Genomic DNA, 54,771 nt, shown 5'->3' on the forward strand with positions numbered 1-54,771 from the left:
TGCATCCCTGGCTGCCGCAGGAGCAGCAAAGCAGCATTCTGAAGGTGAGTGTGCTGGAACACCATCCGCACTATGCCATGACCGCCCTGGCTATCGGCGATCAGCATGTCTGGGTCAACAAGCTGGATAAACCGCTGCAAACCAACCTGCGCATTCGCATTCAGGCGTCCGATGTCTCGCTGGTACTCCAGCCGCCGCTACAGAGCAGCATCCGTAATATTCTGCGCGCCAAGGTCGCCCAGTGTTACGACGACAACGGCCAGGTGGAGGTGCAGCTGGAGATTGGCAGCCGCACGCTGTGGGCCCGCATCAGCCCGTGGGCCAGAGATGAACTGGGGATCAAACCTGGCCTCTGGCTCTACGCGCAGATCAAGAGCGTCTCCATCACCACCTGATCACAGCAGACGGGTATAGATAAATTCGGCGATGCTGTTGGTGGTGTTATCGCCGATCACCACATTCGCGCGCGCTTTGACGGCGTCGTCCGCATTCCCCATCGCCACCCCGGTACCAGCCGCTTCCAGCATGCTGATGTCATTGTAGTTATCGCCAAAGGCAATGACGTCCTTCATGGAGCCGCCGATGGATTCCACATACTCCGTCAGGCGTTTCCCCTTGCTGTTGCCTTTACGGGCGATATCCACCTGATCGTGCCACGACCATTCGCACTCCAGCCCCAGCGTCTGCTCCACCTGTGTGGCAAAGTCGTTGAGTTTGCCTGTGTCCTCACCGGTCAGGGCAAATTTCCAGATCGCGTTGACCTCACGGGCGGCCTGGGCGAGGGACGGCACCTGCGTGAAGACCGGGCGCTGCGCTTCCGGCAGCGCCTGTGCCCAGTTGCTGGTGCGAATCACGTGGCCGGTAGGACGCTCGTACAGCATCGCGTCGTCAACATACATCAGGCCGTGAATGGCATGCTCATCGAGCAGATCGATCAGTTGCAGCGCCTGCGGAACCGGTAAGGGATCGGCTTGCAGAACCTTTTTTGCTTGATAATCATACAAATAGGTTCCATTACAACAAATTGCAGGTGTATCTAACGCCAGTGCCTGATAAAAAGGATGAATAGCAACGTGATGCCGACCCGTCACGATGAGGAGTTGATATCCCACCTCCTGGGCACGCTTCAGTGCTTCAAGCGAAGAGGGGAGCAGGGTTTTTTGCGGCGTTAACAGCGTACCGTCTAAATCCAGTGCAATCACACGCGAGGTCATTTGATATTCCGGGTTAATGTTGAAAGGAGGGGATGCGCAGATGGTACACCGTGCAAGTAACGCTGCAAAATTCCTGGTTAAAATTCAGCATTCACCGTTAAAAACGACTATCCTGGTACATTACTTTTACGCGCAGTGAGGAAAGGAGCATTCATGAAACAAACCGTTTATACCGCCAGTCCTGAAAGCCAGCAGATCCATGTCTGGCGTCTGAATCCCGAAGGTTCGCTCACCCTGGTTCAGGTTGTCGATGTTCCCGGCCAGGTTCAGCCGATGGTGATCAGCCCGGATAAACGTTTCCTGTATGTGGGTGTTCGCCCGGAGTTCCGCGTGCTCGCGTACCGTATCTCGCCTGAAGATGGCGCTCTGACATACACGGCCGAAGCCGCGCTGCCGGGCAGCCCGACGCATATCTCCACCGATCTGCAGGGACGCTTCATTTTTAGCGGCTCCTACAATGCCGGCTGCGTCAGCGTAACCCGTCTGGATGACGGTATTCCTGGCGAAACCGTTGAGGTGGTTGAAGGGCTGGAAGGGTGCCACTCGGCGAACATCTCCCCGGATAACCGCACCCTGTGGGTGCCGGCGCTGAAGCAGGATCGCATCTGCCTGTTTACGCTGGGTGATGACGGCAAGCTGACCGCGCAGAACCCGGCGGAAGTGGCTACCGTTGAAGGGGCCGGGCCGCGTCATATGGCATTCCATCCGAATCAGCAGTACGCCTACGTGGTGAATGAGCTGAACTGCACGGTAGACGTCTGGGCCTTGCGCGATCCGCACGGCAAGATTGAGTGCGTGCAGACCCTGGACATGATGCCGTCTGATTTCACCGATACCCGTTGGGGGGCAGATATCCATATCACGCCTGATGGCCGTCACCTCTATACCTGCGACCGTACCTCCAGCCTGATCACCGTGTTTAGTGTTTCGGAAGATGGTAGCGTGCTGGCTATCGAAGGCTTCCAGCCAACCGAAACGCAGCCGCGCGGCTTCAACGTCGATCACAGCGGTAAATTCCTGATTGCGGCGGGGCAAAAATCGCACCATATCGCGCTGTATGAAATTCAGGGTGAGCAGGGGCTGCTTGAAGAGAAGGGACGTTACGCCGTCGGCCAGGGGCCAATGTGGGTGGTGGTTAACGCGCACTAAGACGGATGAAATAAAAAAACCTCGCGAATGCGAGGTTTTTTTATGCCCGGTGGTAGCCGGGTGAGCACATCAACATAAACCAACCGCCTTATATTAGCGTCGTACTGACTCTTTGCACAACATCAGTTGCTTAATCCTGGAAGAGTGACCCGTAGTGATATTAACTTAACTGTTTGAATAATATTAATTTTAACCGCGCTCCTTTATAAATTCCTATTTGATAAAAGACTGTTTAAATATCCAGTCTCGTCTGCTTATAATCAGAACTGTTGGTGTAGATGTGTGGCAGTCCGCAATCTGGGATCACTTTTAAGTCCTGGCTGGCGGGTGGTGCCGTCAGTGCCTTAACTGCGGAGCATATCAACATAAGCCAACCCCCACTGGCGACAGGCAGCGGAAAGGTAAGTCAGTGGAAGTGCTCCTGACCCAAGGAGTGGCGTATGAGCATGATGGGATGGATAATTCTGTTCCTGCAACTGCTGGATGCGTATCTTAAAACCGGTGCCTGACGTGTTCAGCCGCAGCATTAAGGGGGAGTTGCTCCCCCTTTTTGCTAAATATTTACTGCTTCGGCTCTGCGATCACTTTACTTCCCACGCCGCGGTTGTTGTATTCCCACATGCGGTTGAAGTTAGCGTCGTTGAGGTTACGCTGCACGTTGCCTTTCTCATCCACCGCACCGGTGTTACCCGCATACGGACGCTGAGAGATGGCGGCGTTGCCCCACGGTTTAGCCATATTAAAGCCTTCGTTGATCACGCTGTCGCGGATCACCACCTGACCGTTAGTGGCGGAATCGACATCCAGGGAGCGGCCGAATTGTGCCACGCCGTCGCCCATCGCGGTAAAGCGGCTGTTCACTGCCAGGAAGCCGTAGAACAGATTGGACTGCGTCGCAGGGGCGAAGACGTAGCCTTCCTGCTGGGTACGGGTGTTCATGACGTGGAAATCGGTGTTATCAAACACCACGGCACCGCGACCAGAAACCATATCCACATCCCCTTCAATGTAGCTGTTGGTCACCAGCGTACGGGTGATACGGTTGTTTTTCAGGGTGTTGTCAACGCCGCTGTTAGTGACGAAGAAGGTGTTCTGGCGACCCAGAATGTTCACCTTGTCGATTTGCACCCGATCGCCATCGCTGCGCAGAGCCACCGCCTGGTGGTTTCCGGCATCCACGCTGTCACCCAGATTGTTTTCAATGGTCAGGTTCTGCAGCTGCAGACCGTTGTTTTGCGACCAGAAGACCGCGGAACACATCAGGCCAACGGTGGCGCTGTGCTTGCTCTGGCAACGGTCGAACATATACCAGGCCGGTTTGCCCGGCATATATTTGCCGCCCGGGTTAACCAGGTGACGCCAGGTTGCGGTGTCGATCTCGGAGTCGATCGCCAGACCAATTTTGACATCGATCGGTTTTTCACCCGTACCGTAGATCGTCACGCTCCCCGGCGCGGCGGGCACATACACAGTACCTTCGTATTCGCCCGGTAAAATGGCGATGTACTGACGGGAGCTGCTGTGCTTAGCAATGGCAGCATCGACTGCCGCCTGGATGGAGGTGTGCGTCACGCCCTGGGTTCCCGCCGGGCCAACCACAAAGTTCGGCTGCTCAGGCAGGCGGATGGCATAAGGACTCCACGGCGCCGCGTTCGGATCCATGGCCGTAAAGTAGCGAGCCTGCTGGAAGTTTTTCGCTTCGTCAGCGGAGAGGATCGGACGGGAAGCCGTGCCCGGCGCAACCTGCTCTGATGGCAGTTGATCCGGCGGAGTAGAGCTGCACGCCGATAACGTCACGCCAAATGCGAGTGCCAGCGCCAGACGAGAAATCCTGGAAATGTTCAAGGGAAGCTCCTGCAAAACATATCAATAGGGGGACAACTGAAATAGCCTGCTTTTTTATACTAAGTTGAGCGAAACGGGAAGAATAAAAGGCAAAAAGTTGCTTTTTCTTCCCGCGGTTAGCGAGGAAGTTGTCACAAATAAATAACAATCTCGGTAAAGGCGATTGACAGGGCGACAGGAATGAAAATAAATGTCTATACAACCCATGACAAGTGGAAGCCCGATGCTGCAACTTCATCCTGACGATCTGATCTGGCGTAACCTGCGCCTCGCGACGCTGGATCCCGACCACGACACCCCCTATGGCCTGCTGGAAAACCGGGCATTGATTGTGCGCGGTGAGACCATCCTGGCCATCGTGCTGGAATCTGACCTGCCGGAGGATCTGCCCAACACCATTGATTTACAGGGGCGGCTGGTGACGCCGGGCCTGATCGACTGCCATACGCATCTGGTGTTTGGTGGCGATCGTGCCGCCGAGTGGGAGCAGCGACTCAACGGCGTCTCTTATCAGACCATCAGCGCTCAGGGCGGCGGGATTAACGCCACGGTCACTGCCACCCGGGAGAGCACGCCTGAGCAGCTCGAACAGCTTGCGCAGCAGCGCTTGCAGCGCTTAATGCGCGAGGGTGTCACCACCCTCGAGATAAAGTCGGGTTACGGCCTGGATGACGAATCCGAAGAGAAGATGCTGCGCGTGGCCCGGCGTCTTGCACAGACCAACCCGGTGGAGATCAGCCCGACGCTGCTGGCGGCGCACGCCGTGCCGAAGGCGTATCGCCACGATCCGGATGCCTACATCGACCATGTTTGCCAGCATATGCTGCCTGCACTGTGGGAAAAAGGGCTCTTCGAAGCTGTGGATGTCTTCTGCGAAAATGTCGGGTTTACGCCCGAACAGAGCGAGCGGGTGTTCCAGGCGGCGCAGAAGCTGGGCATCCCCATTAAAGGCCACGTTGAGCAGCTCTCCAGTCTCGGCGGCACTGCGCTGGTGAGTCGTTACCATGGGCTCTCCGCCGATCATATTGAATATCTCGACGAGGCTGGTGTCGACGCGATGGCGCAGAGCGGCACCGTGGCGGTGTTACTCCCCGGCGCATTTTACTTTTTACAGGAGCGACAGCGCCCGCCGGTTGCGCTGTTACGCCAGCGGGGGATACCGATGGCGGTCGCCACGGACTACAACCCTGGCACCAGTCCGTTCGCCAGCCTGCACCTGGCGATGAACATGGCCTGCGTCCAGTTTGGCTTAACCCCGGAAGAGGCGTGGGCAGGTGTCACCCGGCATGCGGCGAAGGCGCTGGGCCGCGGTGAGACCCACGGCCAGTTGAAGGCGGGGTTTGTCGCCGATCTGGCCATCTGGGATGCGAAAAACCCGGTGGAGATGGTCTATGAGCCGGGTCGTAACCCGCTTTATCGGCGCGTATTCAGAGGAAAAACAGTATGAGCCTGTGGCAGCCGGTTTCACCTGACGTCTGGCAAGGCCGTGACGACAGCAGCGAGGCCAGCAACGCGCTGCGCCTGTTTCAGACCGTGCAACTTAGCGACACGCCAATGCCGACCGGTGACGGTATCGCCCTGATTGGCTTCGCCTGTGACGAAGGGGTCAGACGCAATCAGGGTCGCCCCGGCGCCGCCCAGGCGCCGGATGTGTTACGCCGTGCGCTGGCGAACATGGCGAGCCACCAGGGGCACGATCGGCTGATGGATATGGGTAACATTGGCGTAGAGGGCAATGCGCTGGAGGCGGCCCAGCAGGCCCTGAGCGAGACGGTCACCGCCTGCCAGCAGGCGGGCATGCGCACCCTGGTTTTTGGCGGCGGACATGAAACCGCCTGGGCCCATGGTCGCGGCGTGCTGGATGCCTTTCCCGGGGAGCGAGTGGCGATCGTCAACCTCGATGCCCATCTCGATCTGCGAAACGCCCGCCAGGCGACCTCCGGCACGCCGTTCCGCCAGCTGGCCCAGTACTGCGCCGCGCAGCAGCGTGAGTTTTACTATGCCTGTCTGGGCGTCAGCCGGGCGGCCAATACTCAGGCGCTGTGGGATGAGGCTGCGCGCCTGAACGTTACGCTGGTGGAGGATCTCGATTTCCGGCAGCAGGCGCTGGACGCGCTCACAACGCTTCTTGAACAAGCAGATCGTGTCTACCTGACTATCGATCTCGACGTCATGCCTGCCGGGGAGATGCCCGCCGTGTCGGCCCCCGCCGCGCTGGGGGTTCCCGCCCGGGATCTGCTCCCGGTCATCGAGCAGATCTGTCGCAGCGGCAAACTGCAGGCGGCCGATCTGGTTGAGTTCAGTCCCGGCTTCGATCGTGACAGCCAGGGGGCGAAGCTCGCCGCACGGCTGGCGTGGCAAATCGCTCACTGGTGGGCATAAAGCTTGTATATACTCGATTTTTTATGACGGCTTAAGGAATTGCTATGTTCTCTCGCGCCCCGCAGCAGCAGGCCAGTGCGCCAGCCCCTTTCTATGAAAAGGTCAAGCAGGCGATCAGCCATCAAATCGCCACCGGCGTCTGGCGTCCCCACGATCGTATCCCGTCCGAGGCGGAGCTGGTGGCCCAGTTCGGCTTCAGCCGGATGACCATCAACCGCGCGCTGCGGGAGCTGACCGATGAGGGACTGCTGGTGCGCCTGCAGGGGGTCGGCACCTTTGTCGCCGAGCCAAAAGGGCAGTCAGCGCTGTTTGAGATCCGCAGCATTGCCGATGAGATCGCCTCCCGCAACCATCAGCACCGGTGTGAAGTGCAGTTCCTCGAAGAGACGCAGGCCAGCGCCGCCCAGGCGGTAGCGTTGAACGTCAAAGAGGGATCGCGCATCTTTCACTCCCTGATGTTGCACTATGAAAATGACGTCCCGGTGCAGATAGAGGATCGCTGCGTCAATGCCGCACTGGTGCCGGACTACCTTCAGCAGGACTACACCACCACCACGCCCCATGCTTATCTGTCGCGGGTTGCGCCGCTGACGGAAGGGGAGCATATCGTCGAGGCGGTGCGGGCCACGCCGAAGGAGTGCGAACTGCTGCGCATCAAGGAGCACGACCCCTGCCTGCTGATCCACCGCCGCACCTGGTCAGCCTCCCACATCGTCTCCCATGCCCGGCTGCTCTTCCCCGGCAACCGCTACCGGCTGCAGGGCCATTTCATGTCATAAGCGAAAAGCGTGATTGCTGACGCAATATAACAAAAATGTATCGTAATTGTTAAAACCGCTCTTGTGTGCACTTGTCTATACAAGTATATCTTACTGTATATTCTGTCCCCAATGAGGAGCACACAATGTCGTCAGGTAAGTTTCGCCAGCAAGAGATCCGCGCCCCACGTGGCACCCGGCTGACTGCCAAAAGCTGGCTCACCGAAGCCCCGCTGCGCATGTTAATGAATAACCTCGATCCCGACGTGGCGGAGAACCCTCACGAGCTGGTGGTCTATGGCGGGATTGGCCGCGCCGCGCGCAACTGGGCGTGCTATGACGCCATTGTCGCCGCGCTTACTGAACTGGAAAGCGACGAAACCCTGCTGGTACAGTCCGGCAAACCGGTCGGCGTGTTCAAAACCCACGAAAACGCCCCGCGCGTGCTGATCGCTAACTCCAACCTAGTGCCGCACTGGGCCACCTGGGAACACTTTAACGAGCTGGATGCGAAAGGGCTGGCGATGTATGGCCAGATGACCGCCGGCAGCTGGATCTACATTGGCAGCCAGGGCATCGTCCAGGGCACCTACGAGACCTTTGTTGAAGCAGGCCGCCAACACTATAACGGCTCCCTGAAAGGCCGCTGGGTGCTCACCGCGGGCTTAGGCGGTATGGGCGGCGCACAGCCGCTGGCGGCAACCCTGGCGGGGGCTTGCTCCCTGAATATTGAGTGCCAGCAGAGCCGCATCGATTTCCGTCTGCGGACCCGCTACGTCGATGAGCAGGCTGAAACGCTTGACGACGCCCTGGCACGCATCCAGAAATATACCGCCGAGGGACGGGCCGTCTCCATTGCCCTGTGCGGTAACGCCGCCGACATCGTACCGGAACTGGTGGCGCGCGGCGTGCGCCCGGACCTGGTCACCGACCAGACCAGCGCCCACGATCCGCTGCACGGCTACCTGCCAAAAGGCTGGAGCTGGGAAGCGTACCAGCAGAAAGCGCAGCAGGATCCGGAAGGCACCGTGCTGGCGGCGAAGCGTTCCATGGCTGACCACGTTAACGCGATGCTGGCCTTCAGCCAGCAGGGTGTACCGACTTTCGATTACGGCAACAACATCCGTCAGATGGCGAAAGAGATGGGCGTGACCAACGCCTTCGACTTCCCGGGCTTTGTCCCGGCCTATATCCGTCCGCTGTTCTGCCGCGGGATTGGCCCGTTCCGTTGGGTGGCCCTCTCCGGCGACCCGGAGGATATCTACAAAACCGACGCCAAAGTGAAAGAGATCATTCCCGATGATGAGCACCTCCATCACTGGCTGGACATGGCCCGCGAGCGCATCAACTTCCAGGGACTGCCGGCGCGGATCTGCTGGGTCGGGCTGGAGTGGCGCCAGAAGCTGGGCCTGGCCTTCAACGAAATGGTGCGCAGCGGTGAAGTCTCCGCGCCCATCGTTATTGGTCGCGACCATCTCGATTCCGGCTCGGTAGCCAGCCCGAACCGCGAAACTGAAGCGATGCAGGACGGCTCCGACGCGGTCTCCGACTGGCCGCTGCTGAACGCGCTGCTCAACACCGCCAGCGGCGCCACCTGGGTCTCGCTGCACCACGGCGGCGGGGTGGGCATGGGCTTCTCCCAGCATGCCGGGATGGTGATCGTCTGCGACGGCACCGATGAAGCCGCGGCCCGTATTGCCCGCGTCCTGCACAACGATCCGGCGACAGGCGTTATGCGCCATGCCGATGCCGGGTATGACATAGCCATCGACTGCGCGAAAGAGCAGGGACTCAACCTGCCGATGATCGCGGCCACACAAGGAAAGCACTAATGAACGCCTTAACCCTGACGCCCGGCTCCCTGACCCTGGCCCAGCTGCGCCAGATCTGGCAGCAGCCGCACCAGTTGACGCTCGATGAGGCGGCCCATAAGGCGATTAACGACAGCGTCGCCTGCGTGGAAGCCATTGTTGCCGAAGGGCGCACCGCCTACGGCATTAACACCGGGTTTGGCCTGCTGGCGCAGACGCGCATCGCCACCCACGATCTGGAAAACCTGCAACGTTCGCTGGTGTTGTCCCACGCGGCGGGCGTGGGCGACCCGCTGGATGATGACATGGTGCGCCTGATGATGGTGCTGAAGATCAACAGCCTGGCGCGCGGTTTCTCCGGCATCCGCCTGAGCGTGATTGAGGCGCTGATTGCCATGGTCAATGCGGGCGTCTACCCGTGGATCCCGGCCAAAGGCTCGGTGGGTGCCTCCGGCGACCTGGCGCCGCTGGCGCACATGTCTCTGACCCTGCTCGGCGAAGGCAAAGCCCGCTACCGTGGCGAATGGCTCCCGGCCGCTACCGCCCTGCAAAAAGCGGGGCTGGCCCCGGTGACGCTGGCGGCGAAAGAGGGGCTGGCCCTGCTGAACGGCACCCAGGCCTCCACCGCCTTTGCCCTGCGCGGCCTGTTTGAAGCTGAAGATCTCTTTGCCTCGGCGGTGGTCTGCGGGGCGCTGACCACCGAAGCGGTGCTCGGCTCCCGGCGCCCGTTTGATGCCCGTATCCACGAGGTGCGCGGCCAGCGCGGGCAGATCGACGCCGCGGCGCTGTTCCGCCACGTTCTGACCGACACCAGCGCCATTGCCGACTCGCATCACAACTGCGACAAGGTGCAGGATCCCTACTCCCTGCGCTGTCAGCCGCAGGTGATGGGTGCCTGCCTGACCCAGCTGCGCCAGGCGGCAGAGGTGCTGCTGGTGGAATCCAATGCCGTCTCCGACAACCCGCTGGTCTTCGCGGCGGAAAGTGAGGTGGTCTCCGGCGGCAACTTCCATGCCGAACCGGTGGCGATGGCGGCGGATAATCTGGCCCTGGCGATTGCCGAGATCGGCGCGCTCTCTGAACGCCGTATCGCGCTGATGATGGATAAACATATGTCCCAGCTGCCGCCGTTCCTGGTGCGCAATGGCGGGGTGAACTCCGGCTTTATGATTGCCCAGGTCACCGCCGCGGCGCTGGCGAGCGAGAACAAGGCGCTGTCCCACCCGCACAGCGTGGACAGTCTGCCCACCTCCGCCAACCAGGAAGACCATGTCTCAATGGCCCCGGCAGCAGGCCGTCGCTTATGGGAGATGACGGGTAATACCCGTGGCGTGCTGGCGGTCGAGTGGCTGGCGGCAGCGCAGGGCTGCGATTTGCGTGATGGCCTCACCTCCAGCCCGCTGCTGGAGCAGGCGCGTCATATCCTGCGGGAGCAGGTGGCGCACTATGATGATGATCGCTTCTTCGCCCCGGACATTGATGCAGCGATGGATCTGCTGAAGAAAGGGAGTCTGGCGGGGATGTTACCGGCCTTCCTGTAATACACGCCCGGTGGCGCTACGCTTACCGGGCCTACAAATGCCACCGTAGGCCGGGTAAGGCGAAGCCGCCACCCTGCAAATGCCCGGCGGCGCTGCGCTTGCACGGGCCGACGGTTTTGTGCGGTTTCCGGGACTGCTTTTTTTATGAATACATCGCCGTAATGGAGGCACTTCCCAGGGTGTGGAAATGGACGTTAAAGCCCACCATCGCGCCGCTCGCCTCCTCATCCACCTCAATCCTTTCCACATCCAGCGCATGCACCGTGAAGATATAGCGATGGGTTTCGCCCTTAGGGGGTGCCGCGCCGCCATATCCCGCTTTGCCAAAATCGGTGCGGGTTTCTACGGCACCCTCCGGCAGCGCCACCAGCGACGAGCCTGACCCCTGCGGCAGCACGCGGATATCGGCCGGGATATTGGCGACAACCCAGTGCCACCAGCCGGAGCCGGTAGGCGCATCGGGATCGTAGCAGGTGACGACAAAGCTTTTGGTGCCCGGCGGCACCTCGTCCCACGCCAGATGCGGAGAGATGTTATCTCCCTCATAGCCCATACCGTTAAACACGTGGCGCAGCGGGAGTTTATCGCCGTCGCGCAGATCCTTACTGATGAGTTTCATACTGTTCCTCCGTAATAAGCTCAGCCAGAAGTGTAACGCATAAACTAGATCGTAAAGTGCGCAGGTTCCTGAACGGCATCCACCACCGCGGCGGTCAGCTTGCTGAGCTGGTCACGGCTGATCGGATACGGCGGCATCAGATAGATTAGCTTGCCGAACGGCCGCACCCAGACGCCGCGCGCCACAAAGAAGCGTTGCAGCGCCGCCATGTTCACCGGGTGGGTCGTTTCGACGACGCCGATGGCCCCCAGCACCCGCACGTCGGCGACACATTCTGCCTCCCGCGCCGCCGCCAGTTCATCCTTCAGCTGGGCTTCGATGGCGGCCACCTGGGTCTGCCACTCGCCGCTCTCCAGCAATGCCAGACTTTCACTGGCGACGGCGCAGGCCAGCGGATTACCCATAAAGGTCGGACCGTGCATAAAGCAGCCCGCCTCGCCGTTGCTGATGGTTTCGGCCACCAGGCGGGTGGTGAGGGTGGCGGAGAGGGTCATGGTGCCGCCGGTCAGGGCTTTGCCGAGGCAGAGAATGTCCGGCGTAATCCCCGCATGCTCGCAGGCGAACAGTTTGCCGGTGCGCCCGAAGCCGGTGGCAATCTCGTCGGCAATCAGCAGGATACCTTCCCGGTCGCACATCCTGCGGATGCGCTTCAGCCATTCGGGATGGTAGATGCGCATGCCGCCGGCACCCTGCACGATGGGCTCAAGGATCACCGCGGCAATCTCGTGGCGATGGGCGGCCATCAGGCGGGCAAAGCCGACCATATCCTTCTCATCCCACTCGCCGTCAAAGCGGCTCTGCGGCGCCGGGGCAAAGAGGTTTTCCGGCAGGTAGCCCTTCCACAGGCTATGCATCGAGTTGTCGGGATCGCAGGCCGACATCGCCCCGAAGGTGTCACCGTGATAGCCGTTACGGAAGGTGAGGAACCGCTGGCGGGATTCGCCTTTGGCGTGCCAGTACTGCAACGCCATTTTCATCGCCACCTCCACCGCCACCGAGCCGGAGTCGGCCAGGAACACGCACTCCAGCGCGTCGGGGGTCATCGCCACCAGCCGACGGCAGAGATCTACCGCGGGAGGATGGGTGATCCCGCCGAACATCACGTGCGACATGCGGTCAATCTGCGCTTTCATCGCGCTGTTCAGCCGGGGGTGATTGTAGCCGTGAATGGCCGCCCACCAGGAGGACATCCCGTCTACCAGCTGTTCGCCGCTGGCCAGCGTCAGCTCGCAGCCGTGGGCTTCCGTCACCGGATAAACCGGCAGGGGCTGGGTCATGGAGGTGTAAGGATGCCAGATATGTTGCCGATCGAAGGCGAGATCGTCCGTTGTCATAATCGACTTGTAAACCATTTTGAAAACATTTAGGTTTACAAGCATAAACCGAAACCACGCTGAACTAAACCCCTTTGGAGATGCCCCATGGCTCACCAGACTCGCTGGACAATGTCGCAAGTCACTGCATTATTTGAAAAACCCCTTCTTGAACTGCTGTTTGAAGCGCAGCAGATCCACCGTCAGCATTTCGATCCGCAGCAGATTCAGGTCAGTACGCTGCTGTCGATCAAGACCGGCGCCTGCCCGGAAGACTGTAAATACTGCCCGCAAAGTGCGCGCTACAAAACCGGCCTCGAATCCGAGCGGCTGATGGAGGTGGAGCAGGTGCTGGAGTCGGCGCGTCAGGCGAAAAACGCCGGGTCGACCCGCTTCTGCATGGGCGCGGCGTGGAAAAACCCGCACGAGCGCGACATGCCTTACCTCGAACAGATGGTACAGGGCGTTAAGGCGATGGGGCTGGAGGCCTGCATGACCCTCGGCACACTGGATGACAGCCAGGCGCAGCGCCTGGCCTCGGCGGGGCTCGATTATTACAACCACAACCTCGACACCTCCCCGGAGTTCTACGGCAATATCATCACCACCCGTACCTACCAGGAGCGGCTGGACACGCTGGATAAAGTGCGTGAGGCGGGCATTAAGGTCTGCTCGGGCGGCATCGTGGGGCTGGGCGAAACGGTCACCGATCGCGCCGGTCTGCTGTTGCAGTTGGCGAACCTGCCGACCCCGCCGGAAAGCGTGCCGATCAACATGCTGGTGAAGGTGAAGGGCACTCCGCTGGCCGATAACGACGACGTTGACGCCTTTGATTTCATCCGCACCATTGCGGTGGCGCGGGTGATGATGCCAACCTCTTATGTGCGCCTCTCGGCGGGCCGCGAGCAGATGAACGAGCAGACCCAGGCGATGTGCTTTATGGCCGGGGCCAACTCTATCTTCTACGGCTGCAAACTGCTCACCACCCCGAACCCGGAAGAGGACAAAGATGTCCAGCTGTTCCGCAAGCTGGGGCTTAATCCGCAGCAGACCGCGGTTCTCACCGGCGATAACGAACAGCAGCTCCAGCTGGAACAGCAGCTCTTCAACGCCGATACCGACCAGTTCTATAACGCGGCGACGCTATGACCTGGCAGCAACGTATTGATGCCGCCCTCGACGCCCGTCGGGCGGCAGAGGCGCTGCGCGTGCGCACCCCGGTGGAGAACGGCGCAGGCCGTTTTCTCACCTGCGACCAGCGGCGCTACTCTAATTTCTCCAGCAACGACTATCTCGGCCTGAGCCAGCATCCGGCCCTTATCCGCGCCTGGCAACAGGGGGCGGAGCAGTATGGCGTGGGCAGTGGCGGCTCCGGCCACGTCAGCGGCTATACCCGCGCGCATCAGGCGCTGGAGGAGCAGCTCGCCGACTGGCTCGGCTACCCCCGGGCGCTGCTGTTTATCTCCGGCTTTGCTGCCAATCAGGCGCTGATTGCTGCCCTGACCGGCAAGGACGATCGCATTGTGGCCGACCGCTTAAGCCACGCCTCCCTGCTGGAAGCGGCCAGTCACAGCCCGGCCCAGCTCCGGCGCTTCGCCCATAACGATGCCGCTCAGCTCGCTTCGCTGCTGGATAAACCCTGCGAGGGCCAGCAGCTGGTGGTGACCGAGGGGATCTTCAGCATGGATGGCGACAGCGCCCCGCTGGTCGATATCCATGCTGTGGCCCGGCGTCAGGGCAGCTGGCTGCTGGTGGACGATGCCCACGGCATTGGCGTCACCGGGCCAGAAGGGCGCGGCAGTGCGGCACATCTGGGCGTCAAACCCGAGCTGCTGGTGGTAACGTTTGGCAAAGGCGTTGGCATCAGCGGCGCAGCGGTACTGTGCAGCGACCCGGTGGCTGATTATCTGTTGCAGTTTGCCCGACATCTCATCTACAGCACCAGCATGCCCCCTGCCCAGGCGGTGGCGCTCCTGGCAGCCTTTAACCTTATTCGCAGCGACGAAGGGGAGGCGCGGCGGCAGCGGCTCTCGGCGCTTATCAGCCAGTTCCGCGCAGGCGTGAGCGGCCTTCCGCTTGAGATCACCGCCTCGCAAAGCGCCATTCAGCCGCTGATTGTGGGCGAAAACGCGCGCGCCCTGCATCTGGCGCAGATCCTCAGAGAGAAGGGGATCTGGGTGACGGCCATTCGTCCGCCCACCGTACCGGCGGGCACGGCGCGCTTACGCCTGACCCTGACGGCGGCCCATGAAGCGGCAGACATCACCGCGTTACTGGAGGCGCTGCATGTCGCAAGTGAATAAACAGGCCATTGCCGCCGCCTTTGGCCGGGCGGCGCAGAGCTATTCCCGCCACGACGCGCTCCAGCGGCAAAGTGCTGACGGGCTGCGGGCGCTGCTCGCAGAAAACACCTTCCCCAGCGTGCTGGACGCGGGCTGTGGCCCGGGCAGCAACAGCCTCGCCTGGCGCAGAAGTGGCAGCGTGGTGACGGCGATGGATCTCAGCGCCCCGATGCTGGAGGAAGCGCGCCGCAACCGGGCGGCCGACCACTATCTGCAGGCGGATATCGAAGCCATTCCGCTGGCGGATGCGCAGTTCAGCCTGGTCTGGAGCCATCTGGCGGTGCAGTGGTGCGCCAGCCTGCCGCAGGCGCTGACGGAGCTCTGTCGCGTGGCGAAGCCCGGAGGCAGGGTGGCCTTTACCACGCTGCTGAACGGCTCCCTGCCGGAGCTGAAGCAGGCCTGGCAGGCGGTAGATACGCAGCCGCACACCAACCGCTTTCTGAGCCGGGAAGAGGTAAACGATGCCCTCGATGGCTGGCGGCACCGCTGTGCGATCCAGACCATCACGCTGCACTTTGACGATGCGCTCAGCGCCATGCACTCCCTGAAGGGGATCGGCGCCACCCATCTGCACGCCGGGCGGGCCGCCAGGCCCTTAACCCGGGGACAGCTGCAGGATCTGGCGCAGGCCTGGCCGCAGCGTGATGGCAAATACCCGCTCTCTTATCAACTTTTTCATGGGATTATCGAACGTGACTGAACGCTATTTTGTCACCGGCACCGACACCGAGGTCGGAAAAACCGTCGCCAGCACCGCCCTGCTACAGGCGGCACGTGCGCTGGGCCGCAACACCGCCGGGTATAAGCCCGTGGCCTCGGGCAGCGAAATGACCGCGGAAGGGCTGCGTAACAGCGATGCGCTGGCGCTACAGCGCAACAGCAGCGTGGCGCTCAGCTATCAGGCGGTGAACCCTTACACCTTCGCGGAGCCCACCTCGCCGCATATCGTCAGCGCGGAAGAGCAACGACCCATCGAGTTCAGTGCGCTTTCAGCCGGGCTACGCGCGCTGGAAAGCCAGGCCGACTGGGTGCTGGTGGAAGGGGCGGGCGGCTGGTTTACGCCGCTCTCCCCGGAGCAGACCTTCGCCGACTGGGCGATCGCCGAGCGCCTGCCGGTGATCCTGGTGGTGGGGGTGAAGCTGGGCTGCATCAACCACGCCATGCTGACCGCCCAGGCGATCCGCCAGGCGGGGCTGCATGTTGCAGGCTGGATAGCCAATGGGGTGGTGGCCCCCGGCAAACGTCATGGCGAATACATGGCAACGCTGAAACGCGTACTGCCTGCACCGCTGCTGGGCGAAATCCCATGGCTTGGCGAGCAGGCCGACACGGCGGATATCGGGCGTTATCTCTCTCTCAGCGCACTGGCGCCGTCGGCCCCATCCAGTGGGCAATAAGCGGGTCATCCAGCTCGCTGACGCGGCCCTGGGCCACGTTTCGCCCGCGGTAAAGCAGGCAGAAGCGCTCCGCTACCCGGCGGATCAGCGACAGGTGCTGCTCGGCAAGCAGCACCGTTAGCCCCAGTTCGCGGTTAAACCTGAGTAGCAGCTGCGCCAGCCTGATGCTAAACAGCGGGCTGGCGCCACGGCTGGGCTCGTCAAGGATCAGCAGGCGAGGGCGGGTGACCAGCGCGTTCGCCAGTGCCAGCTGGTACTGCTGGTCGTCGTTCAGTCCTGACGCCCGCTGCTGACGTAGCGGGTAAAGCTCCGGAAAGAACTCAAAAATTTCGCTACTCACCGACCCGCCCACGCTCCCTTTTGCCATCCGCGCGATATGCAGGTTCTCTTCTACCGTCAGCTGGGAAAAAATCCGCCTCTCCTGTGGGACAAAGCCAATTTCTGCGCCCGGAAGCCACTCACAAGGGGAGGCTCCGGCGTCATGCCAGACCATCGTACCGCTGGCAATAGGCAGCAGGCCGGCGATGCAGTTTACGAGGGTGGTTTTCCCCATTCCGGGCAGTCCGACAACCCCGGTACAGACGCCGGGCGGCAGATCAAGGTCAACGTTCCACAGGGTGTGGCGATCCCCGTAATACTGATTAACGGCACGCAGGCTCAACATGGTGTTTCTCCTTAACAGGCATCGATGACCTCGGGTACAGTGCAAGACTCTTGCCATCGGCCTGAAAAGGAGGATTAAACCCCGTTTTTTCGGAATCCCCTCAGTAAACAGCGCAGGTAGCCAGGAAGCGTGCACTGCCCCGGTGCCCCAAAGGGTGAGCCTGGTGCAGCGACTATTTGAACAAAATGTGAGCAGCATCTCGTCAATTCGTTATCCAATTTTTGGCAACAGATCGCCAAAATTGGGCGATAAAAAATTTTTACCGTCGCGCTGTGGGTAAAAACCGGGAATTAGCCGAGTCACGCTCCGTATGGGCTGGAGGCAGTTATCCACTATTCCTGTGGATAACCATGTGCATTAGAGTTAGAAAACGCGAGGTAAGCGAGAGAATACGCGGCCTGCGCCTGAATTGCTGCGAAACGCGTCTTTTTGAAAATATTAAATTAAATCAATGCGTTAAATAAAATCAATCGTTGTCATTAAACGGTCACGATAATGCGCTTAAGTCCGGCGTCTCGCCTTGACAAATGTTAAAAAATAAAAAGTTCTGGGGATAACCGTGCGTTGATGGAATTTTATCCCGTCGCAGCCGAAATTTTGTGCAGCTTCGTTTGATTCTTACCCAGGGTGGCACAAAACGACGCGGTTGCCACTGGGTTTATGTCCAGTATAATTTACTGGCAAAAATAGCCATCAGGAGTAAAATTACTCACCTGCCGTATTAACCATCATCAGGTCGCCGTTCATGAGTAAACCGTTCAAACTGAATTCCGCTTTCCGTCCTTCCGGCGATCAGCCTGAAGCGATTCGCCGTCTGAAAGAGGGGCTGGAGGATGGACTCGCGCACCAGACGCTGCTGGGGGTGACCGGGTCGGGTAAAACCTTCACCGTTGCCAACGTGATCGCCGATCTCCAGCGCCCGACAATGGTGCTCGCCCCGAACAAAACCCTGGCGGCGCAGCTCTACGGCGAGATGAAAGAGTTCTTCCCGGAGAATGCGGTGGAGTACTTCGTGTCGTACTACGACTACTATCAGCCGGAAGCTTACGTTCCCAGCTCGGACACCTTTATCGAGAAAGATGCCTCGGTGAACGAGCATATCGAGCAGATGCGTCTCTCCGCAACCAAGGCGCTGCTTGAGCGCCGTGACGTGGTGGTGGTGGCCTCGGTGTCGGCCATCTACGGCCTCGGCGACCCGGATCTCTACCTGAAGATGATGCTGCACCTGACCGTGGGGATGATTATCGATCAGCGCGCCATTTTGCGTCGCCTGGCCGAGCTGCAGTACACCCGTAACGATCAGGCGTTCCAGCGCGGCACGTTCCGCGTGCGCGGCGAAGTGATCGACATCTTCCCGGCGGAGTCGGACGACTTCGCGCTGCGCGTCGAGCTTTTCGATGAAGAGGTGGAGCGGCTGTCGCTGTTCGACCCGCTGACCGGCCATGTGGAATCGACCATTCAGCGCTTCACGGTCTACCCGAAAACCCACTACGTCACCCCGCGCGAGCGCATCGTGCAGGCGATGGAGGACATCAAGGTTGAACTGGCGGATCGCCGCAGGGTGCTGTTGGAAAATAACAAGCTGCTGGAAGAGCAGCGTATCAGCCAGCGTACCCAGTTCGATCTCGAGATGATGAACGAGCTGGGCTACTGCTCCGGTATCGAAAACTACTCGCGCTATCTCTCTGGCCGTGGGCCGGGCGAAGCGCCGCCAACCCTGTTTGACTACCTGCCGGCGGATGGCCTGCTGGTGGTGGATGAATCCCACGTCACCATTCCGCAGATTGGCGGGATGTATCGTGGCGACCGGGCGCGTAAAGAGACGCTGGTGGAGTACGGCTTCCGTCTGCCGTCGGCGCTGGATAACCGTCCGATGAAGTTTGAAGAGTTCGAGGCGCTGGCGCCGCAAACCATCTACGTGTCGGCTACGCCAGGTAACTACGAGCTGGAGAAGTCGGGCGACGAAGTGGTGGATCAGGTGGTGCGTCCGACCGGCCTGCTGGACCCGATTATCGAAGTACGCCCGGTGGCCACCCAGGTAGATGACCTGCTCTCGGAGATCCGCGCCCGGTCGGCTATTAACGAGCGTGTGCTGGTGACGACCCTGACCAAGCGGATGGCGGAAGACCTGACCGAATACCTCGAAGAGCACGGTGAGAAGGTGCGCTATCTGCACTCGGATATCGACACCGTGGAGCGCATGGAGATTATCCGCGATCTGCGTCTTGGCGAGTTCGACGTGCTGGTGGGGATCAACCTGCTGCGTGAGGGGCTGGATATGCCAGAAGTGTCGCTGGTGGCGATTCTGGATGCCGATAAAGAGGGCTTCCTGCGTTCCGAGCGCTCGCTGATCCAGACCATTGGCCGTGCGGCACGAAACGTTAACGGCAAAGCGATTCTCTACGGGGATAAGATCACCCCGTCGATGGCGAAAGCGATCGGCGAAACCGAACGCCGTCGCGAGAAGCAGCAGCGCTATAACGAAGAGCACGGGATCGTTCCGCAGGGGCTCAACAAGAAGGTGGTGGATATCCTGCAGCTTGGACAGAATATCGCGAAAACCAAAACCAAGGGTCGCGGCAAGTCGCGCTCACCGGTTGAGGCCGATACCGTGGCACTGACGCCGAAAGCGCTGCAGCAGAAAATCCACGAGCTGGAAGGGCAGATGATGCAGCACGCACAGAACCTGGAGTTCGAAGAGGCCGCGCAGATCCGCGACCAGCTGCATCAGCTGCGGGATTTATTCATCGCCGCATCGTAGTTTGTACCCGGTGGCGCTTACCGGCTCAACAGCGGCACGCTGCCTGTAGGCCCGGTAAGCGAAGCGCCACCGGGCATTACAGGCCGCACAAGCTAACCCAACGCCTGAATCGCTCTCTCCAGCGCCACGCGGAGCAGATGCCGGTCGTGACGGTACTTGATGTCGCTTGCTTCGAGCGGCTCCTGCACCACCACCCGGCCCTCCATACCTGAGATATCCTCTTTCGGCCCGACCACTACCGCATCGACGATCTTTTTACCGACATACTGCTCCATCAGCACCAGCTTTGCGGCCAGCGAAAGCCCGGCGGCGGCCGGACTGAGTTCGCGACCAAGATTGCCGATATAGACCACCGGGGCGGGCGTGCGCCGCAGCGCCTGGGCCAGCTCTTTAATCAGCAGGAGCGGCATCAGGCTGGTGTAAAAACTGCCGGGGCCGATGAGGATCAGATCCGCTTCACCAATCGCTTCTACCGCTTCGCGGGTCGCCGGGACAGTGGGGTAGAGCATCAGCTCTTTCGGGGGCAGGGCAAGCTGATCGATATTCACTTCGCCATACACTTCATGGTCGTTGCAGTCGATTGCCATCAAATCAACCGGAAGCTCGGACATGGGGATGAGAAAGGCGTCCACTTTAAGCAGGTTGCGGATTAAATTGATCGCCTCCAGAGGCCGCACGCTGAGGTGATCCAGCGCCTTTAACATCAGATTTCCAAGGTTATGCCCGGAAAGCTCGCCATTACCGGCAAAACGATACTCAAACATGGCCGAAGCCACGCTCGGTTCCGTGATAAGCTGATTTAAACAGTTGCGCATGTCTCCCCAGGCGATACCGCCTTCGGAGCGGCGGATGCGCCCGGTTGAGCCGCCATTATCGGTGGTCGTGACGATCCCTGTCAGGCGGGAGCCGAGCGATGACAGGGAGGACATGACCCGGCCCAGTCCATGGCCTCCGCCGAGAGCGACCACCCGGTCAAGATCCGCAAAAGTGCGATTGCGCATAAAAATTCCTTATTAAGACCAACATGTAAACAGTAACGCAACTACTCCTAAATGACGATGCTGCGACCCGCGCAAAATGACGTATATCAATGCAAAAATGTGATAATGACGTATTCTGAACCGAAATTGCACGATTAGCTCGCTATATACATTTTTATATAGCGTAAGTCGACGATAGCGAAACTCGCTTTAACACGCTACTATCGACATAACCACGTTTTCATCATTGAAAACATACACTCTAGCCTTTGCGCCTGTGTCGACAGATATGGCGCTCTGGCCGTGGCGCTTTTGCCACCAGGGTACAGGAAGAAATGACTGTGCCTCCCGTATCAGGAAAGGTGTACATGGCTTCACAACTTACCGATGCATTCGCGCGTAAGTTTTTTTACCTGCGTTTGTCGATTACCGATGTGTGCAACTTCCGTTGCACCTACTGCCTGCCGGATGGCTATAAGCCTGGCAGCGTCACCAATAACGGCTTTCTCTCCGTGGATGAAGTGCGCCGCGTCACGCGCGCGTTTGCCGCCATGGGAACGGAGAAGGTCCGTCTTACCGGCGGCGAACCCTCGCTGCGCCGGGACTTCACCGATATTATCGCGGCGGTGCGTGAGAACGACGCCATCCGCCAGATTGCGGTCACCACCAATGGCTATCGTCTGGCGCGCGATGTCGCGCAGTGGCGCGACGCGGGGCTGACAGCCATCAACGTCAGCGTCGACAGCCTGGATGCCCGCCAGTTTCACGCCATCACCGGACAGGATAAATTCCACCAGGTGATGGAAGGTATCGACGCGGCCTTTGCGGCCGGCTTCGACAAGGTGAAGGTCAACACCGTGCTGATGCGCGATGTGAACCATCATCAGCTGGATACCTTCCTGGCGTGGATCAAGCCCCGCCGCATTCAGCTGCGCTTCATTGAGCTGATGGAAACCGGCGAGGGCAGCGACCTCTTCTCCCGTCATCACATCTCCGGCATGGTATTGCGCGATGAACTGCTCAAACGCGGCTGGATCCACCAGCTTCGCCAGCGTAGCGACGGCCCGGCGCAGGTCTTTTGCCACCCCGACTACGAAGGGGAGATTGGCCTTATCATGCCGTATGAAAAAGACTTCTGTGCCAGCTGTAACCGCCTGCGCGTCTCATCGGTGGGCAAGCTGCACCTCTGCCTGTTTGGCGATGGCGGCGTCGACCTGCGCGATCTGCTGGCCGATGATGCGCAGCAGGCGGCGCTGGAAGCACGCATTTCTGAGGCGCTGATGCACAAAAAACAGACCCACTTCCTGCATCAGGGCAACACCGGGATCACCCAGAACCTGTCATACATTGGCGGGTAATCGCTACAAGGAACCAGAAGATGAGTCAGGTAAGCGCTGAATTTATCCCGACGCGTATTGCTATTCTTACCGTTTCTGAACGCCGCGGCGAAGAGGATGACACCTCCGGCCACTGGCTGCGCGATGCGGCCCACGAGGCCGGGCATCAGATCGTCGACAAGGCCATCCTCAAAGAGAACCGCTACGCCATTCGCGCGGAAGTGTCGCGCTGGATCGCCAGCGATAACGTCCAGGTGGTGCTGATCACCGGCGGCACCGGTTTTACCGCAGGCGATCAGGCCCCGGAAGCGCTGCTGCCGCTTTTCGATCGCGAGATCGAAGGCTTCGGCGAGGTGTTCCGCATGCTCTCGTTTGAAGAGATTGGCACCTCGACCCTACAGTCGCGCGCTGTTGCAGGGATCGCCAACAACACGGTGATTTTTGCCATGCCAGGTTCCACCAAAGCGTGCCGCACCGCGTGGGAAAACATTATCGCCCCGCAGCTGGATGCCCGCACGCGTCCGTGTAATTTCCATCCACACCTGAAGAAATAAGCTATGTCGCAACTGACCCACATTAACGCCGCGGGCGAAGCCCATATGGTGGATGTCTCCGCCAAGGCCGAAACCGTGCGTGAAGCCCGCGCGGAAGCGTTCGTTACCATGCTCCCGGAGACGCTGGCGATGATTATCGACGGCAGCCACCACAAAGGGGACGTCTTCGCTACGGCGCGGATCGCCGGCATTCAGGCCGCCAAACGCACCTGGGATCTTATCCCGCTGTGCCATCCGCTGATGCTCAGCAAAGTGGAGGTCAACCTGCGGGCCGAACCGGAGCAGAACCGGGTGCGCATCGAATCATTGTGCCGCCTGACCGGGAAAACCGGCGTGGAGATGGAAGCCTTAACTGCCGCCTCCGTGGCGGCATTAACCATCTATGACATGTGCAAAGCGGTACAGAAAGACATGGTTATCGGTCCGGTTCGCCTGCTGGCGAAAAGCGGGGGGAAATCGGGTGATTTCAGGGCACAAGAGCATGATTAAAGTACTGTTTTTTGCGCAGGTGCGCGAGCTGGTGAATACCGACAGCCTGACGCTGGATATAGAGGTGGAAAACGTCGAAGCGCTGCGGGCGCATCTGGCGGCGCAAAGCGACCGCTGGGCGCTGGCGCTGGACGCGAGCAAACTGCTGGCGGCGGTAAACCAGACGCTGGTGGAGTTCACGCATCCGGTCAAACCGGGCGATGAGGTGGCCTTCTTCCCACCGGTGACCGGGGGCTGAGATGAGTGACACCAAAATCCTGGTCGAACAGGCGCGTTTTAACGTCGGCACGGAGTATAACTGGCTTGCTGAGCGTGACGAAGATGGCGCGGTGGTAACCTTCACCGGCAAGGTGCGTAACCATAATCTCGGCGACAGCGTAAAAGCGCTGACCCTTGAGCACTATCCCGGCATGACGGAAAAAGCGCTGGCGGAGATCGTTGAACAGGCGCGTCAGCGCTGGCCGCTCGGTCGCATCACCGTGATCCACCGCATCGGTGAGATGTGGCCGGGGGAGGAGATCGTCTTTGTCGGCGTCACCAGCGCCCATCGCGGCAGCGCCTTTGCGGCGGGTGAGTTTATTATGGATTACCTGAAAACCCGCGCCCCGTTCTGGAAGCGCGAAGCGACCCCGGAGGGCGATCGCTGGGTCGAGTCCCGCGACAGCGACAAGGAAGCCGCCAACCGCTGGTAGCCGGATTGCCGGGATGTGTTAGGCTTTAACAGTGTGTCCACTTAAAAAGGAGTATGTTATGGACAGATTTCCCCGTTCCGATTCCATCGTGCAGCAGAGCCGTACCGGGCTGCAAACCTATATGGCCCAGGTCTATGGCTGGATGACCTGCGGCCTGCTGCTCACCGCGTTTGTCGCGTGGTTTTCCGCCAATACCCCTGCGGTGATGATGTTTGTCTTCTCCAGCAAAATCACCTTCTTTGGCCTGATCATCGCCCAGCTGGCGCTGGTGTTTGTCCTCTCCGGGCTGGTGCATAAGCTCAGCGCAGGGATGGCCACCACGCTGTTTATGCTCTATTCGGCGCTGACCGGCCTGACGCTCTCCAGTATTTTCCTCGTCTACACCTACTCCTCCATCGCCAGCACCTTTGTGGTGGCCGGCGGGATGTTTGGCGCGATGAGTCTCTACGGCTACACCACCAAACGCGACCTGAGCGGCTTTGGCAACATGCTGTTTATGGCGCTGATTGGTATCGTGCTGGCGTCGCTGGTGAACTTCTGGCTGAAGAGTGAAGCGCTGATGTGGGCGGTGACCTATATCGGGGTGATTGTCTTTGTCGGGCTGACGGCGTATGACACCCAGAAGCTGAAAAACATTGGCGAGCAGATTGACGTGCGCGACATCTCTAATCTGCGTAAATACTCCATTCTGGGGGCGCTGACGCTCTATCTGGACTTCATCAACCTGTTCCTGATGCTGCTGCGCATCTTCGGCAACCGTCGTTAAGTAATATGCCCGGCGGCGCTGTGCTTGCCGGGCCTACAACACCGTAGGCCGGGTAAGCGCAGCGCCACCCGGCCAGTCCCGCCACTACTTCGCCATCTGTTGTTCGTTTTTGGCCCGCAACTTCTTCGCCCGGCTCTCCAGCACCAGATAACAGACCGTCGCCAGCCCCAGAGGCAGGAAATAGTAGAGCATACGATAGGCCAGCAGGGCGGCGATGATGGTACCGTGAGAGACATGTTCCCCCGCTAACAGGGCGATAAACACCGCTTCCAGCACCCCAATCCCGGCCGGGATATGGACAATCACCCCGGCGATACTGCTCACCAGCAGCACGCCCAGCACAAAGAAGTAGTTGATATCTTCACCCATCAGCAGCCAGATAATGGCCCCCATCGCCATCCAGTTGGCGGCGGAAATGCCCATCTGCGCCAGGGCAAAGCGCCAGGAGGGGAGCACCAGCTTTTGATTTTTGATGGTTACATGGCGCCGCTTAGCGAACGCGCAGGCCCACAGATAGAACCCAATCACCAGCAGCAGCACGATGCCAATAATGCGCAGCGTCGACTGATCGATATACCAGTGAGCGGGCAACTGCACCACGCCCGCGGTGAAGATTACCCCGCCCAGCAGGACGTAACCCAGCCAGTTGGTGGTAATACTCAGGGAGAAGATACGGGTGATGGTGCTGCTGGGTAGCCCCAGGCGGGAGTAAAGGCGGTAGCGCATGCCGATGCCGCCCACCCAGGTGCTCAGGGTCAGGTTAAAGGCGTAGCAGATAAACGACACCAGCATGACCTGGCGCTTGGCCAGCTTATGCCCGCAGTAGACTCGCCCCAGCAGGTCGTAACAGCCATACAGCAGGAAGCTCAGTATCACCAGCGCCACGGCGCCCATCAGCGATACACGGTCGTAGTCGCGGATGACCTTCCACACCTCGCCCCAGTCGACCTTTTTGGCGTAAATGACCAGCAGCACTGCAACGGCTATAAAAAATACCCAGGTGAGGATCTTTTTTGCCAGACGCCAGCGCGAATGTTTTTTGCTCATCAGGGTTTTACCCCCGTGTTGCTCGCCTCAACGCGATCCTGAGTCTCCATCTCGGGTTGTACCGGCGGGGGGACCTGCGCCAGTTTAGGCGTATCCGCAGGCAACCAGCCGACCAGCGCCGGGAAATGGCGCAGGAAGTGGAACACCACCACGCTTTTGCCCAGATTCCACCAGGTGCGTTTCGGCACCATCGACTCATCCACCCGGACGCAATCCTCGGCGATGATGGCGGTGAGATTGTCACGCAGGGTCTGGTTAAACTCGCGATCGTGAATAATCAGGTTGGCCTCCAGATTCAGCGACAGGCTAAGGGGATCGAGGTTGCTGGAGCCGACAGTTACCCAGTGATCGTCCATCAGCGCGACCTTGCCGTGCAGCGGGCGACGGCGGTATTCGTAAATCTCGACGCCGCCTTTCACCAGATAGTTGTAGAGCAGGCGGGCGCCCACGGTCACAATGGGCATATCCGGCTCGCCCTGCACAATCAGCTTAACCCGCACGCCGCGCCGGGCTGCGTTACGCATGGCGTGCAGCAGGCGATACCCAGGGAAGAAGTAGGCGTTGGCGATAATCACCTCCCGACGGGCGTTGGTCAGCATCTTCAGATAGTGCCGCTCAATATCGTCCCGGTGCTCTTCGTTATCGCGCCAGACAAACAGCGCCTGCGCTTCGCCCGGTTTGGTATTCTCTTCGGCGCGATGACGCCGCTTCCACCAGCGACGCACTGCGGCTTTGCCGGGGAGATTTTCCACGACAAACTGCAAAATATCCTGTACCACCGGGCCTTCCACCTGAACGGCATAATCCTGTTTGGCTTCAGGACCGTAGTCCGACATATGTTCCGCGGAATAGTTAATCCCGCCCACAAAGGCCACCTGATCGTCCACCACCACAATTTTACGGTGCATGCGGCGGAAGATGTTGGTACGCATACCCAGCAGAGGCGGGCGTGGATCGTAGTAGCGGAATACCACCCCTGCTGAGGTGAGTTCCCCCACGAATTCATCGCTGAGGTCGGGGGGGCCGTAGCCGTCCAGCAGCACTTCGATATGCACCCCGCGCTGGGCCGCCCGCAGGATCACCGAATGCAGTTTTCGCCCCACGTTGTCTTCAAACCAGATAAAGGTTTCAAGCAGTACCCGGCTTTGCGCTTTCTCGATGGCGGCAAATACCGCCGGGTAATATTGATCGCCATTTTCCAGCAGCTTTATCCGGTTGCCGCTTTGCCATGAACATTTCATAGATGAATCTCCGCACTTAACGGCGCATGGTCGGAAAGGTGACGCCAGTTGCTCAGGGCCAGCGCGGTGGGGCTGCTGGCGTGAGCGTTTTTGACGTAAATCCTGTCCAGACGCAGCAGCGGGAATCTCACCGGGAAGGTACGGGCGGGCCTGCCGTGGGCGAGGGTGAAGATTTCTTCTAACCCGGCCCCCGTTTTCAGCGGATGGTTGGCGCGCTGGCGCCAGTCGTTAAAATCTCCGGCGACCACCACCGGTTCGCCTTCCGGCAGGCCGTTGACCCACTCGGTCATCATCTGCAGCTGCGCCTGGCGGTGCGCTTCGCGCAGGCCAAGGTGGACCGAGGCCACATGGAGCGATCTGCTCAGCTCCGGGATCGCGACACGGCAGTAAAGCAGCCCACGTTTTTCACTCTCGCCCACCGAGACATCGTGATTTTCATAGTGTTCGATAGGGTAGCGGGAGAGAATGGCATTGCCGTGATGCCCCTCGGGATAGACGGCATTACGCCCGTAAGCGTAGTCGCTCCACATGGTGTCGGCGAGAAATTCGTAGTGGCTGGTATCGGGCCAGTTTTCCACATGCAAAGGATGAACTTCATGCGCGCCCATCACCTCCTGCAGGCAGACGATATCCGCGCTGACGGTGCGTACAGCGTCACGCAGTTCGGGCAGAATGAAACGGCGGTTAAAAGCCGCGAATCCTTTATGAATATTGATTGTTAACACTTTAAGCGAAAAATGCCGGGTTTGTTGGGCCATACACTCCTTCCCGCGTCACTATCCTGATGAAAATAAAGTGTAGTCGTCGTCACAAAAAGGTGCTGTGTTACGGAATTTTCCGTAAAGTGCGATAGTCTGAACAGGCAGAGTAAAATCCTTCAGGAGAGTGCCATGAAGTGGCAACAACGCATACGCGTCGCAACCGGCCTGAGTTGCTGGCAGATTATGTTGCATTTATTGGTGGTGGCCGTGCTGGTGATGGCCTGGATGAGCGGTACCCTGGTGCGGGTCGGCTTAGGATTATGCGTGCTGTACGGCGTGACTGTCCTGTTGATGCTCTTTTTACAGCGTCATCATGAAGCGCGCTGGCGCGAAGTGGCGGATGTGCTCGAAGAGCTCACCACCACCTGGTATTTTGGCGCGGCACTGATTGTGCTGTGGCTGTTGTCCCGCGTGCTGCAAAACAACTTTTTGCTGGCTGTCGCAGGGCTGGCTATCCTTGCAGGGCCCGCGATCGTTTCCCTGTTAACCAAAGACAAAAAGCTACGCGATATTCCGCCTGAACATCGCGTACGCCACTGAACCCGTCACGGCCGCTATCACCAGTAGCGGCCACAAACTCCCCCAGACAATATCCAGACTCGCATCCTTGAGATAGATCTGCTTGGTGATATCGGTGAAGTGCCGGATCGGATTCACCCAGGTTAAGTTCTGCAGCCAGACTGGCATGTTCTCCACCGGCGAGACGTAGCCCGAGAGCAAAATGGCGGGCATCATAAAGACGAACACCCCGATAAACGCCTGCTGCTGGGTCGAGCAGAGCGCCGAGATCAGCAGACCAAACCCCACCAGCGACAGCCCGTAAATCACCATTGTGAAGTAAAAGAGCAGAAGCGATCCGGCAAACGGGATGTGATAGGCCCAGATGCCAATCGCCAGCACAATACTGGCCTGGAAAGTGGCGACAATCAGCGCCGGGACCGCCTTACCGACAAAGATTTGCCAGGTCGCCAGCGGGGAGACCACCAACTGATCGAAGGTGCCCTGTTCGCGCTCCCGGGCCACCGACAGGGAGGTGACGATCATCACCCCAATGGTGGTGATCATGGCGATCAGAGACGGTACCACAAACCATTTGTAGTCGAGGTTCGGGTTATACCAGTTGCGCACCACCAGCTCGCTGTTGTTCGGTTTCGGTTTGCCCGCCATCAGCTCCTGCTGGTAATCCTTCACCACCTGTTGCAGGTAGTTGGCGGCGATTTGCGCGCTGTTGGAGTTACGCCCGTCGAGGATGAGCTGCATAGGGGCAGTTTGCAGGGTGTCGAGGTTACGGGAAAAATCGGCCGGGAAGCGCACCAGCAGCAGCGCCTTTTGCGTATCGATGGTGGGCTGGATCTCCTGTGGGCTCTTCAGGATCAGCACATGGGTAAAGGCTTTGGCGCGGGCGAAACGCTGGGTCAGCTCCACCGAATGTTTGCCGTTATCTTCGTTATAGACAGCGATTGTGGCGTTGGTCACCTCCAGGGTGGCCGCCCAGGGGAAGAGCAGCACCTGGATCAGCACCGGCAGAATCAATATCGCCCGGGTCTGCGGCTCGCGCAGCAGGGATTGCAGCTCTTTGCGAATCAATGTCCATAAACGGTAAAACATAGTGTCGTCCTCTCGTCGGGTGGCGCTATCGCTTACCCGACCTACAAAATCAACGGGCCTTGTAGGCCCGGTAAGGTAGCGCCACCGGGCACAATCGATGCACGACGGCTAATCCAGGCGCCGTTTGGTTTTCATCCATGTCAGGCCGATAAACATTACCGCCGAGGCAATCAAAAACAGCAGGTTCACCATCAGCACCACCGGAATATTGCCCGCCAGGAACAGGCTTTGCAGGGTGCTGACGAAATAACGCGCCGGGATGATATAGGTCACCGCGCGGATCACCGCCGGCATACTGTCGATCTGGAAAATAAACCCGGACAGCATTATCGACGGCAAAAACGCGGCATTCAGCGCCACCTGGGCGGCATTAAACTGGTTGCGGGTGATGGTGGAGATAAGCAGCCCCATCCCCAGCGTGCTGAGCAGGAACAGGCTGGTGATGGCGAACAGCACCAGCAGCGAGCCGCGATAGGGCACGCCGAGAATAAATACGGATACCAGCATGCAGAGCAGCATCGCCAGCATTCCGAGGAAATAGTAGGGGATCAGCTTGCACAGCAGCAGTTCCGTGCGCGTCACTTCGGTGGAGAGCAGCGCCTCCATGGTGCCGCGCTCCCACTCGCGGGCAATCACCAGCGAGGTCAGAATGGCGCCGATCACCGTCATGATAATGGTTACCGCACCGGGAATAATAAAGTGCTGGCTGATGGCCGCCGGGTTAAACCAGTAGCGGGTCTGGACGTCAATCAGCGGCTCAAACGTCTCGCCGCGATCGTCTGCCCGCTGCATCTGCCACAGCTGCCAGATCCCCTCTGAGTAGCCCTGCACGAAGTTGGCGGTATTGGGCTCGCTGCCGTCGGTGATCACCTGGATCGGAGCGGTATCGTTCGGGCGCGCCATGCGGGCGGCAAAATCCCCCGGGATCACAATCATCCCGCGAATGCGTCCGGCCTGCATCATCTGGGTGAGCTTATGGCGATCGTCACTGATGGTAGCGTCGATGTAGGGCGAGCCGGTCAGGGTATGGGTGAAGTCCAGCGCCTCTTCGCTGTGCTGCTCCAGCAGGATCCCCACCCGCAGCTTGCTGGAGTCGAGGTTTATGCCGTAGCCGAAGATAAAGAGCAGCAGCAGGGGGATCACCACCGCAATCAGCCAGCTGCTTGGGTCGCGCACAATCTGCCGCGTCTCTTTGATGCACAGGGCGCGGACCCGACGCCAGGAGAGGGCTTTGTCAGACATGGCCATGCTCCTTATCCCAGTCGTTAATGAGCGTGATAAACGCCTGTTCCATGGTGGGATCGGGCTGCTGCGCGTCCGCCACCTGGGCTTTCAGATCGTCTGGGGTGCCGTGAGCAATCAGCTTGCCGCGATAGACCAGCCCAATCCGGTCGCAATACTCCGCCTCATCCATAAAGTGGGTGGTCACCATCACCGTAACCCCCTTTTCCACCATGCTGTTGATATGCAGCCAGAACTCCCGGCGGGTGAGGGGATCGACCCCGGAGGTGGGTTCATCAAGAAACAGAATGTCCGGCTCGTGCATCAGCGAGCAGGCCAGCGCCAGCCGCTGCTTGAACCCGAGCGGCAGCGCGTCGGTGGCCTGGCCGGCGACCTGGCGCAGGCCAAACGCTTCGCTCATGCGGGCGATTTTTTCATTCTGCACCCGCCCGCGCAGGCCGTAGACGCCAGAGAAAAAGCGCAGGTTTTGCTCAACCGTCAGGTTGCCGTAGAGCGAGAACTTTTGCGCCATATAGCCCAGATGCTGGCGCGCTTTGCCGGAGCTGACCTTCAGATCCATATCCAGCACCAGCGCTTTGCCGGCGGTGGGCACCAGCAGGCCGCACATCATTTTAAAGGTGGTGGATTTACCCGCGCCGTTAGGGCCCAGCAGGCCGAAGATTTCGCCGCGTTTTACCGTAAAGTTCACATTGTCGGTAGCGGCAAAGTCACCAAATTTTTTGGTCAGGGATTTGGCCTCAATCACCGTCTCGCCGGGGGTGCCCTCCACGGTATGCAGGATCGCCCCCAGCGGCGATTCGGCGGTGCCTGCGCCGCCGAGCAGATCGATAAAGGCATCTTCAAACCGCGGCGCAGTCTCATCAATCGCCAGATCCGGCAGATCCGCGTTTCGGCGCAGATCGTCGGCGCAGGCCTCTTTTTTGAGGATCACCCGCACCGATTTCCCCTGGATCATGCCGTCGCTCACCTGGGGCAGCTTCAGCACCCGTTGCAGCAGGCGGCGGTTGTTCTCGTGGGGGGAGTGCAGCAGCACGCTGCGCCCGGTCATGCTCCGGGTCAGGGCTGTGGGATCGCCCTGATAGAGCAGCTCCCCTTCGTTCATCAGCAGCACGTCGCGGCACTGCTCCGCTTCGTCGAGATAGGAGGTGCTCCAGAGGATTAACATTCCGTCCCCCGCCAGCTCGTGCACCATCTGCCACAGCTCGCGGCGGGAGATGGGGTCGACGCCAACGCCGGGTTCGTCCAGCAGCAGCACCTTCGGTTGTCCCACCAGCGTACAGGCCAGCCCCAGCTTCTGCTTCATGCCGCCGGAGAGCTTGCCCGCCAGCCGGTCGGTGAAAGGGCCGAGCGACGTAAACTCAAGCAGGCGCTGAAAGGTTTTCTCCCGGGTCTCGCCGGTGACGCTGCGCAGGTCGGCATACAGGGTCAGGTTCTCCATCACCGTCAGATCTTCATACAGTCCGAACTTCTGCGGCATATAGCCCAGCATCGCATGCAGGGCGCGATCGTCGCGAACCGGGTCCAGCCCCAGCACGCTGGCGCTGCCTTCGTCGGGCTTCAGCAGGCCGGCAAGCATCCGCATCAGGGTCGTTTTGCCCGCGCCGTCCGGGCCGACCAGCCCGGTGACGTAGCCTTTATGCACCGTGCAGTCGAGCGGCGCGACGGCGGGTTTGTCCATCCCGGCAAAGCGTTTGACCAGGCCGGTAAGCTGGATCACCGCATCACTCATGGGCTTGCCCAATGTCGAAGCTGACGGTCACCGGCATTCCCTGGCGCAGGGCATCGTCGGCATCGTTCACGATAATGCGCAGGCGATAGACCAGATCGGTACGCAGGTCCGGGGTTTCGACGGTTTTCGGCGTAAATTCTGCGGTCGGGGAGACAAAGCCGATTTTCCCGTGGTACGGCTTGTCGGGGCGACTGTCGGTATAGAGCAGCACTTCGCGCCCCGGTTTCGCCTCGCCGAGACTGGCTTCATTGACGTAAGCCCGCACCCATACCGGACGCGTCAGGGAGAGGGTCAGTACTGTACTGCCCGCGTTCAGCATACTGCCGGGCTCTATGGCGCGTGTCAGCAGGGTACCGTTGGCCGGGGCCACCAGGGTAGTGTCGTGCAGATCCAGCTGCGCTTGCGCCAGCTGAGCCTGGGCCTGTTCGAGGCTGGCTTTTGCCTGGGCGATATCCTGCTCGCGGTTGCCGGAGCGGTACTGGCGCAACTTATCCTGGGAGGATTTCAGCGTCGCCAGAGCCTGATCCCGCGAGGAGCGGGCGTTCTCCAGATCGTTGGCCGACACGGTGCGGCTTTTCCACAATCCCTGCTGACGGACAAAGAAGTTCTGCGCGTAGTCATAGGCGGCCTGCGCCTGTTTAACGGCGGCGGCGGCCTGGGCGACCTCTTCGTCACGGTAGCCCGCCTGCATTAAGTCGTATTGCGCCTGTGCCACGGCAACCCCCGCCTGGGCCTGCAACAGCGCGTTCTGGTAGGGCGCCTTGTCCAGCGTGCCCAACGTCTGACCAGCGGTAATGGCATCGCCTTCATCCACGCTCAGGGAGGCGAGCCGTCCGCCGACGCGAAAGCTCATGTTCACGGTGCGGATATCGACGTTACCGTACAGGGTCAGCGTTTTATCCTGCTGGCTCTGATACCACAGCCAGCCGCCGATACCGGCTGCCAGCACAACCACCACAGCCACAATAATGGCGACAGGTTTTTTCATGACTCCAGGCTCCTTTGCGTTAAGCCCTGCAGGATCAAATCGACATGACAGGTGATGACCTGACTGATTTGCAGCGCTTTATCCTCATCAAATTCGGTCCAGCCGGTGCGTAACAGAATGGTTTCACGCCCCAGGCGAAAGGCGAGCACTTCCCCCAGCAGGGCATGGGTATGCAAAATGGTCTGCGTATCAAGAGGATCACACCCGGTATAGGCCGCCACCAGCCGGGTCAGGTGGGAGTGCATCGGGGCGATAACCTGATCGTGGACCAGCTGGTAAGCGGCAGAGGGCGAGAGTTGCTCGCGTGAAATAAACTTACTCAGGTTCAGCGTATCGTCATGGGTCAGCAGCTGAATCATGTTGTTGCAGGCGGTTAGGATCAGGCCACGAATGGCCGCGCGATCCGGCGACGGCTCGGCAAGCAGCGTGGTGGCTTCCTCCACCTGGGGGCGAAACTGGGTGCCAATGAAGTCGGCGATCCACTGGGCGCAGGCGAGGTAGAGATCCTCTTTCGAGCCAAAATAGTAGGTGATGGCGGCGATATTCTGCCCCGCCTGCGCGGCGATATCGCGGGTGGTGGCATGCAGCCCATATTCGCCAAACTGCGCCAGCGCGGCGGCGATTAACTGGCTTTTCGCCTGCTCACCTTTGGTGGTGGTCGGGATCGGATTCATAGCGGCACACAAAATTAATCAATCGATTGATTAAGAGTATGACTGTTTTTTGAGCTTGTCCACTTTTGTCGGCACGTTTTGCGCCGGGCGGCACGGCGTTGCCCGGCACAGGTAATAACGCGGAGTTATGAGTTTGCAGGATAATTTATGCGCCAAGTCACAAAAGCTGCTACACTCCGCTGCTTCGCGACACCGTGGTTTTTGTCCTTTCATTTGTTATATCTCCCTGAAAACTACACCTGAAAATGGTCGGGGCGGTTCGGAGTTGTTATGTCTTTTGATACCCTTGGCCTGAACCCGGAAATTCTGCGCGCTGTAGCGGAGCAGGGTTACCGCGAACCGACCCCTATCCAGCAGCAGGCCATTCCTGCTGTACTGGCAGGCCGCGATCTGATGGCCAGCGCCCAGACCGGGACCGGTAAAACCGCCGGCTTTACCCTGCCGCTGCTGCAACGCCTCATCTCAAGCGAACCGCACGCCAAAGGCCGTCGCCCGGTACGCGCCCTGATCCTGACCCCAACCCGTGAACTGGCCGCCCAGGTGGGTGAGAACGTGCGTGAGTACAGCCGCTATCTCAACATCCGCTCGCTGGTGGTGTTTGGCGGGGTGAGCATCAACCCGCAGATGATGAAACTGCGCGGCGGCGTGGACGTGCTGATCGCCACCCCGGGCCGTCTGCTCGACCTGGAACACCAGAACGCCGTTAAGCTCGACAGCGTGGAGATCCTGGTGCTCGACGAAGCTGACCGCATGCTGGACATGGGCTTTATCCACGATATTCGTCGCGTGCTGGCAAAATTGCCGGCCCGCCGTCAGAACCTGCTCTTCTCTGCAACCTTCTCCGACGAGATCAAAGGCCTGGCGGAAAAGCTGCTGCACAATCCGCTGGAAGTGGAAGTAGCGCGTCGCAACACCGCCTCCGAACAGGTGACCCAGCATGTTCACTTTGTTGATAAAAAGCGCAAGCGCGAACTGCTCTCCCAGATGATTGGCGAAGGCAACTGGCAGCAGGTGCTGGTCTTCACCCGTACCAAGCACGGGGCGAACCACCTGGCGGAACAGCTGAACAAAGACGGCATCCGCAGCGCGGCCATCCACGGTAATAAGAGCCAGGGGGCACGTACCCGCGCGCTGGCCGATTTCAAATCTGGTGATATCCGCGTACTGGTGGCAACCGACATCGCCGCCCGCGGCCTGGATATCGAAGAGCTACCGCACGTGGTGAACTACGAGCTGCCGAACGTTCCGGAAGATTATGTCCACCGTATCGGCCGTACCGGTCGCGCGGCGGCAACGGGCGAAGCGCTGTCGCTGGTCTGTGTTGATGAGCACAAGCTGCTGCGCGACATTGAACGCCTGCTGAAAAAAGAGATCCCGCGTATCGCCCTCGAGGGCTATGACGTTGATCCGTCCATCAAAGCCGAGCCGATCCAGAACGGGCGTCAGGGCGGGCGTGGTCAGGGCGGTGGACGCGGGCAGGGCGGCGGTGGACGTGGTCAGCAGCAGCCACGCCGTAGCGAAGGCGGCGCGCCGAAAGCGGCAAATAAACCGCCGCGTCGCGATGGCGAGGGCAAACCGGCGGGTGAAGGCCAGCGTCGACGCCGTCCGCGCAAGCCGTCAGCAGCGCAGTAATCTGGAAGCCCGGTCGTAAAGCCGGGCTTTTCTTTTGCGGCCCGCTTGAGAAAGTGCCACAATAGTGGCTGTTTATACAGTACTTCAGGTTCATCATGGCTTTAACCGCCGCGCTGAAAGCGCAAATTGCCGCCTGGTATAAGGCGCTACAACAGCAGATCCCCGACTTCATTCCCCGCGCACCGCAACGGCAGATGATTGCCGATGTGGCAAAAACGCTGGCCGGTGACGAGGGCCGACATCTGGCAATTGAAGCCCCGACTGGCGTCGGTAAAACCCTCTCTTACCTGATCCCCGGCATCGCTATCGCCCGGGAAGAACAAAAGACGCTGGTGGTCAGTACCGCCAACGTCGCCCTGCAGGATCAGATCTACAGCAAAGATCTGCCGCTGCTGCGCAAAATTATTCCCGAGCTGCGCTTCACCGCCGCCTTTGGTCGCGGGCGCTATGTCTGCCCGCGCAACTTAACCGCCCTTGCCAGCACCGAGCCCACCCAGCAGGATCTGCTGGCCTTTCTGGATGACGAGCTGACCCCCAACAACAAGGCCGAGCAGGAGCAGTGCGCCCGGCTTAAGGCCGATCTCGATAGCTATAAATGGGATGGCCTGCGGGATCACACCGATCAGGCGCTCAGTGACGATCTCTGGCGCAGGCTCAGTACCGATAAGGCCAGCTGTCTGAACCGCAATTGCCACTACTATCGCGAATGCCCGTTCTTTGTTGCCCGCCGCGAAATTCAGGAGGCTGAAGTGGTGGTCGCCAACCATGCGCTGGTAATGGCGGCGATGGAGAGCGAAGCGGTGCTGCCGGATCCGAAAAACCTGCTGCTGGTGCTGGATGAAGGCCATCACCTGCCGGACGTCGCCCGCGACGCGCTGGAGATGAGCGCCGAGATAACTGCCCCCTGGTTCCGCCTGCAGCTCGATCTGTTCTGCAAGCTGGTGGCGACCTGCATGGATCAGTTCCGGCCGAAAACCATTCCGCCGCTGGCGATCCCGGAGCGCCTCAGCGAGCACTGCGAAACGATCTATAGCCATATCGCCTCGCTGAATAACATGCTCAATCTCTATCTGCCACCCGGCCAGGAAGCAGAGCACCGCTTTGAGATGGGCACGCTGCCGGAGGAGATCATGGATCTTTGCCGCGAGCTGGCGCAGCTTATTGAAAAACTGCGTGGGCTGGCGGAGCTGTTTTTAAACGATCTCAGTGAAAAAACCGGCACCCATGACGTGGTGCGTGTCCACCGGGTGCTGCTACAGATGAACCGTGCCCTGGGTATGTTCGAGGGGCAGAGCAAGCTGTGGCGGCTGGCGTCGATGGCCCAGGCCTCCGGCGCGCCAGTCACCAAGTGGGCGACGCGGGAGGTCCGGGAGGGGCAGGTGCATCTCTTCTTCCACTGCGCGGGCATTCGCGTCAGCGATCAGCTGGAAAAGCTGCTCTGGCGCAGCGTTCCGCATGTGGTGGTGACCTCCGCCACGCTGCGCTCGCTGAACAGTTTCTCCCGCCTGCAGGAGATGAGCGGTCTGAAGGAGAAGGCGGGCGATCGCTTTGTGGCCCTCGACTCGCCGTTCAACCACTGCGAGCAGGGCAAGCTGGTGATCCCGCGTATGCAGTATGAGCCGCTGATTGACAACGAAGAGCAGCACCTTGCCGAAATGGCGGCCTACTTTCGCGAACAGCTGGAAAGCAAAAAGTATCCCGGCATGCTGGTGCTGTTCGCCAGCGCCCGGGCAATGAACCTCTTTTTAACCTTTGTCACCGACCTGCGCCTGTTGCTGTTGGTTCAGGGGGATCAGCCCCGCTACCGGCTGGTGGAGCTGCACCGTAAACGTATCGAGGCCGGAGAGCGCAGCGTGCTGGTGGGGCTCCAGTCCTTTGCCGAAGGGCTGGATCTGAAGGGCGACTACCTGACCCAGGTGCATATCCATAAGATTGCCTTCCCGCCTATCGACAGCCCGGTGGTGCTCACCGAGGGCGAGTGGCTGAAAAGCCTGAACCGCTTCCCGTTTGAGGTGCAGAGTCTGCCTGCGGCGTCGTTCAACCTGATCCAGCAGGTCGGGCGCCTGATCCGCAGCCACAGCTGCTGGGGCGAAGTGGTGATCTACGATAAGCGGCTGTTGACCAAAAACTACGGCAAGCGGTTGCTGAATGCCCTGCCGGTCTTTCCCATCGAACAGCCTGAGGTTCCCGAAGTAAAAAAACGCCCGGCTAAGCTTGCCGCCGGGCGCAGGAAAAGCATCCGTGCTAAGAGGCGTGGTCCTACTGGTAAGTGAAGGTAAACAGCACCGTGCTTGAAAACTCCCCCGCGTGGACCGGAACGTACGAGGCGTAATAGCGTGCCGCCATCGGGAAATCGGCGCTGTGGGTGATCGGGTCAATTACCGCATTGAAGCGCGCTTCTGGCGCCAGAATGATCGAGTCGGTGCGGTCGCCCAGTTCCAGCGCCAGCCCTTTCGCCGTACCGGTGTTGGCGAACTTGAACGGATGAAGCCTGTCGCGCTGCCCCTCCAGGTTGATCGTCGCCAGGGTGAGGCTTTGCGGGCAATGCGAAATGGTGATATCAAAATTTTTCCACACGCCGACATCCCCCGGCGCTTTAAAATCACTGGCCACCGCCTGGCCGAGATTGACCACTTTATTCTGGCTGGTGCTGTCCACCTCGCAGGCCGTATCGTAAATATTGCCTTTGATGCTGAGGAGCACGTCGGTGGCTGAGGCGGGCAGGCTGGCCAGCAGCACGAGCAGGGCTACATATTTCATCGGGATCTCACTGATATTCAATGTCGATGGTGGCAATGGTATTGGCTCTTCCGGCAGTCGCCTGAACGCCAGTCTGGTAATACTGCACCCTGAAGGGCAGGTCGAACGGCTGGTTGGGAACGGTTTGGTCGCCAAAGGGGATAGGGTAGTTGTAGCGTAGCGCCACGCCGCCAACCATCATTCGCACCCCGATGCCCGTGGCGCTGTCGCTGCCCGGTGTCAGGTTCAGCACGTCATTGCCGTCACCGAGCGAGGTGCTGCCGTTGGCGCTGGTAACCCGGGCGGTCATGGTCACCGCGTCGGTACAGGTTGCCGTCAGGTTAAAGCTTTGCCAGCCGCTGGTGCTGCCGATGTGGGTAAAGAGAGTGACCGGAAAATTCCCCAGCATAATGACCAGGCTTCTCGGATCTACGGAGCAGGTGGTGGCCTTCAGCGCCAGGCTGCCGCCGTAGCGCACGGCGTTCAGTTGACCCAGCTGTTGATCGGGGTAGATACCCAGGGACCAGATGCCGTTACGCACCGTCGTTGACGTCTGCTCTTTGGTGGTGCTTGCCGTTTTGATCAGCTGCATCCTCAGCGATACGTTGAAGCTGCCGGAGCCGTCACTGCTGACGTACCCCAGGGGCGTGCTTCGGCTGTCACAGTGGGCGTTACGGCCCCGGACCGGCTGGCCGGCGCTGTTCAGCAGTTCAATACCAATCCCCTCGATACCGCTGCGCCAGACGCCCGGCATCCCCGGAATTTCATCGCCTTCGCCCAGATGGCAGGCGGTGATTGGCTTACCGCTGTCGGCAGCGTCACAGTGGCCTTTTACCGTGTGCGTGCGGGCGGAGCCCGGGATAGCATTGCCCACCCCCAGCGTGGCGGGCACCGTCAGCGCACCCGGCGTGGTTGTCCAGGGCAGATCTGCGGTAGAGCATGCTGCTTTAGCCTGCGGCATAAACAGAAACAGGGCGGCAAACAGGGCCAGTACAGAGCCGTAACGGAAGGGTTTCATCTTTTCCTCGATGCTGTCACGTGCACTGCGCGGTGACGCTAATCACCGGGTCAGCGGATCGGGACGGCAGTTGATAGTGGGCGGAGCAGTGCGCGCCTGCGCCTTTGCCCCAGCTGACGCTGACACTGCCCCGGGCGTGCATCCCGGTTAGATAGACCTGGCCGCCATCACCAACGATAAATTCGCTGCTCTCATGGGCCGGCGCCGCCGTGGCACCAAAGGGCACCGGGCGTCCATCGGCGCGGGTGAGGGTCAGCAGCACCCGGCTGCCGACGCGGGTATTAAAGTGGGTACGCACCACCGCCCCACGGGTTGGGGTAATAATTTGGGCCGCCTGGCCGACGTCGGCGCCTGCAGGCAGGCTCTCGGTATCCAGTGACACGGTATTGTGATGGTACGGCGTGACGTAAGGCACAATGGCATAGCCACGATAGTCGGTTTTAACCCCGGTCTGGTTTTCGATCCCGGTGCCGTTGGCCCCCGGCGCCTCTACCAATGCCACCGTGTCCCCCATCGGCTGGCCGAGGGTGATGCCGTGGGCGTGAGCAATCATGCTCCCCTGTACGCCGAGGTTGAGCTGGCGCTGCTGGTTATCCTGAGAATAGCCTGCCGTCATCTCGCCGTAGGTGGCTTTGTAATCGCTGTTCAGGTTGGTGCTATAGCCGGAAGTGTGGCTGTGGCCCTGCTGAATCCCCCAGCTGAGGTTATCCCCCGCCAGCGCGGTGCCGTTCAGGCCGACGCTCTGACTGGTGTCATGCTTGCTGTTGTTAAAGGTGTAATTGACCCAGGTATTGCTCAGCCAGCGATCCAGCGGAACGGAGACGTTAAAGCCGAAGGTCTGCTCGTTCTCCCGCCGATCGTCGTTATCCTCTTCATCCTGGACGTTTTTGCTCAGGCCATAGTTGATACCGTAGCTGATGCCGTGCCAGCTGCCGTTATAGCCGATGCTCAACGAGGTCATACTCTGGTCGCTGTGCCAGTAATTCTCTTTGACCAGGCTTAACGTCATCGAGCCCAGGGAGCCGCCCAGGGATTGATCGATAGTGGCTTCCTGGCGGTTGCGGCGGCGATCCGCCGGGCTCCAGTCGTCGTCGTGGGTATGGGAGTTAAGGACGTCTGCCATGGTGTCAAACCCGGCGCTGTTGTAGCGATACCCGGCCACCGTAAAGTGGGTGCCGGTGGTCGCGAAGTCTTTGCTATAGCGCACTCGCCAGGCGCGGCCACGGGAGGTTTTTTGCCCCTGCATCTGCGATTTTGCCGCGGTCATATCCACCGAAAATGCTCCCCAGTCACCGATGTTTTTACCGGTGCCGAGCGCCAGGGCATCGTAATACTGACTGGTCTGGATACCGCCGTAGGCGGTGATATCATACGGCAGGCCGTAGATCCCGGTGCCCTGCAGGAACGGTGTCTTCTCCACGCTGTGGTCATAGCTGCGGTAGCGCCCGCCGGTCAGGCTGTACTTGAAGCGGCCTTCACGCTGTAAAACTGGCACCGAGGCGTAAGGCACCACAAAGTGCTGCTCGCTGCCATCGGTCTCTTTGACGGTAACGTTCAGATCGCCGCTGCCGCCGGTAGGGTAGAGATCGTTAATTTCAAACGCGCCGGGGGCGACGTAGTTCTGATAGATCACGTAGCCGTTCTGGCGCACCACCACCTGGGCGTTACTGTGCGCCACGCCGCGAATGCGGGGGGCGAAGCCCTTCAGGCTGTCCGGCAGCATGTCATCGTCGGAGGCAATCTGCGCCCCGGTGAACGATAGGCTATCAAACACGTCGGAGGGGGTAGAGCTTTCTCCAAGGGTGACGACGCTGCCCAGCGACAGGATATTGCGCTGGGCATAGCTGTAGACCGGGGAGAAGTTGTGCTGCGTGGTACGATCGTCCCGGGTGCGGCTCCAGGTGGAGTAGTTGCGTAGACGCCAGGCGCCGAGGTTCAGTCCCGGCCGCAGGTTGAGATATTCATTACGCTGGTGGCTGCCCTCTTCACCCCGGCTGCGGCTATCCTCGGCGGAGTAGCTGTAGTTCAGTAGGAAAGCGTTGATCCCGTTGTCCATCTCATCCGGCGCCACATAACCGTGAGGCACGGGAACAATGGCCGCCTGGGGGATGCTCAGCAGCAGCTGCTGCTGGCCGGGGCGGAAAGTGGCGCTGGCGGCCGGTAACCCAGAGAGATCGACACAGCCGTCATCCTTGGTGACGCTGAATTTATCGCTCTGGATACCCAGGCTCTTGAGGGTTTCTGGCGAGAGGCAGGGTTGCAGGGTGGCCGGACCGCTGGCTGGCTGTTGCAGGCCAAAGGCGATCTTTCTGTTAGCCACTTTATTATTATTCACATAGACATCCACCTGATAGCTCCCCGGCGCGATGCCCGGGCCCTTCTCATACAGCGAGAGGTCGGTTTTGCCCTGGCCGGGCGTGTCGATATCCAGCAGCGCCGGGTTGAAATAATCCTCCGCCAGCACCTGCTGTACCCCCACGCTCAGCACCGCGCAGCCCAGGGCAATCAGCAGGGTGCGTACGGGGTTACGGGGGGCTTTGGTGGAGTAGTCCCAGGGCATGGCGGCGTCGGGCTTATTGCAGTGGTGCAGACAGGGCGTGGCTCACCGCGCCATAATCGTTGATAATTTTCCAGGAAACCGTGTTGCCGGTGATGCCGCCCGGCACGGCAAAGTGCGCGTCGCTGTCGGGAGCCACCCAGGTGACATTGCTGACTTTTTTGCCGCCTACGGTGATGGACTGGAAGTTCATGTAAAACGGTGTCGGGTTGCTCACCACCAGGTTATTCCCCTGTTTATGCCAGCGTAATTTATCTGCCACCTCATCCGGCTTGCCGCTCACTCCGCTCGGACGGTAGATCAGTTTGATCCGCGTTTTAATGGCGATTTGCAGGGTGTTGCTGCTCTCGTTCGGGGAGGTAGAGGGGATAGATTTAATATTCAGCCAGTAGAGCGATTCGCGATCGGCTGGCAGATTGCCCCCGGTGCGCACGACGCGCAGGACGTTGTCCTGTCTGCCATCGAGGCGAAACAGCGGCGGGGTGATGAGAAACGGCGCTTTATCCCGCCCGGCATCAACGTTCTCTACCCAGGACTGCACCAGGTAGTCGAGGTTATCCGGGTTGGAAATCCCTAACGACGCTTCTTTTTTATCTCCCTGATAAATTAAACGGGTCCCTTCGATAATCACCCCGGCGTGAGCGGCGGTGGTCATGACTAACAGGGAGGCGATGAAAATAGATTTACGCATGGTGGGACTCTGAATAAAGCTGACAGCGCCTGACCGCAGGGGCCAGGCGTAACAGGATTAGTTGTACATTACGGTAAAGGTGGAGACGGCATTCGCCGGACCGGCGGTGATGGTGCTGCCGGTCTGGATATAGCGCGCGCCAAATACCAGATCGTTGGTAGTGGTGCCAGACTGCAGGGTATAGCTGGTCGAGGCGGTATAGAGGCTCAGCGGATTTTCGGTTTTATCCAGCAGCTGAATACCCACGCCGGTTGCCGCACCGGTGCCTGGGGTGACGGCCAGCACGTTGGCGTTGGTGCCGTCAGCGGAGCCACCAAAGGTGATGGCCGCGCTGGTGATGGTTTCCGGGCAGTCTTTCAGTTGAATATCAAATCGGATGGTGCCGGTGGTGGAACCAGAACCGGTGAAGGCCGTTTGTGACACTTTGCCAAGGGACACATCCAGCGGGCTGCTGACGCCATTGACCACCTGGCAGGCGGAATCAATGATCTCACCCGTAAAATTAATTTGCCCCTCGCCGCTGGTTGCAGCCCAGGCAGAGACAGAACAACATAATGCAGTGGCAATAAAGGTGCCGGAGACAATTTTACGCATAATAATTCCTGAGTGAATTCCGGTGTTTATAACATCCGTTGTGATTAATTTTTGGAAAAAAGCGGGGCGACTTTTTATCGGGGGCTAATTTACGTAATTTATTGCAAATTAATAAACATTGGCCTGGTCAATAGTAATTTCATTAGCGGTTGCAATATAATTTTTATTGCAAATACAACGGGTTAATTTTTATTTTACCCGATAGCGATAAGAGAAATGTCTGTTCGATGGCCCCTTATCAACGCTATAGTGTTAATAAGATGTCACAAGGAGAACGATCGTGGATTATCGCAAAATTATTAAAGAGGTCGGTCGAGGGAAAAATCATGCCCGCGACCTGGATCAGGAGACCGCCCGGGCCCTCTATACCGCGATGCTGAACGGTGAGGTGCCGGACCTGGAGATGGGCGGCATTTTGATTGCGCTGCGCATTAAGGGTGAGGGCGAAGGCGAAATGCGGGGCTTCTATGAGGCGATGCAGGCACAAACCCTGCGCCTGACGCCCCCGGTCGCAAAGCCGATGCCGGTGGTGATCCCAAGTTATAACGGGGCGCGTAAGCAAGCCAACCTGACCCCGCTGCTGGCGATCCTGCTGCATAAGCTGGGTTTCCCGGTGGTGGTGCACGGCGTGAGTGAAGATCCGACCCGCGTGCTGACGGAAACCATTTTCACCCTGCTGGGCATTGAGCCGACCCGTCACGGCGGCCAGGCGCAGGCGAAGCTGGATGGGCATCATCCGGTCTATATCCCGGTGAGTACTCTCTGTCCGCCGCTGGAAAAACAGCTGGCGATGCGCTGGCGTATGGGGGTGCGTAACAGCGCCCATACCCTGGCGAAGCTGGCGACGCCGTTTGCAGAAGATGCCGCGCTCCGCCTTTCCAGCGTGTCGCACCCGGAATATGTCACCCGCGTGGCGACATTTTTTGCCGATATCGGTGGCAGAGGGCTTCTGATGCACGGGACGGAAGGCGAAGTCTATGCCAACCCGCAGCGCTGTCCGCAGCTAACGCTGATTGATGCGGCGGGCACCCGGGTGGTGCTGGAGCGCGGCGAAGAGAACAGCGACGTTGTTCTGCCGCAAGCGAAGGATGCTGAAACCACGGCGCGCTGGATTGAGGGCTGCCTCGCCGGGCGCGAAGCGGTGCCGCACTCCCTGAAGCTGCAGATGGCCTGTTGCCTGCTGGCGAGCGGCCAGGTGGAGACGGTGGAGGCCGGTCTGGCGCGGGTTAACCAGAGTTTTTAACTAAAAAAAGGCCCGTCCAGCGATGAACGGGCCAAAAAAATAACAACAGGGTCAATGAGGGTTGGAACATCTCGCCAGCGAACCGGCGAGCAGAGCAGAGATAAGGGTCAGGTTATTTGTAGATAACCGCGGTGCCGCTCAGCTTGTTGTTGGTATTAGCGGAGGTAATGGTGTAACCGGTCGCGCCCGCGGCTTCAGCTTTCGCCGCCAGACGTGCTTCCAGGCCATCCAGCGTGGTCGCGCCTTCTGCACTGACCACACCGATTTTATTCATGCTGTTTGCCTGGGCAGCGGTCACAGATTCCGCAGCGAAAGCACCGAAAGAGAGAGTAGTCAGGGCAACAGCAGCGACAGCATATTTGATGGTTTTCATGGTCAGTATCTCGCAGGTTATTCTGTTAAGGGGACGTTGTTCCGTCGATGTGATAAGTATCACGCTTTTTTGCGAGAGATAAAATCGAAGAGAATTGACGTCATCCTTCGAAAAATTTGAATGACAAATAAGTTATTGAATATTAATAAATTCAGTGAATGGATTTACGTTTCTTGCCGTTGCGCTTTACAGACGGGACGGAGAGGGCACATTTTGCCAAACCAGGGGCTAAAATTCGTGCACAAAAAAGTAATCGCTTGCGTGGCCTCATAGCCAGCATAGCAGTCAGCGTAACTGGCTGTCTTTCGATCCTCTGCGATTATATCCTGCGTGTGATGCATTATGTGAATCTTTCTCCTGCTGACAGGCGATACAAAGCCGCACGCCAGGCACCGCCTTGCGCCGCGCTGCGGGGATCGGCTCTTCACACTCTTCGCAGAATTTCAGGCTTTCGCCTCGCGGAATTTCGCCCCGCGCCCGCGCCACCGCATCTTCAATGGTACTGTTGATCTGTTCGTTAACGGCATCATCATTCGCCCAACCGGAAGCCATAGACCCCTCCTGACAGGTTATTGCGCTGTTCAGTAACTATGGGGCCAAAAAACGTACAATCAAGGCGAACGGCTAGATTTCAGACCATTCACGCAGCAGGTTGTGATAGAGATTCAGCAGGGAGAGCACTTCGTCGCTTTCGCCGTGACGGGCACGAAGGGTCTGGATGTTGCGATCCAGCTCGAACAGCATGCCGCGCTTTTTATCGTCGCGGATCATCGGCTGGATCCACATAAAGGAGGCTACCCGCACGCCGCGGGTGACCGGCGTGACGCAGTGCAGGCTGCTGGAGGGATAGAGCACCAGATCGCCCGCCGGGAGCTTGACGCTGTGCTGGCCGTAGGTGTCGTTCACCACCAGCTCGCCGCCCTCGTAGCTGTCGGGGTCGCTTAAAAAGAGGGTGGCGGAGAGATCGGTCCGCATCCAGCCGCTTTGCGGATGGCTACGCACGGCGCCGTCAACGTGAAAACCGTAGGTCTCCTGCTGCTGGTAGCGGTTAAACAGCGGGCTTGAGATCTGGCGCGGCAGAGCGGCGGCAAAAAAGAGCGGGTGCTGATTCACCGCCTGCAATACCGCGGCCTGTAGCGTGGCATACAGCGGGCTTTGGGTGTCTACCTGCTGGTTGTTTTTAACCTGCGCCCCCTGGTTGCCTACCGTGGCGCGCCCGTCAATCCACGGGGCCTGCTCCAGTTGGGCGCAAAAGTGCGCTACCTCATCGGCGTTCAGCACGCCCGGAATGTGATACATCATAATAATTCTCCGAAGCGTAGGGCTAAAGCCCCACGCGGATCAGACGTGCACTGAAACATGGGGAGCGAAGCTCCCCAGAGGATCAGAAGTGCATGTTCGCCGTTAACATAAAGGTGCGCGGCTCGCCCGGATGGTAACGGTAGCCGCTCTTGTTGATGGAGGCGACATAGTCTTCATCAAACAGGTTGTAGACGTTGAGCTGCATGTCGAGGTTGCGGTTGACGCGATAGCCCAGTTTGGCATCCGCCACCCAGTACCCTTCGGTGAACGACGGCGTACCCACCGCGCCGTCAGCGCCGCGGTGCATGCTGCCAATATAGCGGGCGCCTGCGCCAACGGAGAGATCGTCCGTGGCCTGGTACTGGCTCCACAGGGTAAAGGCATGTTCCGGGGTATAGGGCAGAGATGAGGTGCCATCCTGCGCCACGTCATTGCCGGTGCGCACGCTGGCGCGCTGCTGGGTATAGCCGCCGATCACCTGCCAGGCCGGGGTGATGTTACCGGCTGCCGACAGCTCATAACCTTCGACGCGTTTTTTACCGTACTGGGAGTAAGTGCCGTCGTCGTTCTGCTCGACTTCGTTTTCGATGTCGGTACGGAAGACCGCCGCGGTCAGGAGCAGACGCTTATCGAGCACTTGCCATTTGGTGCCCAGCTCGCTGGTTTTGGCCTTCTGCGGCTCAAAGTCGGTGCGGTTGGCGCTGCTGCCGCTTCCGCCCTGGGCCAGCGCGAAGTTATTGCCGCCTGGCGGCTGCTGGGAGATGGCGTAGTTCACATAGACGTTGCCGTATTCGTTCAGGTGATAAAGCGCTCCGGCCTTCCAGTTGACCAGGTTACCGGAGGTAGCGGTATCGATCGTCGTGACCGGGGAACCTTTCGGTGTGCCGGCCGGGCAGGCCACAGCTCCACGCCCCGTGCCGCCGCAAATGCTGGCGCTGTCATAGTCGGTATGGTAGGTATCGAGACGAATCCCGCCGTTCAGCTCGAAATCACGGGTGACCTGCAACGTATCGAAGGCGTACAGACCGAAGGTATCGGTCCGGCCATTGGCATTAGCGCCATTGTTGTTCAGGCCGCCAATATCGACGTTGCTGTTCGGATGATAGATATTGACCGGCGGCGGGGTGAGGGCATCCACGCCGTAGTTGGTCTGGGTTTCACGGGTGAACTCCACTCCGGTACTGATATCGTGGCCGACGCTGCCGGTATAGAATTTAGTGGTCAGGTTGGTCTGGTTGGTCAGGATCTTATTGCTGACATCTTTGGTGTTGGCGAGGCGCGACCAGGTCCAGGTGTCCACATTATTACGGTCAGGCTGGGTGATGTTGCTGGCGCCACCCATTACGGCGGTCATCAGATAATCCTGCTTCACCCGCGACCAGCGCGTGGTGTTGCGCAGGGTGGTGTTGTCGTTAAAGTCGTGCTCAAAGCGCATCGTGGCGGTGTCAGACGTAGAATCGTCATAATCGGAATCGGTGCCGTAGAAGTTGCTGGTGTTCACCTTGCCGGAGTGATTCAGCGCCGCGGTGCCCGCTGAGGGGGCAGAGTAGCCCGGCAACCCGATAGTCGGGATCCCGCCGTCCGGAGTGTTGTGCTGGGTGACATGCAGGTAGTTCAGGTAGAGGCGGTTTTCCGTTCCCAGCCCCAGGGCGAGGGAAGGGGCCACGCCGTAGCGCTCGTTTTTAACGTTATCGCGCCCTTCATCGTGAGTTTTTTCACCCATCAGGTTCAGACGAAACGCCGAGGTATCGCCCATCACCTGGTTAATATCGAGGGTTCCACGGCGCATATAGGCGCTGCCAATGCTGGCAGAGGCATCAATACCGGAATCCAGACGCGGCTGTTTGCTGATCATATTGATCGAGCCGCTCGGGGCGCTGCGTCCGTAATCGCTGCCGGACGGCCCTTTGATCACTTCCACCTGTTCGGTGTTGAAAGTGTCACGGGTGGTGGTGCTGATGTCGCGAATACCGTCAACGTAGATGCTGTTCGAGGTATCCACGCCGCGCATGTAGACCGCGTCGCCGGTGGTGGAGTTGCCGTTTTCACCGGCGAAAAAGGCGCCGACACCCGGAACGTTTTTCAGGGCGTCGGTCAGATTGGTGGTGCCCTGATCCTTCAGCACCTGCTCGGAAATCACCGTCATGGTACGGGTGGTGTCTGCCACCGGGCGGCTGAATTTGGCGTCGGCAGACTTTTGCGGGGCATAGAGCGAAGGCTGGGCCGCCTCCACCACCAGGGTATCGTCAGGTTTGTTATCCGTGCTGTCTGCGGCAAGCGCTGTCGCCACCGGGGAAAGACCGATACACAGACCCGCAAAAAAGGTCAGCGAGTTAAAGCTGTTCGGAACGTTGCGATTTTTATCCATATTGTTTAGCGACTTATAATTTTTAGTATCGAGTTTTCATTACGTTGTCAGGCAGGTCTGCGCCTTATCCTGTGCCACGTGATATCCGTAATGAGCCTACAAATGATAATTATTGTGATAAACATTATCATTTGGCGTCACTTTTTATCACTCTCGTCAACAAAATGAAATACGTAAATTTACATTGCCTGCTAAAAAACTTCACAAAGTGGATTTTGGGCAAAAAATGAACTGCACCCCGGGGGATGCAGTATGCAGTGCAGAGCGGGGATTACTTGTAAATCGTGGCGGTACCGAACATGGTGTTGTCGCCGCTGGCAGAATTTACCACAAAGCCTTTAGCACCTTGTTCACGCGCTTTCTCAGCCAGTTTGTCCTGCAGATCGTCAAGGTTTCTTGCGCCAGAAGCCTGCACGGTTCCGGCTGGTCTCAGTTGACCGGTATCGCCATTGCTGAGTGATTCGATTGACCATGCAGCAAACGACGCACCTGCCAGTGAAGCGGCAGCGAGCATTACCAGGTATTTTTTCATAATCACTTCCTCTGATTGACAACGGGTGATGCACAGTAAGTGTAGAACGGCTCAGAGTGTGATTTAGGGCAAAAAATTGATGATGATCTGCTTATTTTTTGAACGACATTTTTTGACAATTCCATGACAAATCAGCGACATACAGGTGACTGATTTCTGGTGTTTTATTCTGCGGCGCAGAGAAATATTTACCGTTGCGCCCGCAACGGGTATCTTACGCCGCTGTTTACAGGAGAACGCCATGACATCCCAGAAGCCGGGGTTGCATCCTCGCAACCGCCACCGTAGCCGTTACGACATGAATGCCTTATGCGAGAGCTGTCCGGCGCTGCGCGAATTTATCACCCAGACGCCCACAGGCGAGCCAACGGTGAACTTCGCCGATCCACAGGCGGTGAAGACGCTGAATAAAGCGCTGCTGATGCATTTCTACGGGGTGACGCAGTGGGATATTCCGGACGGCTATCTCTGCCCACCGGTGCCGGGGCGTGCCGACTACATTCACCATCTCGCCGATCTGCTGGCGGAGGGTAACAACGGCGTCGCTCCCGCAGAGGCAACCCTCCTGGATATCGGCACCGGCTCGAACCTCATTTACCCGCTGATTGGTGTGCATGAATATGGCTGGCGCTTTACCGGCAGCGAAGTGGACCCGCAGGCGTTTGCCAACGCCACGGCCATCATTAACGGTAACCCCGGCATGAGCCGCGCCATCCGTCTGCGTCGTCAGAAAGAGGCCTCGGCAATCTTCACGGGTATTATCCATAAAAACGAACAGTACGATGCCACCCTGTGTAATCCGCCGTTCCATGATTCCGCTGAATCCGCCCGGGCGGGCAGCGAGCGTAAGCGTCGCAACCTCGGCCAGGCGGCCGATGCCGCGCTGAACTTCGGCGGCCAGCAGCAGGAGCTCTGGTGCGAAGGCGGCGAAGTGGCCTTTATCACGAAGATGATTGCCGAAAGCGCCCAGTTTGCCCGTCAGGTGAAGTGGTTTACTACCCTGGTCTCCCGCAGCGAAAACCTGCCACCGCTCTACCGCGCCCTGACCGATATCGGTGCGGTCAAAGTGGTGAAGAAAGAGATGGCCCAGGGACAGAAGCAGAGCCGCTTTATCGCCTGGACCTTTATGGACAATGCCAGACGCCGCCAGCGTTAACCGCTTCTCCCCGGTGGCGCTGCGCTTACCGGGGCTACAGGGTGGGCTCCTGCGGTGACGGTGGTGTCGGGCCCGGCGACGGCAGCAGCTGATACATCTGCACCGGCATCCGCACGTTCGCCTGGTCAAAGTGTTTTTTCACCATGCTGTCGAGGGCGAAACGCACCGTCCACTGTTTCAGCGGCTGGGTGGTGAACGACACGCGCAGGGTAAAGGCGGTGCTGGTCAGGCCGACAATCCCGGCAAACGACGGCTCGCCGATAATCAGCCCGCGAATATCCTCCCTCTCCAGCAGCTCATCCACCGCCGCTTTCAGCGCGTCTTTCGCTTTTTCGGCATCTTCATGCCTGTCCACATCATAGTTCGCCACCACCGACCCGATGCCGCGGACAAAGTTGGCGAAGGTAGTGATCGATGACCACGGAATAATGTGATACGCCCCGGTATCCTGCCGCACCCCCACCGAACGAATCGACATCCGCTCCACCGTGCCGGTCAGCGGCCCGATGGTCACCAGATCCCCGGTATTCATCCCGTTTTCAAACTGAATAAAGATCCCGGTGATAATGTCCTTCACCAGCGTCTGGGAGCCAAAAGAGATCGCCAGCCCCAGCGCCCCGGCCCCTGCCAGCAGCGGAGCGATGTTGACGCCAATTTCCGAGAGCACAATCATGATGGTAATGGTGCTGATGACCACCGCCAGCGCGTTACGGAACAGCGTCAGCAGCGTTCGGGCGCGGGCGCTGGGCAGTGGCCGGCCATGAATATCTGACGCCAGCCGGTTTTCGATCAGGCTCGCCAGGATCGTCCAGCCGATGGCGGAGAAGAAGAGGATCAGCGCGATACGGATCAGAATATCGACCGTCTTTTCCCCTGCGCCGTTGTGCAGCCAGTTCCAGAAGTCGAACAACCCCCAGGCGCTGAGCAGCAGCATAATGGCGACGCAGACCGTCAGGAACCGCGCCACCTTCAGCGACACGGAGATCCAGCCGTTGAGCCGTTTTTGCAGCTCCGGATAGCTGCGCTGCACGTGCGGCGAGAGGGTGATGGTTTTAGCCAGCCAGCGGGAGAGCAGCCCCGACACGAAGGCGGCAATGCCGACGATGGCCAGGCTGCGGAAGGTCGCCCCCATCATAAACTTGAGGCTGTTGCCCGGATCGAAGAGGGAGAAGAAGCAGAGCACAATAAAATAGGCGCTCGCCAGCCAGTGCCACACCAGCGCGAAAGCGCGAATAAACAGGCTGAAGAAGGCCAGCGAACGGTCGGCAAGGTGGAGCAGTCCTTCGGTAATGGCGCGCTTGTTATGAAAGATCAGGTACAGCGCCCAGACGGTAATACAGAGCATAATCAGCACGTTGGCCAGGGCGCCAATCTGCACGTTGACCTGATTGGAGATAATCGGCACCGCTACCAGCAGGCCATAGCCGATAAGGCCGCTCAGAATACTCAGGCGTAGCGACCAGTACTGCGCGGCGCTGTCGTTAATGGCGAAAGGTCGTAGATCGGGCACCCGCGGGCAAAATATCAGCCGCAGGATCGCTTTGAAGAATTCAATCAGCGCGAAGGCATTGAGGAACAGCGCCTGCTGGAAGGCAATGGTCGGGTTGCCGGTGTTGAGATACTCACGCAGCATCTGGCCAATAAACAGGGTTAGCGCCAGCAGCAGCAGATCGATAATAAAGGCCGCGGCGATGGTCAGCGGCAGATGAACCCAGCTGCTGGTTTCGCGGTTCTTTTTGCGCCCCCAGCTCCCCATTTTGCGGTACAACGGCCAGGCGCAGAGCCTCACCATCCAGTAAAAGGCAAAGACCAGTCCGGCCAGGATCAGAAACTGCTGCGCGGCGGCGGTGAAGGTTTGCGGGTTAAAGGCCTTATGCGGGGAGCCGATCAGGTTGCGGTAGAGCTGGGCGAAACGTGAGGCGAGGGCATCACCATAGTGACGGCTGATATCAGTGACGTTCTCCAGCACCGTTTTCTCGTCGGCAATCTCCGGCGGGGTAATTTTAGGCACCGGTGTTTCAGGCGGTGTGGCAGCCACGCTGCGCAGCTGATCGATCAGCTCCTTGCGCGAGGCGTCATTTTCCAGCACATCGGCCAGCGCCGAGTAGGCCGCCTTTTTCTGCTCAACGTCCGGCTCCGGTGGCGGCGTGCTCTGCTCGCTGGCGGTGGCGGCGGGAATGCCCGGCAGGCTGACGGCCTGGGCAGGCAGACAAAACAGGCTTATCAGGAGCAGCAAAATCCACGGCACGATGTCCTCCGGTGACAAAATTGTGCAAAGTGATAAGTATAGAAGGCGCGCGGGGGCGGGGGGTTTTTGGGAGAATTCCGGCAATAAAAAAGCCGGGTGACGGCTACGCCTACCCGGCTTACAAAGGGCAAAAACTTACGCAACGTGCTGCAAAAACTCCTGCAAACGCTGGCTCGGTGGGTTCTCAATCAACGTCTGCGGATTGCCATCTTCGGCAATACGGCCTTTGTCGATAAAGATCAGGCGTGAGGCCACTTTCTCGGCAAAGCCGATTTCGTGGGTCACGATCACCATAGTCATCCCTTCTTCCGCCAGATCCTGCATAACTTTCAGCACTTCGTGGCGCAGTTCCGGGTCGAGGGCCGAGGTTGGCTCATCGAAGAGCATCATCTTCGGTTTCACCGCCAGCGCACGGGCGATGGCCACGCGCTGCTGCTGACCGCCGGAGAGCTCGGACGGGTAGTGATGCCCGCGCTCCGCCAGCCCCACTTTCGCCAGCAGCTCTTTTGCAAGCCGCTCGGCTGCCGCTTTGTCGGCGCCGCGCACGCGCAGGGGGCCAAACATCACGTTTTCCAGCGCCGTCAGGTGCGGGAAGAGATAAAACTGCTGGAACACCATGCCCGCTTCCTGGCGGATCAGGCGCTCGTCCACTTTCGGGTCGTTAACCTTCAGGCCATCGACAATCAGATCGCCGCTGGTGATCTCCTCCAGCTTGTTGATGCAGCGCAGCAGGGTTGATTTGCCGGAGCCGGACGGCCCGATAATGACCACTACTTCGCCGGTCTGAATAGTCAGGTCGATGTTGTGCAGCACCTGGGTTTGACCGAAGTGCTTGGAGACGTTTTTAAATTCAATCACAGGATTTTCATCCTTCTTTCAAGACGACGCAGCACGAAGCTCAGCGCCAGCGTAATAATCAGATAGACCACGGCCACGGCGCTCCAGATCTCCAGCGCACGGAAGTTACCGGCAATGATCTCCTGGCCCTGACGGGTCAGTTCAGCCACGCCGATAACAATGAACAGCGAGGTGTCTTTAATGCTGATGATCCACTGGTTACCCAGCGGTGGCAGCATGCGGCGCAGCGCCAGCGGCAGGATCACGTGGCGGATGGTTTCGCGACGGGAGAGACCCAGCGCCAGACCGGCCTCGCTGAAGCCTTTGTGGATCGACAGTACCGCACCGCGGGTGATCTCGGCGATATAGGCGCCCGAGTTGATCATGATGGTGACCACCGCCGCGCTGAACGGGTCAATCCGCAGGTCGGTAAAGGCCATCGGCAGTGCGAAATAGATAAACATCACCTGCACCACAATCGGCGTGCCGCGGATAACTTCGATGAAAACCAGCGCTACGTGGTTGGCTATCCAGCCGCCGTAGGTGCGGGCAAAACCGGCGACAAGGCCGATAATCAACCCGCCAACCAGACCGAGGACCGAAATCCACAGGGTCATTTTGGCGCCTTCAAGCAAAAGAGGAATGGCGGGCCAGATGGCGCTCCAGTCAAACTGCATGATGAGTTCCTGTATACCGTGGTGAAAACAGACAATTAACCATCAGGGGGATGGTTACAATTGTAGGCCCGGTCAACGCAAGCGTCACCGGGCAGTACAGTTCCTGTTTAACAGGCTGTTTTATTTAGGTTCAGTACCGAACCATTTTTTATAGATTTCGTTGTAGGTGCCGTTCTCGCGCAGGGTTTTCAGCGCGCCATTCGCTTTAGTACGCAGCTCGTCGCTGCCTTTCGGGAAGGCGATACCGTATTCCTGTGCTTCCAGGGAATCACCTACCGCTTTGAACTTGCCATTGCCTGCGGTTTTGATGAAGTAAAGGATGTTTGGCGTGTCGTGCAGCACGGCGTCAGCACGGTTGGTGCCAAGTTCCATGTAGGCGTTGTCGATGTTCGGGAACTGGCGCAGATCTTTCGATTTGATATTTACCTTGGCGTAATCAACAGAACCGGTGCCGCTCTTCACCGCAACCACTTTGCCGTCGAGATCTTTCACGCTTTTAACGTCGTTGTTATCCGCTTTCACCATCACCAGCAGGCCGCTTTTGTAGTAGCCGTCAGAGAAGTCGATCGCTTTTTTACGTGCGTCAGTAATGGTGATACCGGCCAGCGCCAGGTCAACGTTTTTGGTTTGCAGGGCCGGCACGATACCGCTGAAGTCCATTGGCTTCAGGGTGTAGTCCAGCTTCAGTTCTTTGGCGATAGCCGCCCACAGATCCACATCAAAACCAACGTACTGGTCGCCCTGTTTAAATTCGAACGGTACGAAGGCGGTGTCGGTGGCAACAATCAGTTTCTTATCAGCAGCCTGAGAAGAGACCGCAAAAGCCAGGGTAAGTGCAGCCAGTGAAACTTTTAATACAGACTTCATAGCATTTCCTTTTATAGCCGCGGGGCGATCCCC

At 59.2% G+C, this 54,771-nt stretch carries 51 protein-coding genes and 1 riboswitch; of the genes, 23 read left to right on the forward strand and 28 right to left on the reverse strand.

The features are described from left to right. A partial coding sequence (locus WFM46_RS07010; protein WP_336997308.1) for a TOBE domain-containing protein occupies positions 1–395 on the forward strand: 395 nt, incomplete at its 5' end. Here the strand turns inward: WFM46_RS07010 and WFM46_RS07015 are convergent. Then, on the reverse strand, positions 396–1,214 hold the full coding sequence (locus WFM46_RS07015; protein ID WP_103178747.1) for a pyridoxal phosphatase: 819 nt from the start codon (positions 1,212–1,214) through the stop codon (positions 396–398). It abuts the gene before it with no gap. A gap of 153 nt (positions 1,215–1,367) precedes the next feature. On the opposite strand from WFM46_RS07015, the gene pgl reads away from it, so the two are divergent. Further along, a complete protein-coding gene (pgl, locus tag WFM46_RS07020; protein ID WP_159339268.1) occupies positions 1,368–2,363 on the forward strand; it encodes a 6-phosphogluconolactonase in 996 nt (331 codons plus the stop codon). Between the two features lie 561 nt (positions 2,364–2,924). Here pgl and WFM46_RS07025 read toward each other — a convergent pair. Beyond that, entirely contained in the window at positions 2,925–4,208 is a 1,284-nt protein-coding gene (locus WFM46_RS07025; RefSeq protein ID WP_336997309.1) for a putative acyl-CoA thioester hydrolase, read from the reverse strand. A 223-nt stretch (positions 4,209–4,431) separates the two neighbouring features. On the opposite strand from WFM46_RS07025, the gene hutI reads away from it, so the two are divergent. From hutI to hutH, 5 genes are all read left to right on the forward strand, one after another. Next, complete coding sequence (hutI, locus tag WFM46_RS07030; RefSeq protein ID WP_336997332.1) at positions 4,432–5,655, forward strand: imidazolonepropionase; 1,224 nt, start codon at positions 4,432–4,434, stop codon at positions 5,653–5,655. Continuing rightward, positions 5,652–6,590 carry a formimidoylglutamase gene (hutG, locus tag WFM46_RS07035; protein ID WP_336997310.1) on the forward strand — a complete coding sequence of 313 codons (939 nt, stop codon included), beginning with the start codon at positions 5,652–5,654 and terminating at the stop codon, positions 6,588–6,590. The genes hutI and hutG overlap by 4 nt, the downstream gene beginning before the upstream one ends. Before the next feature lie 44 nt (positions 6,591–6,634). Continuing rightward, entirely contained in the window at positions 6,635–7,369 is a 735-nt protein-coding gene (locus WFM46_RS07040) for a histidine utilization repressor (RefSeq protein ID WP_103178753.1), read from the forward strand. Positions 7,370–7,494: 125 nt separating this feature from the next. Continuing rightward, positions 7,495–9,180: a urocanate hydratase gene (gene hutU / locus WFM46_RS07045; RefSeq protein WP_336997311.1), complete on the forward strand. Its 1,686-nt coding sequence runs from the start codon at positions 7,495–7,497 to the stop codon at positions 9,178–9,180. Next, positions 9,180–10,700, forward strand: a complete 1,521-nt coding sequence (hutH, locus tag WFM46_RS07050) for a histidine ammonia-lyase (RefSeq protein WP_103178755.1) — start codon at positions 9,180–9,182, stop codon at positions 10,698–10,700. Before hutU ends, hutH begins: the two co-directional genes overlap by 1 nt. Positions 10,701–10,842: 142 nt before the next feature. Here hutH and WFM46_RS07055 read toward each other — a convergent pair whose 3' ends face one another. Together WFM46_RS07055 and bioA are read right to left on the reverse strand one after the other, a co-directional pair. Then, on the reverse strand, positions 10,843–11,319 hold the full coding sequence (locus WFM46_RS07055) for a kinase inhibitor (RefSeq protein ID WP_103178756.1): 477 nt from the start codon (positions 11,317–11,319) through the stop codon (positions 10,843–10,845). Between the two features lie 44 nt (positions 11,320–11,363). Beyond that, a complete protein-coding gene (bioA, locus tag WFM46_RS07060; protein ID WP_336997312.1) occupies positions 11,364–12,671 on the reverse strand; it encodes an adenosylmethionine--8-amino-7-oxononanoate transaminase in 1,308 nt (435 codons plus the stop codon). A 69-nt stretch (positions 12,672–12,740) separates the two neighbouring features. Here bioA and bioB point away from each other — a divergent pair, with 69 nt between their 5' ends. Genes bioB through bioD form a run of 4 tightly spaced genes read left to right on the forward strand, consistent with a single transcriptional unit; the run spans position 12,741 to position 16,371 of the window. Continuing rightward, positions 12,741–13,781: a biotin synthase BioB gene (gene bioB, locus WFM46_RS07065; protein WP_180210439.1), complete on the forward strand. Its 1,041-nt coding sequence runs from the start codon at positions 12,741–12,743 to the stop codon at positions 13,779–13,781. Further along, positions 13,778–14,935: an 8-amino-7-oxononanoate synthase gene (gene bioF / locus WFM46_RS07070; protein WP_336997313.1), complete on the forward strand. Its 1,158-nt coding sequence runs from the start codon at positions 13,778–13,780 to the stop codon at positions 14,933–14,935. Before bioB ends, bioF begins: the two co-directional genes overlap by 4 nt. Then, a complete protein-coding gene (gene bioC / locus WFM46_RS07075; RefSeq protein WP_336997314.1) occupies positions 14,919–15,674 on the forward strand; it encodes a malonyl-ACP O-methyltransferase BioC in 756 nt (251 codons plus the stop codon). The genes bioF and bioC overlap by 17 nt, the downstream gene beginning before the upstream one ends. Beyond that, a complete protein-coding gene (gene bioD / locus WFM46_RS07080) occupies positions 15,667–16,371 on the forward strand; it encodes a dethiobiotin synthase (protein WP_168192008.1) in 705 nt (234 codons plus the stop codon). The genes bioC and bioD overlap by 8 nt, the downstream gene beginning before the upstream one ends. On the opposite strand, the gene WFM46_RS07085 is transcribed toward bioD, so the two are convergent. Then, complete coding sequence (locus WFM46_RS07085; protein WP_103178761.1) at positions 16,331–17,035, reverse strand: ABC transporter ATP-binding protein; 705 nt, start codon at positions 17,033–17,035, stop codon at positions 16,331–16,333. The two genes, bioD and WFM46_RS07085, sit on opposite strands and share 41 nt — an antisense overlap. Positions 17,036–17,780: 745 nt before the next feature. Between WFM46_RS07085 and uvrB the strand changes: the two genes are divergently transcribed. Next, entirely contained in the window at positions 17,781–19,796 is a 2,016-nt protein-coding gene (uvrB, locus tag WFM46_RS07090) for an excinuclease ABC subunit UvrB (protein WP_103178762.1), read from the forward strand. Between the two features lie 92 nt (positions 19,797–19,888). Here the strand turns inward: uvrB and yvcK are convergent, their stop codons facing one another. Then, on the reverse strand, positions 19,889–20,797 hold the full coding sequence (gene yvcK / locus WFM46_RS07095; RefSeq protein WP_336997315.1) for a uridine diphosphate-N-acetylglucosamine-binding protein YvcK: 909 nt from the start codon (positions 20,795–20,797) through the stop codon (positions 19,889–19,891). 225 nt (positions 20,798–21,022) lie between these two features. Next, positions 21,023–21,157: riboswitch (molybdenum cofactor riboswitch) on the forward strand. Here yvcK and moaA point away from each other — a divergent pair. The 6 genes from moaA (at position 21,145) to WFM46_RS07125 (ending at position 24,614) form a co-directional block, all read left to right on the forward strand. After that, on the forward strand, positions 21,145–22,134 hold the full coding sequence (gene moaA, locus WFM46_RS07100) for a GTP 3',8-cyclase MoaA (RefSeq protein WP_114387623.1): 990 nt from the start codon (positions 21,145–21,147) through the stop codon (positions 22,132–22,134). (Overlaps the previous riboswitch by 13 nt.) 20 nt (positions 22,135–22,154) lie before the next feature. Next, positions 22,155–22,667 carry a molybdenum cofactor biosynthesis protein B gene (moaB, locus tag WFM46_RS07105; RefSeq protein WP_336997316.1) on the forward strand — a complete coding sequence of 171 codons (513 nt, stop codon included), beginning with the start codon at positions 22,155–22,157 and terminating at the stop codon, positions 22,665–22,667. 3 nt (positions 22,668–22,670) lie between these two features. Beyond that, complete coding sequence (gene moaC / locus WFM46_RS07110; RefSeq protein WP_336997317.1) at positions 22,671–23,156, forward strand: cyclic pyranopterin monophosphate synthase MoaC; 486 nt, start codon at positions 22,671–22,673, stop codon at positions 23,154–23,156. Beyond that, positions 23,149–23,394, forward strand: coding sequence for a molybdopterin synthase sulfur carrier subunit (moaD, locus tag WFM46_RS07115; protein ID WP_103178767.1), 246 nt, complete (start codon positions 23,149–23,151; stop codon positions 23,392–23,394). The genes moaC and moaD overlap by 8 nt, the downstream gene beginning before the upstream one ends. Position 23,395: 1 nt before the next feature. Beyond that, positions 23,396–23,848, forward strand: a complete 453-nt coding sequence (gene moaE / locus WFM46_RS07120) for a molybdopterin synthase catalytic subunit MoaE (protein WP_336997318.1) — start codon at positions 23,396–23,398, stop codon at positions 23,846–23,848. A gap of 58 nt (positions 23,849–23,906) precedes the next feature. Then, complete coding sequence (locus WFM46_RS07125) at positions 23,907–24,614, forward strand: Bax inhibitor-1/YccA family protein (RefSeq protein ID WP_336997319.1); 708 nt, start codon at positions 23,907–23,909, stop codon at positions 24,612–24,614. Positions 24,615–24,698: 84 nt separating this feature from the next. On the opposite strand, the gene WFM46_RS07130 is transcribed toward WFM46_RS07125, so the two are convergent. From WFM46_RS07130 to WFM46_RS07140, 3 genes are read right to left on the reverse strand one after another with little or no spacing between them, the layout of a single operon-like run. Further along, positions 24,699–25,661, reverse strand: a complete 963-nt coding sequence (locus WFM46_RS07130) for a YbhN family protein (protein ID WP_336997320.1) — start codon at positions 25,659–25,661, stop codon at positions 24,699–24,701. Beyond that, positions 25,661–26,902: a cardiolipin synthase ClsB gene (clsB, locus tag WFM46_RS07135; RefSeq protein ID WP_336997321.1), complete on the reverse strand. Its 1,242-nt coding sequence runs from the start codon at positions 26,900–26,902 to the stop codon at positions 25,661–25,663. The genes WFM46_RS07130 and clsB overlap by 1 nt, the downstream gene beginning before the upstream one ends. Next, positions 26,899–27,660, reverse strand: coding sequence for an endonuclease/exonuclease/phosphatase family protein (locus tag WFM46_RS07140; RefSeq protein ID WP_103178772.1), 762 nt, complete (start codon positions 27,658–27,660; stop codon positions 26,899–26,901). Before WFM46_RS07140 ends, clsB begins: the two co-directional genes overlap by 4 nt. A gap of 132 nt (positions 27,661–27,792) precedes the next feature. Between WFM46_RS07140 and WFM46_RS07145 the strand changes: the two genes are divergently transcribed. Then, complete coding sequence (locus WFM46_RS07145) at positions 27,793–28,203, forward strand: YbhQ family protein (RefSeq protein ID WP_114315572.1); 411 nt, start codon at positions 27,793–27,795, stop codon at positions 28,201–28,203. Here the strand turns inward: WFM46_RS07145 and WFM46_RS07150 are convergent. From WFM46_RS07150 to cecR, 5 genes are all read right to left on the reverse strand, one after another. Beyond that, entirely contained in the window at positions 28,165–29,271 is a 1,107-nt protein-coding gene (locus WFM46_RS07150; protein WP_103178774.1) for an ABC transporter permease, read from the reverse strand. The genes WFM46_RS07145 and WFM46_RS07150 overlap by 39 nt on opposite strands. A gap of 108 nt (positions 29,272–29,379) precedes the next feature. After that, positions 29,380–30,513: an ABC transporter permease gene (locus WFM46_RS07155; RefSeq protein WP_159339263.1), complete on the reverse strand. Its 1,134-nt coding sequence runs from the start codon at positions 30,511–30,513 to the stop codon at positions 29,380–29,382. After that, positions 30,506–32,242 carry an ATP-binding cassette domain-containing protein gene (locus WFM46_RS07160; RefSeq protein WP_336997322.1) on the reverse strand — a complete coding sequence of 579 codons (1,737 nt, stop codon included), beginning with the start codon at positions 32,240–32,242 and terminating at the stop codon, positions 30,506–30,508. Before WFM46_RS07160 ends, WFM46_RS07155 begins: the two co-directional genes overlap by 8 nt. Then, the gene (gene hlyD, locus WFM46_RS07165) at positions 32,235–33,230 is read right to left on the reverse strand and encodes a secretion protein HlyD (RefSeq protein ID WP_336997323.1); all 996 of its coding nucleotides are present in this window, start codon (positions 33,228–33,230) and stop codon (positions 32,235–32,237) included. Before hlyD ends, WFM46_RS07160 begins: the two co-directional genes overlap by 8 nt. Then, the gene (gene cecR, locus WFM46_RS07170) at positions 33,227–33,904 is read right to left on the reverse strand and encodes a transcriptional regulator CecR (protein ID WP_336997324.1); all 678 of its coding nucleotides are present in this window, start codon (positions 33,902–33,904) and stop codon (positions 33,227–33,229) included. Before cecR ends, hlyD begins: the two co-directional genes overlap by 4 nt. Before the next feature lie 270 nt (positions 33,905–34,174). Between cecR and rhlE the strand changes: the two genes are divergently transcribed. Beyond that, complete coding sequence (gene rhlE, locus WFM46_RS07175; protein WP_103178778.1) at positions 34,175–35,536, forward strand: ATP-dependent RNA helicase RhlE; 1,362 nt, start codon at positions 34,175–34,177, stop codon at positions 35,534–35,536. Positions 35,537–35,631: 95 nt separating this feature from the next. Further along, a complete protein-coding gene (gene dinG / locus WFM46_RS07180; RefSeq protein WP_336997325.1) occupies positions 35,632–37,809 on the forward strand; it encodes an ATP-dependent DNA helicase DinG in 2,178 nt (725 codons plus the stop codon). Here dinG and WFM46_RS07185 read toward each other — a convergent pair. From WFM46_RS07185 to WFM46_RS07205, 5 genes are read right to left on the reverse strand one after another with little or no spacing between them, the layout of a single operon-like run. Then, entirely contained in the window at positions 37,796–38,296 is a 501-nt protein-coding gene (locus tag WFM46_RS07185) for a fimbrial protein (protein ID WP_103181052.1), read from the reverse strand. The two genes, dinG and WFM46_RS07185, sit on opposite strands and share 14 nt — an antisense overlap. 7 nt (positions 38,297–38,303) lie before the next feature. Next, positions 38,304–39,293, reverse strand: a complete 990-nt coding sequence (locus WFM46_RS07190) for a fimbrial protein (protein ID WP_103178780.1) — start codon at positions 39,291–39,293, stop codon at positions 38,304–38,306. Between the two features lie 16 nt (positions 39,294–39,309). Then, positions 39,310–41,853, reverse strand: a complete 2,544-nt coding sequence (locus WFM46_RS07195) for a fimbria/pilus outer membrane usher protein (protein ID WP_336997326.1) — start codon at positions 41,851–41,853, stop codon at positions 39,310–39,312. Between the two features lie 13 nt (positions 41,854–41,866). After that, on the reverse strand, positions 41,867–42,541 hold the full coding sequence (locus tag WFM46_RS07200) for a fimbrial biogenesis chaperone (protein ID WP_156654135.1): 675 nt from the start codon (positions 42,539–42,541) through the stop codon (positions 41,867–41,869). A gap of 57 nt (positions 42,542–42,598) precedes the next feature. Continuing rightward, a complete protein-coding gene (locus WFM46_RS07205) occupies positions 42,599–43,135 on the reverse strand; it encodes a fimbrial protein (RefSeq protein WP_103178783.1) in 537 nt (178 codons plus the stop codon). A gap of 280 nt (positions 43,136–43,415) precedes the next feature. Between WFM46_RS07205 and ybiB the strand changes: the two genes are divergently transcribed. After that, the gene (gene ybiB, locus WFM46_RS07210) at positions 43,416–44,378 is read left to right on the forward strand and encodes a DNA-binding protein YbiB (protein WP_103178784.1); all 963 of its coding nucleotides are present in this window, start codon (positions 43,416–43,418) and stop codon (positions 44,376–44,378) included. A 112-nt stretch (positions 44,379–44,490) separates the two neighbouring features. Here ybiB and ybiJ read toward each other — a convergent pair whose 3' ends face one another. The 5 genes from ybiJ to mcbA all read right to left on the reverse strand — a co-directional run bounded on the left by ybiJ (position 44,491) and on the right by mcbA (position 48,953). Continuing rightward, a complete protein-coding gene (ybiJ, locus tag WFM46_RS07215; RefSeq protein WP_103178785.1) occupies positions 44,491–44,751 on the reverse strand; it encodes a DUF1471 family protein YbiJ in 261 nt (86 codons plus the stop codon). Positions 44,752–45,036: 285 nt separating this feature from the next. Continuing rightward, positions 45,037–45,303, reverse strand: a complete 267-nt coding sequence (locus WFM46_RS07220; protein WP_336997327.1) for a DksA/TraR family C4-type zinc finger protein — start codon at positions 45,301–45,303, stop codon at positions 45,037–45,039. A gap of 72 nt (positions 45,304–45,375) precedes the next feature. After that, a complete protein-coding gene (gene ybiX / locus WFM46_RS07225; RefSeq protein WP_336997328.1) occupies positions 45,376–46,053 on the reverse strand; it encodes a PKHD-type hydroxylase YbiX in 678 nt (225 codons plus the stop codon). An 82-nt stretch (positions 46,054–46,135) separates the two neighbouring features. Next, positions 46,136–48,421, reverse strand: a complete 2,286-nt coding sequence (locus WFM46_RS07230; protein WP_336997329.1) for a catecholate siderophore receptor Fiu — start codon at positions 48,419–48,421, stop codon at positions 46,136–46,138. A 271-nt stretch (positions 48,422–48,692) separates the two neighbouring features. After that, positions 48,693–48,953 (reverse strand): DUF1471 family periplasmic protein McbA, encoded by a 261-nt coding sequence (gene mcbA / locus WFM46_RS07235; protein WP_156654138.1) that lies wholly within the window; start codon positions 48,951–48,953, stop codon positions 48,693–48,695. Positions 48,954–49,194: 241 nt separating this feature from the next. Here mcbA and rlmF point away from each other — a divergent pair, with 241 nt between their 5' ends. After that, positions 49,195–50,109, forward strand: a complete 915-nt coding sequence (gene rlmF, locus WFM46_RS07240) for a 23S rRNA (adenine(1618)-N(6))-methyltransferase RlmF (protein WP_336997330.1) — start codon at positions 49,195–49,197, stop codon at positions 50,107–50,109. 34 nt (positions 50,110–50,143) lie between these two features. On the opposite strand, the gene ybiO is transcribed toward rlmF, so the two are convergent. The 4 genes from ybiO to glnH all read right to left on the reverse strand — a co-directional run bounded on the left by ybiO (position 50,144) and on the right by glnH (position 54,738). Beyond that, positions 50,144–52,357: a mechanosensitive channel protein gene (ybiO, locus tag WFM46_RS07245; protein WP_180210430.1), complete on the reverse strand. Its 2,214-nt coding sequence runs from the start codon at positions 52,355–52,357 to the stop codon at positions 50,144–50,146. A 135-nt stretch (positions 52,358–52,492) separates the two neighbouring features. Next, the gene (gene glnQ / locus WFM46_RS07250; RefSeq protein ID WP_103178792.1) at positions 52,493–53,215 is read right to left on the reverse strand and encodes a glutamine ABC transporter ATP-binding protein GlnQ; all 723 of its coding nucleotides are present in this window, start codon (positions 53,213–53,215) and stop codon (positions 52,493–52,495) included. After that, positions 53,212–53,871, reverse strand: coding sequence for a glutamine ABC transporter permease GlnP (glnP, locus tag WFM46_RS07255; RefSeq protein ID WP_039029408.1), 660 nt, complete (start codon positions 53,869–53,871; stop codon positions 53,212–53,214). Before glnP ends, glnQ begins: the two co-directional genes overlap by 4 nt. Before the next feature lie 120 nt (positions 53,872–53,991). Continuing rightward, complete coding sequence (gene glnH, locus WFM46_RS07260) at positions 53,992–54,738, reverse strand: glutamine ABC transporter substrate-binding protein GlnH (RefSeq protein ID WP_336997331.1); 747 nt, start codon at positions 54,736–54,738, stop codon at positions 53,992–53,994. Between the last annotated feature and the right edge of the window lie 33 nt (positions 54,739–54,771).

The sequence above is a fragment of the Leclercia sp. M50 genome (assembly GCF_037150775.1).
Classification (GTDB): Bacteria; Pseudomonadota; Gammaproteobacteria; order Enterobacterales; family Enterobacteriaceae; genus Enterobacter.

What these genes read in the sequence shown, in the direction of transcription:
- WFM46_RS07015 (WP_103178747.1), bottom strand. Translation starts at nt 1,214, where the DNA reads ATGACCTCGCGTGTGATTGCACTGGATTTAGACGGTACGCTGTTAACG.
- pgl (WP_159339268.1), top strand. Translation starts at nt 1,368, where the DNA reads ATGAAACAAACCGTTTATACCGCCAGTCCTGAAAGCCAGCAGATCCAT.
- hutI (WP_336997332.1), top strand. Translation starts at nt 4,432, where the DNA reads ATGCTGCAACTTCATCCTGACGATCTGATCTGGCGTAACCTGCGCCTC.
- hutG (WP_336997310.1), top strand. Translation starts at nt 5,652, where the DNA reads ATGAGCCTGTGGCAGCCGGTTTCACCTGACGTCTGGCAAGGCCGTGAC.
- WFM46_RS07040 (WP_103178753.1), top strand. Translation starts at nt 6,635, where the DNA reads ATGTTCTCTCGCGCCCCGCAGCAGCAGGCCAGTGCGCCAGCCCCTTTC.
- hutU (WP_336997311.1), top strand. Translation starts at nt 7,495, where the DNA reads ATGTCGTCAGGTAAGTTTCGCCAGCAAGAGATCCGCGCCCCACGTGGC.
- hutH (WP_103178755.1), top strand. Translation starts at nt 9,180, where the DNA reads ATGAACGCCTTAACCCTGACGCCCGGCTCCCTGACCCTGGCCCAGCTG.
- WFM46_RS07055 (WP_103178756.1), bottom strand. Translation starts at nt 11,319, where the DNA reads ATGAAACTCATCAGTAAGGATCTGCGCGACGGCGATAAACTCCCGCTG.
- bioA (WP_336997312.1), bottom strand. Translation starts at nt 12,671, where the DNA reads ATGGTTTACAAGTCGATTATGACAACGGACGATCTCGCCTTCGATCGG.
- bioB (WP_180210439.1), top strand. Translation starts at nt 12,741, where the DNA reads ATGGCTCACCAGACTCGCTGGACAATGTCGCAAGTCACTGCATTATTT.
- bioF (WP_336997313.1), top strand. Translation starts at nt 13,778, where the DNA reads ATGACCTGGCAGCAACGTATTGATGCCGCCCTCGACGCCCGTCGGGCG.
- bioC (WP_336997314.1), top strand. Translation starts at nt 14,919, where the DNA reads ATGTCGCAAGTGAATAAACAGGCCATTGCCGCCGCCTTTGGCCGGGCG.
- WFM46_RS07085 (WP_103178761.1), bottom strand. Translation starts at nt 17,035, where the DNA reads ATGTTGAGCCTGCGTGCCGTTAATCAGTATTACGGGGATCGCCACACC.
- uvrB (WP_103178762.1), top strand. Translation starts at nt 17,781, where the DNA reads ATGAGTAAACCGTTCAAACTGAATTCCGCTTTCCGTCCTTCCGGCGAT.
- yvcK (WP_336997315.1), bottom strand. Translation starts at nt 20,797, where the DNA reads ATGCGCAATCGCACTTTTGCGGATCTTGACCGGGTGGTCGCTCTCGGC.
- moaA (WP_114387623.1), top strand. Translation starts at nt 21,145, where the DNA reads ATGGCTTCACAACTTACCGATGCATTCGCGCGTAAGTTTTTTTACCTG.
- moaB (WP_336997316.1), top strand. Translation starts at nt 22,155, where the DNA reads ATGAGTCAGGTAAGCGCTGAATTTATCCCGACGCGTATTGCTATTCTT.
- moaC (WP_336997317.1), top strand. Translation starts at nt 22,671, where the DNA reads ATGTCGCAACTGACCCACATTAACGCCGCGGGCGAAGCCCATATGGTG.
- moaD (WP_103178767.1), top strand. Translation starts at nt 23,149, where the DNA reads ATGATTAAAGTACTGTTTTTTGCGCAGGTGCGCGAGCTGGTGAATACC.
- moaE (WP_336997318.1), top strand. Translation starts at nt 23,396, where the DNA reads ATGAGTGACACCAAAATCCTGGTCGAACAGGCGCGTTTTAACGTCGGC.
- WFM46_RS07125 (WP_336997319.1), top strand. Translation starts at nt 23,907, where the DNA reads ATGGACAGATTTCCCCGTTCCGATTCCATCGTGCAGCAGAGCCGTACC.
- WFM46_RS07130 (WP_336997320.1), bottom strand. Translation starts at nt 25,661, where the DNA reads ATGAGCAAAAAACATTCGCGCTGGCGTCTGGCAAAAAAGATCCTCACC.
- clsB (WP_336997321.1), bottom strand. Translation starts at nt 26,902, where the DNA reads ATGAAATGTTCATGGCAAAGCGGCAACCGGATAAAGCTGCTGGAAAAT.
- WFM46_RS07140 (WP_103178772.1), bottom strand. Translation starts at nt 27,660, where the DNA reads ATGGCCCAACAAACCCGGCATTTTTCGCTTAAAGTGTTAACAATCAAT.
- WFM46_RS07145 (WP_114315572.1), top strand. Translation starts at nt 27,793, where the DNA reads ATGAAGTGGCAACAACGCATACGCGTCGCAACCGGCCTGAGTTGCTGG.
- WFM46_RS07150 (WP_103178774.1), bottom strand. Translation starts at nt 29,271, where the DNA reads ATGTTTTACCGTTTATGGACATTGATTCGCAAAGAGCTGCAATCCCTG.
- WFM46_RS07155 (WP_159339263.1), bottom strand. Translation starts at nt 30,513, where the DNA reads ATGTCTGACAAAGCCCTCTCCTGGCGTCGGGTCCGCGCCCTGTGCATC.
- WFM46_RS07160 (WP_336997322.1), bottom strand. Translation starts at nt 32,242, where the DNA reads ATGAGTGATGCGGTGATCCAGCTTACCGGCCTGGTCAAACGCTTTGCC.
- hlyD (WP_336997323.1), bottom strand. Translation starts at nt 33,230, where the DNA reads ATGAAAAAACCTGTCGCCATTATTGTGGCTGTGGTGGTTGTGCTGGCA.
- cecR (WP_336997324.1), bottom strand. Translation starts at nt 33,904, where the DNA reads ATGAATCCGATCCCGACCACCACCAAAGGTGAGCAGGCGAAAAGCCAG.
- rhlE (WP_103178778.1), top strand. Translation starts at nt 34,175, where the DNA reads ATGTCTTTTGATACCCTTGGCCTGAACCCGGAAATTCTGCGCGCTGTA.
- dinG (WP_336997325.1), top strand. Translation starts at nt 35,632, where the DNA reads ATGGCTTTAACCGCCGCGCTGAAAGCGCAAATTGCCGCCTGGTATAAG.
- WFM46_RS07185 (WP_103181052.1), bottom strand. Translation starts at nt 38,296, where the DNA reads ATGAAATATGTAGCCCTGCTCGTGCTGCTGGCCAGCCTGCCCGCCTCA.
- WFM46_RS07190 (WP_103178780.1), bottom strand. Translation starts at nt 39,293, where the DNA reads ATGAAACCCTTCCGTTACGGCTCTGTACTGGCCCTGTTTGCCGCCCTG.
- WFM46_RS07195 (WP_336997326.1), bottom strand. Translation starts at nt 41,853, where the DNA reads ATGCCCTGGGACTACTCCACCAAAGCCCCCCGTAACCCCGTACGCACC.
- WFM46_RS07200 (WP_156654135.1), bottom strand. Translation starts at nt 42,541, where the DNA reads ATGCGTAAATCTATTTTCATCGCCTCCCTGTTAGTCATGACCACCGCC.
- WFM46_RS07205 (WP_103178783.1), bottom strand. Translation starts at nt 43,135, where the DNA reads ATGCGTAAAATTGTCTCCGGCACCTTTATTGCCACTGCATTATGTTGT.
- ybiJ (WP_103178785.1), bottom strand. Translation starts at nt 44,751, where the DNA reads ATGAAAACCATCAAATATGCTGTCGCTGCTGTTGCCCTGACTACTCTC.
- WFM46_RS07220 (WP_336997327.1), bottom strand. Translation starts at nt 45,303, where the DNA reads ATGGCTTCCGGTTGGGCGAATGATGATGCCGTTAACGAACAGATCAAC.
- ybiX (WP_336997328.1), bottom strand. Translation starts at nt 46,053, where the DNA reads ATGATGTATCACATTCCGGGCGTGCTGAACGCCGATGAGGTAGCGCAC.
- WFM46_RS07230 (WP_336997329.1), bottom strand. Translation starts at nt 48,421, where the DNA reads ATGGATAAAAATCGCAACGTTCCGAACAGCTTTAACTCGCTGACCTTT.
- mcbA (WP_156654138.1), bottom strand. Translation starts at nt 48,953, where the DNA reads ATGAAAAAATACCTGGTAATGCTCGCTGCCGCTTCACTGGCAGGTGCG.
- rlmF (WP_336997330.1), top strand. Translation starts at nt 49,195, where the DNA reads ATGACATCCCAGAAGCCGGGGTTGCATCCTCGCAACCGCCACCGTAGC.
- glnP (WP_039029408.1), bottom strand. Translation starts at nt 53,871, where the DNA reads ATGCAGTTTGACTGGAGCGCCATCTGGCCCGCCATTCCTCTTTTGCTT.
- glnH (WP_336997331.1), bottom strand. Translation starts at nt 54,738, where the DNA reads ATGAAGTCTGTATTAAAAGTTTCACTGGCTGCACTTACCCTGGCTTTT.